The following is a 55,710-nucleotide window of genomic DNA, read 5'->3' as shown; positions in this document are numbered from 1 at the left end:
CCGGAAGCGCCTTTCAAAACATCTTCAAGTGCAGCCGTATCAGCGTCTAGTGTATCTAGAGCTTTCTGGATGAGTGTATTCTTGTATACTTTGTACTCCAGACCGCGGTCAAAGCACAGTCTTCTGAACTGGTTGATGCTGGCTACGCTCATGGTAGAAGCATCTGTAATATAGAAGTAGTTCGTGTTGGCGAACTTCTCACTCAGTTCATTAACGATTATCTCTTTTTCTTCCCTGGTCATTTTTCTTAGATTGCTGAGTTCTTATCAACGGTTACGGCCGGGCTCATGGTGCTGGACATCGTGATGCTCCTGATGTAGGTGCCCTTTGCAGAGGATGGCTTCAAACGGTTCAGTGTCTGAAGTACCTCAGCTGCGTTAGCAGCAAGCTGTTCGGCAGAGAAAGAAGACTTTCCTACGCTGGTGTGGATAATTCCGAATTTATCTACTTTAAAATCGATTTTACCGGCTTTCACTTCTTTTACTGCTTTCGCAACATCCTGCGTTACAGTTCCCGATTTCGGATTTGGCATCAGGTTACGTGGTCCCAAGATTCTACCTAAGCGACCAACTTTTGCCATTACTGCAGGCATAGTGATGATAACGTCCACATCCGTCCAGCCTTTTTCGATCTTCTGGATATAGTCATCAAGTCCTACATAGTCAGCACCAGCGTCTTTTGCTTCCTGCTCTTTGTCAGGAGTTACAAGGGCCAATACTTTTACATCTTTACCTGTACCGTGTGGCAGGGTAACAATACCACGTACCATCTGGTCTGCCTTTCGAGGGTCAACTCCAAGGCGTACATCTATGTCAACAGAGGCGTCAAACTTAGTGAAGGTAATGTCCTTTACAACGGATGCGGCATCTGCTAAAGAATACTCTTTTGTAAGGTCAGCTTTTTCTAAAGCAGCTTTCCTCTTTTTTGAAATCTTTGCCATTTTCCTTTAACTTATTATTCGTTCCACGGAGCCTTACCAGAAACTGTGATACCCATGCTTCTTGCTGTACCTGCTACTTGTTTCATAGCGGACTCAACCTTGAAGGCATTTAAATCAGGCATCTTTGTCTCTGCAATTTCTCTGATCTGGTCCCATGTTACAGATCCTACCTTGTTTCTGTTTGGTTCTTTTGAACCGCCCTTTAGTTTAGCAGCATCTAATAACAATACCGGAGCAGGAGGCGTCTTGATAACGAAGTCAAAAGACTTATCTGCATAGATTGTAATCAGTACTGGTAACACTTGTCCGGGCTTATCCTGGGTTCTAGCATTAAACTGCTTGCAGAACTCCATGATGTTAAGACCTTTAGAACCAAGTGCAGGTCCAATCGGTGGCGATGGGTTCGCGGCACCTCCCTTTACCTGAAGTTTCAGGTAACCTTTTATTTCCTTTGCCATTATATAATTTTACTACGATTCTTTTTCTACTTGCATGTAATTCAGCTCAACCGGGGTGTTTCGTCCGAAGATTTTCACCATTACGTTCAGCTTCTTACGCTCTTCAAACACTTCTTCCACTGTACCGGAGAATCCGCTGAAAGGACCATCCATCACTTTCACTATCTCTCCAACCACAAATGGCGTGTCCAGTACTTCTGCCTGCTCTTCTGCCTCGTCCACAGTGCCCAGTATCCTGTTCACTTCAGACTGCCGCAACGGAACGGCTTTTTTGGTGGCAGAACCATCGTTTGCTCCTAAGAAACCAATAACGCCCGGGGTGCTGATGATAATATGCTCTGCCTCACCATGAGAAAGGTCGGCGTGAATCAGCACATAACCTGGAAAGAAGCTACGCTCCCTGATTCTTTTCTTGCCACCCCGCATCTCGTACACTTTCTCCGCTGGTATTAACACCTGCGGCACATACTCTTCGAGGCCTTGTCTCATTATTTCATGCTCCAGGTAAGCTTTCGCTTTTTTCTCCTGGCCACTTACTGCGCGCACTACATACCATTTTAAATCAGCCATATACCTAATTTAAAATTGGTTGTAAAACCATGTCAGGCCTGAATCAAAAACAAAATCCATGGCACCAACTACAAGAGCAAATATCAATGAACCTATTAGTACCAGCACAGAACTTCTCTGCAACTCGGAATAAGTTGGCCAAGAGACTCTGTCTCTCATTTCCTCAACTGTTTCGTTTATATAGGTTGTTACTTTGCTCATTGCTTCGCTAAACTGAGATTGAAAATTTGCACGGGTGGAGAGACTCGAACTCCCAGCCAATGGTTTTGGAGACCACTACTCTACCAATTGAGCTACACCCGTAAAAAAATGCACGCCACTTTTTTTCAAATGGAGTGCAAATTTATTCATTTTATTAATGAAATCAAACCCGTTCCCGAAAAATTTTTCAGAAACGGGTTCGAAACATATTATTAGTCAAGGATTTCAGTTACCTGGCCGGCACCTACTGTTCTACCACCCTCACGTATTGCGAAACGCAGACCTTTCTCCATGGCTACCTTGTTGATTAACGACACCGTGATGGTGATGTTGTCACCTGGCATAACCATTTCTACTCCTTCTGGAAGTTTGATCTCACCAGTAACGTCTGTTGTTCTCAGGTAGAACTGTGGACGGTATCTGTTGAAGAATGGCGTGTGACGTCCACCTTCTTCTTTAGAAAGAACGTAAACCTCAGCCTTGAACTCCTGGTGCGGCTTAACAGAACCTGGCTTGCAGATTACCATACCACGACGGATATCAGATTTCTCTATACCGCGAAGTAACAGACCTACGTTGTCACCAGCTTCACCTCTGTCAAGGATCTTACGGAACATTTCAACACCAGTCACAACTGACTTCATGTTCTCAGCGCCCATACCCAGGATATCAACCTGCTCACCAGAGTTAACTACACCACGCTCGATACGGCCTGTAGCAACAGTACCACGACCTGTGATAGAGAATACGTCTTCTACTGGCATCAGGAATGGAAGGTCAGTCAGACGAGCTGGAATTGGAATCCAAGAGTCAACAGCCTCCATTAATTCTTCGATTGTAGCAACCCACTTGTCATCGCCGTTCAAGCCACCAAGAGCAGAACCTTGAATTACTGGAATGTTATCGCCATCGAAATCATAGAAAGAAAGCAGTTCACGGATTTCCATCTCCACAAGCTCAAGAAGCTCTGGGTCATCCACCATGTCCACTTTGTTCATGAATACTACCAACTGAGGAACACCTACCTGACGGGCAAGAAGGATATGCTCACGCGTTTGTGGCATTGGACCATCAGTAGCAGCAACCACAAGGATAGCGCCGTCCATCTGGGCAGCACCCGTAACCATGTTCTTCACGTAGTCAGCGTGACCTGGGCAGTCAACGTGTGCATAGTGACGGTTAGCAGTGGCGTACTCTACGTGTGATGTATTAATAGTAATACCTCTTTCTTTTTCTTCAGGAGCATTGTCAATTGAAGAGAAGTCACGAAGTTTAGCAAGACCTTTTTTAGCCAACACAGTAGTGATAGCCGCAGTCAAAGTAGTTTTGCCGTGGTCAACGTGACCAATAGTACCGATATTTACGTGCGGTTTGGAACGGTCAAATGTTTCTTTAGCCATTGTATGATATTAAATTAAGGTTAAAACGTTTAAGTTTATGTCGCGCTTTTTAATTACACGTAACGGACTTTGAGCCAACGATGGGAATTGAACCCACGACCTCTTCCTTACCAAGGAAGCACTCTACCCCTGAGCTACGTCGGCTTCTAAGTTCACTTTGATAGTACAACCCCATTTACAGTAAAAAGGAAGCTCATCTGCATGAATTTCCTTCTCCAGTTAATCCGTAAATTAATAAGTCGCAATCTCTTTAACTTAAATGAGCGGGAGACGAGGGTCGAACTCGCGGCCTATAGCTTGGAAGGCTATCGCTCTACCAACTGAGCTACTCCCGCTTACATTAAATTCTGAATAACTGAATGTGTGAATAAAAAACAAGAATACCATTCTGTTATTCAGTCATTCAAAGTTCAATTGTGGGGAGAGCAGGATTCGAACCTGCGAAGTATCACTACAACGGAGTTACAGTCCGTCCCATTTGGCCGCTCTGGAATCTCCCCGATTTCACTAATTCACAATAAATCAGCAAAACTTTTCCTTAGACAACCTGTTTAAAAGGCCTTGCTTGTTCTAAGGAGATGCAAAATTAAGCGCTTTTTCTTTCTAGTCAAATAATATCGAAAATAAATACGAATTATTTTTCCGCCTTTTAGCTGCCGTACAGCTGTAAAAGGCGCTCATCCTTCTCTTTCTGGCGGATTTCCTCCAGCAGTTGCTGCACCTCTGCCTTATCCGACATCACCATAAGTGCCTGATAGGCAGCGGCACGCACATAGTAGGCAGAATTATTTTTGGCAAAATCCCCTAACAACGCGATTGCCTCCGGTGTGTTGGTCTGGCTGTTACTGGCCAGGTAAGCTCCGAAGCTCTGCAGCAAATAGTATAACTCTGATCCGCTTGCCCCTTTTATATGGTTTATAAACCAGTTATACTTTTCGGGTCCTCCCTGCAAGGCATAGTAGGAGGCTAAAGCCAGTACAATGTCCTCGTTCTTTTCTTTCTCAAAAGCAGCCAGCCGCTGCTTCGTATCTGCTGCACCGGTGCCTGCATACGCTAGTATACCTGCAGCAGCCGCCAAGTATGAACTGTCTTTCATGGCCTGCTCAAATACCGGCTTATATTTCTCACCATTCCAACCGGCCAGCGCCAGTACCGCCTCTGATCGCACGGCGCCTTCCTTGTCTTGTAGCGCCATTTGCCTGATGGTGGCTTCCACTGCACCTGCCTGCTCTGCCTTCAGGTTAGTCAGGCTACTGATGGCTGCGCTTCTTACGCGCCAGTAATCATCTTTCAGGGCTGCCTGATACATTTGCAGTACTTCCGGCTTCTGCAGTTTCTCCTCCAGCGATACCAGCGCTTCCAGCTTTGGCCCCAGTTGGTTCGCATTCTTATACTGGAACAGCAGTTCTGCCTCTGACTTATCATGATTCACCACCCCTAACAGTTGCTGTTCTGCATCAAACAGCACGAGCTGCGGCTCTGTGGGCACATTAAAGGTAAACGTCTGCTGCGCTTTGTCTATAACGATGGGATGAACTGTTTTTTTACCCCCGGCCCAAACAGCTACCTGGAGCGGCAATCTGTATACCGGTGCATAAGCTGTGTCCTGAATCTGCGTTACCTGCAGGCGCAGTTGCCCGTTCTGGTAGCTGTCCTCTACTTTCAGTTCCGGATGGCCTGCCTGCATAAACCACTGGTCGAAGAACCACATCAGGTCCATGCCCGTCACATCTTCGAAAGCAATGCGCAGCTCTGCCACCTCTACATCCGAATACTTGTTTTGCGTCAGGTAACGGTTCAGCGAAGCCCACCAAGCCTCATCCCCCACTAACTTACGCAGCATGTGCAGCACGCGCCCTCCTTTGGCATAGGAGTGGCTGTCGAACATGTCTTCCCTGTCTTTGTAGTGATACCGGATAATTGGCTCCCGCTTTGTCTCTGCCTCATCCAGGTACTGGCTCAGTTCATCCATCTGCAGGTAAGCTGCCTCGTCTGCCCCTACTTTGTGCTCGGCCCAAAGGTATTCCGAGTAGTTGGCGAAAGCCTCATTCAGCGGCAGGTTGGCCCAGGACTCTGTGGTTACATAGTCTCCGAACCACTGGTGAAACAGCTCATGTGCAATAATGCCGTCCCAGTCCTTGTCCAACAGCTCACGCTCGTTCAGTTGCAGTGCCTCCATAAAAATAGAAGCAGACGTGTTTTCCATCGCCCCCGACACATAATCCCGCACCACTATCTGCGAGTACTTTGACCACGGATATACTACCCCCAGCTTTTTGGAAAAGAACTCCATCATCTCGGGGGTATTTCCGAATATCTTCTTCGCCGTGCCTTTAAACTCCGGCTCCACGTAGTAGTTCACCTCCTTGTCGCGCCACTTGTCTTTCACGACAGCATACTCTCCTATCGCCATCATCGCCAGGTATGGGGCATGCGGCAGGTCCTGCTTCCAGTAATCCGTCCGGGTGCCGTCAACGTTCTGGCGGGAGTAGATAAATTCCCCGTTGGAGAGGGTCATGTACTTCTGATCTACTGTAATGTAGATTTCCTGGGTGGTACGCTCGTTCGGGGCATCAATTGTCGGGAACCAGGCTGAGTTGGCTTCTGTCTCGCCCTGCGTCCAGATTTGTCTGGGCTTGTTCGGTTCGGCTCCCAACGGGTTGATAAAGTAAAGTCCTTTGTCTGATGTGATGGCATCGCTGCCGCCTGCCTCCAGCTCATTCGGCTTGGCTGTGTAGTCAATTTCAACAGTATACTCCTCTGTCCGCGTATAGGTCTTGCCCAGGTTAATGGCCAGCTTCTTGCCGTCATAGTCATACTTCAGCGGGGTACTGTTCTGCCCTTTCAGCAGGCTCACACTATGTATGTCCATGCCTTTGGCGTCGAGCACGAGCGTATCCTGCGGGTAGAAGTATGGCTTTAAGGTAAGCTCAGCAATGCCGTTCAGGTACTGCTTCTCCCAGTTAAAGCTCACGCGCAGCTTTGTGTGCAGCAGGTCCTGGGTTCTGGTGCGCGACGGGTTAAAGGCGTGCTTCTTCGGAGCCCACACCGGCACGCTATCGGCAGGAACAGTATCGGCAGGCAAAGCTACAGCCTCAGCGGTGGCACCGTTTCCTGTAGTTGTATCTATAACAGCTTTATTGGCACTGCAGCCGCCTGTAAAAGCCATAGCGGCAGCCAGGCCTACAATGCTCAAAAACCTATGATTCATGGTAGAATGTTTTAATTTTGAGTCCAAGTTCTAAAATTACTCTGAGAAATCAACTAACTTTAAAGTCAAAACCATACGAACAAAGATGCTCCAGGTAAAAACCGCTAACGACAAACTATGGCAGGTTGATATTAAAAACGACACTGTGTTTTTAGATGGCGCCCCCTTTCACTGGGACATCTCTCCTATCGGCCCCAATACTTTCCATATCATAAAAGACGCCCGGTCGTATACGGCAGAACTGGTTTCTGCGAACTATGAAGAAAAGACTTTTACTTTTAAAGTGAACGGCGTATCCCAGACTGTTAGTGTGAAAGACCGCTTCGATCTGCTGTTAGATAAGCTGGGGATGACCGACGCCAACACAAAGAAGGTGAATGACGTGAAAGCGCCTATGCCAGGCCTGATTTTAGAGATAAAGGTGAAGCCGGGGCAGGAGGTAAAGAAAGGGGACCCTATCATGATTCTGGAGGCTATGAAAATGGAGAACATACTTAAATCGCCGGGAGATGGTGTGGTGAAGGAAATAAAAGTGCAGGAGAAACAGAACGTAGAAAAAAACCAGGTCCTGATTCTGTTCTAACACAACATGCAATAAAAAGAAGAGCGGCTGCCACGGTGGTCGCTTTGTTATGTAAGAGAGTATCAACAACTAATACAGATAAATACCGTGAAGTATAAACGAATTTTGCTAAAGCTCAGTGGCGAGGCCCTCATGGGTGAACAACAGTACGGGATTGACTCTAACAGACTGTTGCAGTATGCGCAGGAGATAAAAGAAGTCTCCAGGCTTGGCGTGGAAGTGGCTGTTGTGATAGGCGGAGGCAATATCTTTAGAGGTGTGCAGGCCGAGCAGGTAGGCTTAGACAGGGTGCAGGGCGACTACATGGGGATGCTGGCTACTGTTATTAACAGCATGGCGCTGCAGAGTGCCCTGGAAAAGCTGGGCGTTTATACCCGCTTGCTGTCTGGCATTAACATTCAGCAGGTATGTGAGCCATACATCCGCCGCCGTGCAGTACGGCATCTGGAGAAAGGCCGCGTCGTTATTTTTGGGGCCGGCACCGGCAACCCTTACTTCACGACTGACTCAGCTGCTGCCTTGCGTGCCATTGAGATAGAGGCCGATGTAGTGCTGAAAGGCACGCGTGTAGACGGTATTTACTCTGCTGATCCTGAGAAAGACCCGGAAGCTATTTTCTACAAAAATATTTCTTTTAAAGATGTTTTTGAAAAAGGCCTGAACGTGATGGACATGACTGCGTTTACGCTTTGTAAAGAAAATAACCTGCCTATCATCGTATTCGACATGAACACGGGCGGCAACCTGAAGCGCCTCGTTGACGGCGAGGAAATAGGCACGTTGGTTACCATGGATGACATTGCAGATACGCTGAGAGAGACGGCAGATCAGCTACAAAAGAATGAGTTGAAGCAGCATCCTGATAAAAAGTAAAATTTTGTATTTTTGCCCAAATATTCCAGAACTACATTAAGCTATTTAGATATGACGGAAGAAATTCAGTTTTACCTCAGCGAAGCGGAGGAGTCAATGGACAAAGCAGTGCAGCATACTGGCTCTGAGCTAACGAAGATACGAGCTGGCAAGGCCTCTCCTGCCATGGTGGAGCACCTGCGTGTTGATTATTACGGTAACCCAACCCCTATCACCCAGGTTGCCAATATCTCCGCACCCGATGCACGCACCCTGCTGATTAAGCCCTGGGAAAAAAACATGCTGGGAGAGATTAACAAAGCCATTAAAAACAGTGACCTGAACCTGAACCCACAGCAGGAAGCTGATGCTGTCCGTCTCAACATTCCGGCCCTGACAGAAGAGCGCCGCCGTGACCTGGTAAAGCAGGTGAAGAATGAAACGGAGAATGGCAAGATCAGTATCCGCAACATCCGCAAAGATGTAAACGACTCGCTGAGAAAGCTTCAGAAGGAAGGTACTTCTGAAGATGCCGTGCGCGACGCTGAAGCTAAGGTACAGAAGCTGACGGATGGGCACATCGTGCAGATTGATGAATTGCTTGCGAAGAAGGAAGCAGAAATCATGACCATCTAAAAATAACTAAGACGGCACACATAAAAAGGCCTCTCCGTTTTACAGGAGAGGCCTTTTGTATTTATGATTAGGTTAGCTACCTTTCTAAATGGCCAGTTCCTATGCTACTGCTATTCTTCTAAATTTACCGGCTCAAAGGAAGTGAACGCAGTTTCAGGCACCTCTTCCAGCACCTTAATGTCTGTTATTTTGGCCTGACCACGGTCTCCGGACAGCTTCAGATTGCCGTACGTCTGGTAATCCTGCCACGGCATCACAAACGCCGGCACTGAGTCACTGGCCTTCGGGAAGTAAGCCCACTGCGTTACCAGGTGCGTGTTCTTGTCTACGTATACCTTGTATTTGTTCTCGGGCGTAACGCCTACATTATTGTATGTTAGCTGCAGCACATCAGCCTGCTGCCCTGCCTCCGTGGTGTCTTCGCCCAGGTGCTTGAGGGTAACGCCTGAATCCTTTAATTTGAAGGGCATCACCAGCCAGTAAGAATCATTTATCCATGCCTCTTTGCCTTTTTGCAGGTACTTGGCCAGCGAGTCTGGATGGGTAACCTCTGCACCGTCCTTGAATACCTTGCCCTCTCCTGTATTAATGTTTACCAGAATCTTCGTGTCGTCCTTCACGTGCTCTACCCGCACGTTACCCGTATGCTTATCCCAGAGCAGCTTCCGGTTTCCGAAAAAATTCCAAGAAATATACCGCGTGCCGTCCCAGCTTTCGCGCCCGCCCTGTGCTGCCATCACGGAATCGGCTATTTGTATCGCCTTCGGATCAGATTCTGCCATGTTAAAGCCGTCCATTGGTGGGTTTTCTGCTCCCTCGCCGGTAGGCTGGCACATCTGAAACAGCATGAGAGAGACCAGCAAACTTGCTTTCAAGCAAACAAGTATTTTTTTCATACAGTATAATGATTTATCAGCCCAGCTTTATATAAATGAACCCATACGGCAATATAAAGATAAGTGTGTCAATAAAACAGCCCTGCCGCCACAATTAACACCAGCCCCTAAAAAGATGTAAGCCAGCAGGTTCCTTAAAAGGAAAAGCCTCTCTGAAAATACAGAAAGGCTTTTGTATGGTGCTACCTCTTCCGTGTTATCAATTAGCGGAAGGGCTTAAGTCAACACTGTCAAGGCTGTCCAGAGCATCTAACGCATCTAGCTCTCCTGCGTTTTCTTCCATCATTTGCTTTAACCCGGCTTCGATGGGCGTGTTCTCCAGTAAGGCGAAGTATACAAAGTCATCCTCTGCGGCAGCCGGAAGCGGTGCCATATTAGAAGCAATTACTTTCCAACCCGCCTGTGCCAGCTCATTCAGGCTTGTTTCAAAAGCCTCTGCTGAGCTTACCTGTACTACTTTATATTGTTTCATAAAAAGAGTTTACGAGAGAAAATGCCTATTTGTGGTGTATGGAGCTAAGAAACAGCTTCCTGTCGCTGCGGAGATACCACCAGTCTATCTGTTCCCCTGCCCTGGCTACTAACTAATTACAGGCGCTGCTTCGCAAGCCTATAAGCAAGAAAAAGCCCTGCGCTGATAAACTCACCGCAGGGCTTTTTGATATCTTTTTTCTGTAAAAAGGCTACTGATAAAGCTTCCGCACCTTTATATATTCTGCTACCGGCTCGGGCACCAGGTACCGGATGCTCTTTTCTTCTTTAATACATTGCCGGATGAAGGTGGCTGAAATATCAAGTATGGGCGCTTTTACAAAAGTGACGCCGGGCATATCGGGCAACTCCGCAGTGATAGAGCCTGACCGCGGGTACACGTACACCTTGTGGTACTCGAGTATGCGCTCTGCGTTTTTCCATTTCGGGAACAGCGGCAGGTTATCTTCCCCCATTATCAGTACAAACTCATAACTTGGGTACTTTTCCTGCATATAGGTAAGCGTGTCGATGGTATAGCTCGGCTTTGGCATACTGAACTCGATGTTTGATACGCCCAGGTTCGGGTTATCCTCTATCGCCAGTGTTACCATTTCCAGCCGGTCGAACTCGTGCAGCAGGGTATTGCTTGGCTTAAACGGGTTCTGCGGCGACACCACCAGCCACACCGTATGTAAATCGGTGTTGGTGGCCATGAAGTTAGCGAGTATCAGGTGGCCGATGTGTATGGGGTTGAAAGAGCCGAACAGGAGCCCTACCTTCATACAATAGCAGGTTCAGCGTTCAAGAATTGGTTTACCAGCTTCTCGGCTTCGGCGCAAGCCTTCTCCAGGTTATCGTTTACGATTACCGTATCAAACTGATCCTCAAAGCCCAGTTCGAACTTGGCCTTGAAAACCCTGCTGCTAATGCTCGAGGCTGAATCGGTGTTGCGTGCGGTAAGTCGGTTCGCCAGTTCCTCAATAGAAGGAGGCTTTACAAAAACAGCCAAAGCACGGTCTTTATAGAAGTTTTTTATGCTTAACCCTCCTTTCACATCTACATCCAGTATCACGTGCCTGCCACTTTGCCAGATGCGCTCAATTTCTGACTTGAGCGTGCCATAGAAAGCCCCTTCATATACTTCCTCCCACTCTACAAACTCATCATTTCCGATTTTTTTCTTGAAATCTTCTGGTGTAATGAAGTAGTAGTCTTTCCCGTTCTCCTCAGAGCGGCCGCGCTTGTCGCGGGTGCAGGCCGAGATGGAAAAACTCAGTTGTGGGTTAACTTGGAGCAGGTGCTTGACAATAGTGGTTTTGCCGGCACCGGATGGAGCCGAAAAGATGATGATCTTACCTTGCATTAGGGGTTATATTGTTGCCTGGATTCTCGTTTTGATGGAGAGTGCCAAACTATCCGGCACAATCACGCGTTTGAGGTGACCGCTTACGAGTCCTTTAAGTAGTTTTTGTTTCTGATGGTCTTCGAAGCAGGCGACGCAGTCTTCGATGTGGTGGTTAAAGTATGTCTGATCTTCTGTCGTGGCTTCGCCGTCTATGACGAGGTCCAGCAACTTTGATACTTTCTCACACTCGGTCTCTTTGCCCTCTGCCGGTGCATTGTGGTAAACTTCTGTAAATTTCGATTCCATCTTCACTCAACTCTTTAAATTTCGTTACTATTATAACCCATTGTTTTGGCGTATTTCTCCAACTTCTCCTTCAAAGAGTTCCGGGCGCGATGCAATCGTGAGCGTACAGTACCAATCGGGATATCCAGTATCTTCGCCATCTCCTCGTAGGTAAACCCTTCCAGGTCGCAAAGAATAATCACTGTTCTGAAATCGACAGGCAAGGCATTGAGCGCACTTGCCACCTCATCACCGATCAGATCCTGCACACTTTCCGTGCGCATATCGGTAGTGGTTGCCACGCCACTCTCACCTTCCACGTCTTCAGAATTGTAGTAGCCTTCTACCTCACTGTAGTCTACTTTGGCAGGTTGTTTGCTCTTCTTCCGGAACTCGTTAATGAATGAGTTCTTCAGGATTCGGAACAGCCATGCTTTGGCATTAGTTCCTTGTTCGAAGTAGTCAAAAAAGCGGTATGCCTTTAAGTAGGTCTCCTGTACCAGGTCGTTGGCGTCGTCTTCGTCTAAGGTGAGCCGGTAGGCAAAGTTGTACAGAGGGTCCAGCACAGGCAAAAGCTCAGCTTCGAACCGTGCGTCCTTCTCCTCTTTACTTAGTTGTTTACCTGTTTGCTCGCTCATCTACTTGGATTTTGTACTTGAATTTAATCCCCTCTAGCGTATTTATACGCAAATATAGAAATTTTAATTACATACCCCTGTTATCGCCTCAGGGTTGCAGGGCGGGGCTTTAGCTATACGTGTTTTTTAGCTATAAGACAGCAATATCTGCTGCTTTTATCCTCTAGACCATTCTTTTCTGCCACTTCCATACATCAGGCCGGCACTTTATTTGTGTCTTAAAGGTTTCCGTTCCAAAATGCCCGGGCGCCTCACCGCATGAACCGGATAAAAGAATTTTGCTGCTTGTTGCCTGCACATGCACAGACGAAATAATAACAGAACCTTTATATTTGCATTCACCCAAAAACACTTAAATGAGAAGGAGTTACAAAGGAATCCCGATAAATACTTCTAAGAACACGCATGAAGTAGTGTTTGACCTGTTACCCCAGGATAAACAGGTCACTGTTCTGGATGTTCCTTCTGGTGCAGGCGCGTTTACGCAGCGCCTGAAAGACCATGGCTATAAAAATGTGGTGAGTGTAGACGTGGTAAACGGCCTGCAGATAGAGCACGACCAGTTTATACAGGGCGACATGACAGAGCGCCTGCCTTTTAATGATAACACAGTTGATGTAGTTGTGTGCATCGATGGCATAGAGCATATCAGCAAGCAGTTTGACTTTGCGAAGGAAGTAAACAGAATCCTGAAGCCTGGCGGATACTTTATCATCTCCACCCCAAACATCAGCGCCCTGCACTCAAGACTAAGGTGGCTCATAACCGGTCACCACAACAAGTGCAAGTCGCCCCTGAACGAGGCAGCACCTGACCCTTCGCATCACATCGCTATGATTTCGTACCCGGAGATGCGCTACCTCCTGCACTCCAACAACTACAGCATTGATAAAATTGAGACGAACCAGGTAAAGCCTGTTTCCTGGCTGTACCTTCCCCTGGTGCCGCTGTCTTACCTCATGACAAAAATGGTGTACAGCAAAGAAGAAAAAGACCCGCACCAAAAGAAGCGGAACAGGCAGGTTATTTCCCAAATGCACTCGAAGCCGGTGCTGTTCGGGGAAACGATGATTGTAAGGGCCCGAAAGCTGGCGTAATACCGCCACCTCAAAGCACCTTTAGCCCCATCCAGACTTGTTTAGCCTGCCGCCGCAAAGTTTTATTCTGAAGTTCCTTTTAAATAAGTGCTCTTCTTTGTGGTAATTTGTGGCTGCTGATATTTGTAATGTTACTCTTATGCCAGGTGTAAGCGCTATTATTATTTGTAAGAACGAAGAGCAGTTCATCTCAGGGGCCATCGAGTCGCTGCTGTGGGCAGAGGAGGTGCTGCTCGTTGACTCTTACAGCACCGACAGCACCCTGGAGATAGCCCGTCAGTACCCCGTAAAGATTTTGCAGCGCCCATTCGATAACTACTCCAGCCAGCGCAACTGGGCCATAGAGCAGTCAACGCAGCCCTGGGTGCTGATGCTGGATGCCGATGAGCGCATACCAGCAGACCTGCAGCAGGAAATACAGCAATTGTTAGACACCTCTCCGGCTCAGCCTGCCTACCGGATTTCCCGCAAAAACTTTTTTATGGGCAAAGAGGTGCGCTTCAGTGGCTGGCAAAATGATAAAGTGGTGCGCCTCTTCGATAAAACCCTGTGCCGTTACTCAACAAAAAAAGTGCACGAAGAGCTTGTGGTGCCGGGCAGTACCGGAAACCTTCGCCACCAGATGCTGCACTACACCTACCGCAACCTAACGCACTTCTTGCACAAGTGGGACCAGTACAGCTGGCTCTCAGCGCAGGACAAGGCGAAGAAAACTGGAACCGTCACGCTCTTTCACCTTGCCCTAAAACCAATGGTGCGCTTCCTGAAGCAGTATTTCCTGAAGCTCGGTATACTCGATGGTAAAGTCGGTTTTGTTATAGCCTACCTGGCAGCCAGCAGCGTGTTTATGCGTTACCTTAAGATATGGCGGCTGCAGGAAGAAAATCAGCCAACCTTGTAGTTATGCGTGTACTACACCTGGTATCGGAGAAATCGTGGCGCGGCGGAGAGCAGCAGGTAGCTTACCTCATAGAGGAGCTGCAGCGGCAGAAGGTTAGCTGTTATGTAGCTTGCCGCCGAAACACGCCTTTCGAAACGTATTGCCAGAAGCAACAGGTGCCTTACCTTGCCCTGCCCTTCGCGAATGAGTTTGATGTAGTCACGGCCCTTCAGATAAAGCAGTATTGCCAGCAGCAGCAGATAGATGTGGTGCATGCCCACAGCGGCCACTCCCATGCCATTAGCGTGTGGGCCCACCTGCTGGGCAACAAACGCCCCATCGTGCTCAGTCGCCGCGTTGATTTTCCTGTCAAGGACAATGCCCTCTCTCAGTTTAAGTACAACTACAAAGGCATCCGGCGTATTATCTGCGTGTCTGATAAAATAAAGGAGGTGGTATCACGGAGCCTGAAGCACCCGGAGCTATGCGTAACCGTGTACAGCGGCATAGACATGAGCCGGTTTGCCAACAGCACGAGAAGCCATAAGCTGCACAGCGAATACAAGTTACCGCCCCACCAGAAACTGGTAGGCAATGTTTCGGCCATTGCGCCGCATAAAGATTACTTTACATTTATAGATACCGCTGCCCTGCTGTTACAGCAGCGCTCTGACCTAACGTTTTTCATTATTGGCGACGGACCTCTGCGGGAGCAGGTGGAGGCATACGTACAGGAGAAAGGCCTACAGGAGCATGTTATTTTCACCGGCTTCAGAAAGGATGTGCCGCAGCTAATGCCGGAACTGGATGTACTACTGGTTACCTCCGAAACGGAAGGCCTGGGAACAACCATACTGGACGCCTTTTCGTGCCGCACCCCCGTGGTGGCTACCGCCGCCGGGGGCATACCCGAGATGGTAGAAAATGGGCAGACGGGCCTCCTGGCTCCAATCAAAGACACGCAGGCGCTAGCTGCCAGCGTACTGCAGGTGTTGGAGAGCAAAGAGTTGCAGGAACATCTCGTGCAAAATGCTTCTGAAAGAGTACTGATGTTCACAAGAGAACAGACTGCCTTGCATACGTTAGCTGTTTACAAGGAAGTTTTAGGTCTTTGCTAAAACTTTAAAACTATTTTCAGCGTTCACCTTTTTGCTCGTAGAACCGTAAGCATAAATATACCCTAACACCTCTAGCTGGCGCATCCACCTGCTGTAGCCGCAACAGGGGGTAACTGATATGAGTCCCTGATGTATTGCATCCGCTTTTTTGTTACGTTATCCATTTGCCTGCTCCTGATTGCCCGTGTTACACTGGCGCAACAGTATAATTTCCGCAATTGGACACTGGAGCAGGGGTTGCCACAGTCGCAGATAACAGCACTTGTACAGGACCACCAGGGATTTTTGTGGGTAGCCACGCGCGGGGGCCTCAGCCGCTTTGATGGCATTAACTTCCGCACCTACACCAAAAAGGACGGCCTTGCCAGCCACAACATTACCAGGCTTTATAAAGACAGCAGGAAACAGGTATGGATCGGAACCTCAGATGCAGGCATGGTCGTCTACAATGGCACCCGCTTTAAACGCATCGCCGCTGCACAGGGGCTTCCGGCAAACCAGATAAACGACATTTCTGAAGACTCCCTTGGCCAACTTTGGGTGGCTACAGACAAAGGTATTTATTACCGTTCCGGTAACCAGTTTCAAAAATACAGCCTGCTGCCGGAGAACACCTATACCTCTGTTCGCCATATCAAAGACGGTGCCGTATGGGCAGGCACCAGGGAGAACGGGCTTTACGAGGTACACAACGGGCAGTTGCGGCATTATACTTCAGAAAACAGCAAGCTTCCGGGCAATTATATCACAGCACTCTCCACTGTAAGAGACAACACGATGTGGATTGGCACTGACAAAGGACTTGCCCGGGTAGCAGAAGACTCCCTGACAGTCCCCTCCATTCCAGCCAATCTTTCTGCACCTACTGTTACCAGCTTTACACACGATAAGCAGGGGAACCTGTGGATAGGCCTGCTCCGCGACGGGCTCCTGAAGTATAAAGACAAAGCATTTGTTCATGTTACCCGCCGCAACGGCCTGCGCACGCCCCGGATTACGGCCCTTACCACCGATACAGAAGGCACCCTTTGGATTGGCACGAACGGCTATGGGCTACAGCAGTACAAATCGCCCTGGTTTGTGCATTACTTTGACTTTGAGAGCATGTCGGAGCCCCGCGTTACCGCCATTACCCCAGACAGCAACGGCGGCATGTGGCTGGGTACCGATGAGGGAGAAATGGCGAGTATGCAGAAACTACGCCCTGACTGGCACTCAGAACTGCCCTGGCCCAAGGGTACGACTATCTACAGCATCTGCCCCAAGAGCAACGGAGAAACCTGGGTATGCAGCAGTAATGGTGTGTGGCTTATAAAGCCGGGAGCTACTCAGCATTACACCACAACCCATGGCCTCCCCTCCGCAGAGGTTTTCCAGACTGCCTCCGATGCTTCGGGCGATATGTGGTTTGCCACCGCCTCCGGGCTGGCGCACTTCAGAAACAACACCTTTGTTCCTGTCCCGAACCCCGGCGGCGTTGAAACGAAAGCGAATTGCATTTTCCGCGACAGCAAAAGCAGGATTTGGGTGGGCACCCAGGACGGCATCTATAACCTGAAAGCCGGGAAGCTGCTGTCTCCCCCCGAACTGAAAGGAGCGACACTGACAGAAGTTGGCTCAATTGCAGAAGACAACAAAGGCAACTTATACTTCTCGGGCTTTAATCAAGGCATCCTAATGCTGCACGAAAAAGGCACAAAGTTATTTACAGCCAGCGAAGGCCTGCCCAATGAGGCCGTGAAAAGCCTATTTGTTGATAAACAAGATAATCTGTGGGTGGCCACAAGCCGCGATGTGCTGAAACTGAGCTTGCCGCAGCTTCGGGATAAGGGCAGGCTGACCTATAGAAGCTATGCCAGCCAGAATGGGTTCAGGGGACTGGAGGTATGCGAAAATGCGATGGCGCAATCTACTGACGGCACCATCTGGTTTGGCACCACCAAAGGCCTGACGCAGTACCTGCCTGCCCTAGACCAGCGCAACACTATATACCCAAAGGCCATGCTGACAGAGGTAATGCTATTTTCCAAGCCTACTGACTGGAAAGCTTTAGGCTATACTACCGACAGCACCACCGGCCTCCCAAAGAACCTGCTGCTTCCGCATACGCAAAACTACCTGTCTTTCGATTTTCATGCCATCTGCATGTCTGGCCCTGAGCAGGTAAGGTATAAGTACCGGCTGCTTGGCTTTGATGAGCAGTGGTCGCCGGCGGCAGAGCAGTCCTTTACTACCTATGCCAACCTCTCGCCGGGCGACTATACTTTTGAGCTGCTGGCCCGCAACAACGACGGTGTCTGGGCGGCGGCCCCTGTTACCTTCGCCTTCTCTATAGTACCACCCATCTGGCGGCGCGAGTGGTTTATTGGGGTTTTGCTGCTGGTGTTTGCAGTTACCGTGCTGAGTGTGGTACGCCTGCGCGAGCGGAGCCTGGTGCAGATGAACTCGCTGCTGGAAATGCGGGTGCACCACCGCACCCGCCTGCTGGAGCGCAAGAACAGGGAGAAAGAGATGCTGTTGCAGGAAATCCACCATCGGGTGAAAAACAACCTGCAGATTGTAATTAGTATGCTTAACCTGCAGGCGCGCCATTTACAGGACCCGCGGGCGGTGGATGTGATGCAGGCTATCCGCAGCCGTGTGCGTTCTATGTCTATCCTGCACGAGCGCCTTTACCAGCATTCAGACCTGGACCGCATAGACCTGGAGGAGTATTTTGAAGAAATCTGTGAAAGCCTGTACGCTGCTTACGGGGTGAGCACCAAGCGCATAGCCCTTACAATTGACATGCCGCAGATAAAGGTAAACATTGATTCGGCTATTACGTTGGGGTTAATCGTAAACGAACTTGTTTCCAATACGTTAAAATATGCCTTTCCTGATGGGCGGCACGGGCAGCTGCGAATCGAGCTGGCAAAGCACGATGAGGTACAGTTTACCCTAAAAGTTATTGATAACGGCCGGGGACTGCCTGAGGGTTTTGATCCGCTGCTAAGCCCCTCGTTCGGCCTGAAGCTGGTGACGTCGTTGAGCAGGAAACTGGAGGGGAATATTAAATTCTTAAATAAAAATGGCACTCAGTCTATATTATATTTTGTTTTGGCACCATAATTTGCTTTTTTCACGTAAGAACCTAATGATATGACAAAACCCAAAATTCTGATTTCTGAAGATGAGGTCATCATTGCGGAGGATATTGCAGCCAGCCTTGAGGAATTAGGTTACGAGACGTGTGCAATAGACTCAGGAGAAGACACCATTGACATGATACGCGAGACGCAACCCGACCTCGTGCTGCTGGATATTAATCTGCGCGGTGGTGCCGACGGCGTAGACATAGGCTCCCGCATTAAAGAAGAGTTCAACATCCCGTTTATTTACCTCACTGCCTACGCAGACCATGCCACGGTAGACAGAGCCAAGAAAACAGAGCCTGACGGATTCCTGGTGAAGCCATTTGATGAGAAGAGCTTGCGCTCAGCTATCGAGATTGCGCTATACAAGCATGATAACAGCCATAAGGAAGGCAACGGCTCGGCGCTGAACCACAAAGAGCAGGAGGTTGCTACCGATTATATCTTTGTTAAAGTGAAGCACCGCATTATTAAGGTGCATTACAGCGACATCTTGTGGGTAGAGGCTTACGATAACTACTCCTTTATAGTCACGGCAGAACAAAAGTACCTCGTGAGTTCTACGTTAAAAGACATGGAGCACAAGCTGCCTTCGCAGAACTTTGTGCGTGTGCACCGTTCATACATCGCCAACCTCGATAAAATAGAAGCCCTCGAAGAGAACTCTGTTGTGTTCGCCAAAGGCGATGTACCTATCGGGAAGTCGTACAAGAAAACACTCATGTCACGGTTTAATATCATATGACAGGACACCTACTATACATCCCCAGTATATAGCAGGGCTACAAGAAACAAGTTTTTTTAAGGTGCCGCTGGAGCTAAGGCAGCTTTTTGCCGTGCCAGCTATCAACAGGTCGTCCCTTTGGGATTAACCTAAGTTGGCTTCGCACATCGTCAATTATAAAATCAAAAAGAAAGGCCGGTGCATTGCTGCACCGGCCTTTTATCATCTATCTACATTATCCTTTTTAGTATCTGTAGTATTCCGGCTTGAACGGTCCTTCTACTTCTACTCCGATATAGCTGGCCTGATCCGGACGAAGTTCATCCAGTTCAACACCAATTTTGCTTAAGTGCAGGCGGGCAACTTTCTCATCCAATTGCTTTGGCAAGGTATACACCTTGTTCTCGTAGGCATCTGTGTTAGTCCAAAGCTCAATTTGTGCCAGTGTCTGGTTTGAGAATGAGTTAGACATTACAAAAGACGGGTGACCGGTAGCGCAGCCAAGGTTCACAAGGCGGCCTTCTGCCAGTACGATCACATCTTTGCCCTCGATATTATAAAGGTCAACCTGTGGCTTTATTTCATCTTTGGTGTTGCCATAGTTCTTGTTCAACCAGGCCATATCGATCTCGTTGTCGAAGTGGCCGATGTTACAAACAATTGCTTTGTCCTTCAGCGCGCGGAATTCCTGCTCTCTGATGATGTCTTTGTTACCTGTAGCAGTTACCACGATATCTGCCTCTTTCACGGCATCAGCCATTTTTTTAACGGCAAAGCCATCCATAGCGGCTTGTAAAGCGCAGATTGGGTCAATTTCAGTAACAATAACGCGGGCACCAGCACCTCTAAGGGAGGCAGCAGAACCTTTTCCAACGTCACCGTAACCAGCCACAACAGCTACTTTACCAGCCATCATCACGTCTGTGGCACGGCGAATCGCATCCACCAAAGACTCCTTACAGCCATACTTGTTATCGAACTTAGACTTTGTAACAGAGTCGTTCACGTTGATGGCAGGCATGGTAAGGGTACCGTTCTTCATACGCTCGTACAGGCGGTGAACACCAGTTGTCGTTTCTTCAGAAAGGCCTTTGATATCAGCACCCAGTTCAGGGTAGTTGTCCAGCACCATGTTGGTCAGGTCACCACCATCATCCAGGATCATGTTCAGCGGCTTGCGGTCTTCACCGAAGAAAAGTGTTTGCTCAATGCACCAGTCAAACTCTTCCGCTGTCATACCTTTCCAGGCATACACAGAAATACCAGCAGCGGCAATCGCAGCGGCGGCATGGTCCTGCGTAGAGAAAATGTTGCAGGAAGACCAGGTTACCTCAGCACCCAGTTCTACAAGTGTCTCAATCAGAACAGCAGTCTGAATGGTCATGTGAAGGCAGCCTGCAATGCGGGCACCAGCTAATGGTTTGCTTGGGCCATACTCTTCGCGAATGGCCATCAGGCCCGGCATCTCTGCCTCGGCCAGTCTAATCTCTTTGCGGCCCCAGGCAGCCAGCGAAATGTCCTTTACTTTGTACTTAAGCTGTGTATCTATCATTGTTATTCTATTTTCAGTATTGAAACACAAAAATAAGGAATTTGTTGCGCAACATCAACTTTACTTCGTATTATGCCCGTTTTGCAGGGTGGCTAAAAAAAACAGGACCTGCTGGCATAGCAGGCCCTGAATATTAGTTGGTTAATATAGTGTTAGTCGTTCACGATGATCTCTGCACCTAAGGTGTTCATGTTGCCTGCAGGCGGAGTCAGGAAACCTTTCGCAAATATAGTGTAGATGCCGCCATTGCTCAATACTACATCCGGAACAGTCAGTACCACATCCATGGAACCTGCCGGACGAACTTCCAGGGTATAAGTTCCTGCCGGTACGGGTGTGAAGTCAGTAGCAGACTTGAAGCTTCTGTTGCTGAACAGTACCGGTCCGCCCTGTACTGCTACATCCACTGCCGGTGCATCTGGCGACAAATGCGCGAAACGAACATGGGCCATGTTGGCTGCAGGCTCTGTTAAGTCATCTTCCAATACTAAAGGCTCTATGTTTGCAAGGGTATTGATAGCAAAAACAGAGTAGGCCGCATCCGGGTCCAGTTCCACATTGGCATCTATGACCGTGGTGGAGGTACCCGCCGCATTCACTTTTATGTTTTGTGTGCCGGCAGGTACTGCTAAGTATTCCGTGTTGTTAGGGTAGGTAAGCGGAGTGGTATTTACCTTGGTGTTGTTGATGAGCAAATCCACACCAGGGGCATTAGGCGAGGCATGTACCACCATCACATTGGCATCATTCAACATTACATCGTTGTCGTCATCGTCGTTTTCGCAGCTAGCTAAGGCGAACGGCAACACAGCCAGCATCAATAATTTCATCCATTTCTTCATAGCAGTAAAATTTTCAGTTTATAAATTTGTTTAAGAATACAGTTACAACCTGAAGGCTTCTATTTTGTTTAATGTTTTTTTTAAAAGTTTAAACAAAAATATCTTTCATAGCCTCGCCTTCAAATAACTTACCTTTGCAGGAAAGAGGACAGAGAGCATATACTTAAGGGAAAAGCAGCACGTATGCGCACCTTCACGCAGCAGGAAAAAAAATTTATACAGGAGCACCAGCACGAAGAAGCTGCCTCTATTATGCTGCAGGCAAAGCGCTATCCGCACCTGCCAGTGCAGGAACTGGTGCAGCAGATACGGGCCCGCCAGAAGGCGGCACAGAAGCTGCCTGTGTGGGCGAATCACCCGGAGGTGGTGTTCCCGATGGCAGTGTCGGTGGAGCAGAGTTCATCGGAAACGGCAGCTCAGTTCAAGGCGTCCCTGGTATCAGGAGAACTCTTAATAGACCTCACCGGCGGATTTGGGGTAGACAGCTTCTATTTTTCCAGGCAGTTTACTCAAGTGGTTCACGTGGAACAAAACACAGAACTTCAAGAGATTGCGCAACACAACTTCAGTTTATTCCAGGCCCAGAACATCCAAAGCATTAATACTACGGCAGAAGACTTCCTCAGTGGATTCGATGGCACCGCCGATATAATTTACCTCGACCCTGCCCGCCGTGGCGGCACAAACCAGAAGCTGCACCTGCTGCAGGACTGTTCGCCTGATGTACTGCATCTGCTCCCGCTCCTGTTTTCTAAAGCAAAAGCTGTGTTGCTGAAAACATCGCCTATGCTGGATATTGACCTCGCTTTGGAGCAACTGCAGCACGTAGTAAAAGTATGGGTGGTGGCCGTGCAGAACGAGGTGAAGGAAGTACTGTACTTACTAGCGCAGGAGGCTCCCCAGCCAAACCGGGTGGAGCGTGTGGCTGTAAATCTGCTATCTACAGAAGTAACACAGGAGCTGAACTTTACGAAAGAGGATGAGGAGACCGCTATGGTTACTTACTCAGATCCGGGAGGCTTTTTGTACGAACCGAATGCCGCCATACTTAAAGCCGGTGCCTATCGTTACCTGAGCCAGCACCTGCGCTTACACAAGCTGCACCCCAACAGTCACCTGTATACTTCTCCTGCCTTGGTGTCCGATTTTCCGGGCCGTAGTTTCCGGTGCCTTAGTGTGAGCCGCTACAACAAAAAAGAGCTTCTTCGCCAGTTGCCAGAAAAGAAGGCCAACATTACGGTGCGGAACTTTCCGGAGTCGGTAGCTGGCATACGCAAAAAGACAGGCATCCGGGAAGGCGGACACACCTACCTCTTCTTCACCACAGACATGCACCAGAAGTCTGTCGTACTTATTTGCCAGAAAGCATAAGCATCATCTGCCGTCGCCAACAAGTACTTTCCCATCCCGTAAAACAACAGGCAGGCCTTTTATACAACGCCTGACATTTTATTAAACCGACAGCAGCTATGGAAGAGAATAAAGAGAAGGCGCCGCACCAAGACAGAATGGAGCAGGATGTAAAGAACACATCGCGCACCATGAAGCCTGCCGAAGCACAAGACAAAAACTCAAACTCAAGAAGTAGCACAACTTCGCCACAAGGCGGCGGAAGCAATACATCGAAAGGTTAGGGTCGCGGCTGGCACGGCGATTCAGAAGGGCATGCAAAAGCTGGGAGTCAGAGTCATAAAAAGAGCGACAGCAAAAGCAGTAACGCCAGTTTACGCGAGCAGGAGTAAACCAGCATAGCAGGCATCCGTAGAATAATACAGAGGTTGCAACCTCTGTATATGATTCTCAATTAACCTATGAAAACAAATGGAAGAAAATAAAGATAAGAAAAACGAGCAGCAGGGCTTCAGCAGCAACCCTGAGAAATCTTTTGAAGCAGGAGAAAAAGGTGGCGCAAATCCAGCACCTAAAGTAACAAGCCAGGGCTCGCACAACGGTGCCGGTGGCTTAGGTGAAACAAGCTCACGTAGTCAAAACTCCAACAGGCCAATACCGGGCGAAAGCCCGCGCACCAACTCTGAGGATACTGGTACAAAAGAATAGCCAATAGGTATTAATTAGTTAAACTTTAAATTGAAACAAATGAGCACAGATAAAGAAAATCAGAAAAAACAGTCTGAACAGACAGACAAGAAAAATAAAGATATTTCAAACAGCCTTGAAAAGGACGCTGTAGGAGAATACGGTTCCCAGAACCCGACCCCACAAGCCCGTACTGATCAGGAGCAGAACGAAGAACAAAACAAGAAAAAGTAACCAGTTACTATACTAACTTAAGACAGCCACAGCTCTATAGTTGTGGCTGTCTTTTTTATGCCCGTCTTGGAGCTTTTAACATCAGCGGTTATCTTCTCAGATATTCTATCTGCAACAGCATCTTACGAGCAGAATAGGTTTCCCTTATAAAAATTTATATTAAACATATATAGTATATTCGGCAGTCCAGTTCCGTTTATACAACTACCGTTGCGAAGCTAAAAGGAACAAGCTCAGTTTATACACAAGTTGGGTGCAAGTTAAATCATGAAAAACTAAATGGACTTTAGATACTTTGACCGACCCGAAGTCTTTATTGACTTATCAGAAAATGAAGCAACCTGTAATTTCTGTGGGCAACATAAAGATTGCTTTGACGCAGAGGCTTTATATGGACAGGAGGAAATTAGTGCAATATGTCCAGAGTGCTTAGCCTCAGGTAAGCTCAAAAAGATAAGAACGCCTTCACTTGCAGCGGAGATATACAGGAGTTAAAAAGGCAGCTTAAAGAACTTTATTCAACTCTGACCGACACAGTGATAGAGCAGCAGGCACGGGAAAAGACGGAGGAGCTTGAAAAGACAACTCCCCACTTAATTACTTGGCAGGATTGGGAATGGCCATGTGCAGAAGGTGATTATTGTAAGTTTATTGGCTTTGGCTCTAAGCCTCTTTACAGAGAGTTATCAGCAGGCAAGCCAGAAAAAGAGTTCTTCTCAGATTCTATCTACTATACTTTGCTGGGCTCTGACTTAGAGTATTTATGGTCTGATGTATTACCAGAAAAGGAAGTTAAAGATTACAACGATAGTACTCAGTACAGCACGTTGTTCTATGTTTTCAAGAGTCTAAAATCAGACACAGTCGTAACAATCTTGGACTGTAACTGAAAAAAAGAAAACCTGAACACCCAACAAAGTATAGCAGTTATGCTTAGGCTGACGCCTCACCACCTACTATACCAGCACGTTGGCCTACAGACCAACAAAAAAGTTGTTGAAGGAAGCTAATGCTGTATAAATCACTAAATTGAAGGTAAATACAAAATCTGGCTACTATGGACGAAATAAAAAAAGAAGACATCAAACAGGAAGTGTTCGACCTTTATGATGATTATGCACATGACCGGGTTAACAGGCGCGAGTTTGTGCAGAAGCTATCGACGTATGCAGTGGGTGGCCTTACTGTAGCTTCGCTGATGAGTTTTCTTATGCCTGATTATAAGGGCCAAATCCAGATCAAGCCAGATGACCCACGCATAAAGTCAGAGTACATCACGTACCAGTCTGAAAAAGGAGGCGGAAAGATGAAGGCCTTGCTATCGATGCCTGCGGATGTGAACAAGAAGCTAGGAGGCATTGTAGTTGTTCACGAAAACCGGGGGCTGAACCCGCACATAGAAGACGTTGCCAGGAGAGCCGCTTTGGCAGGATTTGTTTCGCTTGCTCCTGATGCTTTAACGCCCTTAGGCGGCTATCCAGGCACAGACGATGAGGGACGTACCCTGCAAAGCAAACGGGACAGAAATGAAATGCTGGAAGACTTTGTTGCTGCCTACGACTACCTGAAAGACCACAAGGCCACTAATGGTAAAGTGGGTGTGGTAGGTTTCTGCTTCGGGGGCTGGATTTCGAATATGATGGCAGTACGCATCCCTGATTTGGCGGCAGCTGTTCCTTTTTATGGAGGTCAGCCACCTATAGAAGATGTGCCTAAGATACAGGCTCCCCTCCTTCTCCATTATGCAGAACTGGATACACGCGTGAATGAAGGCTGGCCAGCTTATGAAGCGGCTCTTAAAGAGCACAACAAAGAATATACCGCTTACATGTATGCGAATGCCAACCATGGTTTTCATAACGACACAACACCCCGCTATGATAAAGCTGCGGCAGAACTGGCATGGAAGCGCACCATTGATTTCTTCAATGAAAAGTTAAAGTAGCAGATAGTAAGGTTATAATTTTGCGGCAATTAATTGAAGAGCAAAAAAGTAAAGATTAAGAAAAGCGCTGGAACATTGTACACAGCATGGGCTTGGAAAAGCCCTGCTGAAGTATTTGTGCGTTTTGTTTGAATGTTCAGGATAAGTTAAAAGTTATACCAACTAAAAAAGCACAACGGGTAACGAAGCTACCGCTTCTTGCTCACCCACTTGTTCCCCTTCAACCAGAAACGCCAGGGCAGTTTGGCATCCTCTCCGGCATAGTCGATGCCGATGCGTGGGCCAGCAGCTATTTCTTCAGATGTGAATGAAATGCCTTTGTCTTCCAACCAAACGGTATTGCCGGTCAGGTCGGTGCCGTAAAGCTTTTTGTTAATGCCCATAGCGATGCTCATCACGCCTGGTCCGGCGGTCAGGTTAGGCTTTACAGCAGCCATATTCCGGCGCTGCAACATTTCTTCAATCCCTATTTCCGGCTCAATGGCCCGCACCAGCACGGCATCTGCTTTGTCTTTTTCGTTCGTGATGATGTTGAACAGGTAGTAGATGCCATACACCAGGTACACATAGGCTACACCACCCTCCTGATACATGATTTCAGTGCGCTTGGTGCGGCGGCTGAGATGGGCATGGCAGGCTTGGTCGTTTTCTCCGGCATAAGCTTCTGTTTCCACAATCATACCCCCAGTCAGTATACCGTCTATGTTCGTGTACAGGTACTTGCCAATCAGCTCCTGTGCCAGCTCCACTACGTTGGGGCGGGTGTAAAAATCCTTCGATAGCCTCAAGTTCGTTTCTCTTTGTTGGTTATCTGTTGTTCGGTATTGTGTTCCGTTGATACGGTGCACCGACTTGTGAGTTAAAAATTAAACCTCCCTTCGCTCATACAACTCGTAATTAGTAAATAATGATTACCTTTGCGCCCAGATTGGTGGCTCTTACTACTGCCGTGGTAAAAGCCTTAAAAGGGAAACAGGTGCAAAACCTGTGCTGTTCCCGCAACTGTCATCTTCATAAAAAGGGTTAACCAAAACCAACGGCCACTGCGCGGCATCTGCTGCATGGGAAGGCGGGTTAGCTGAAGAGAGCCAGGAGACCTGCCAATCCGACTGATTTGTCGTATGCTTTCGGGTAAAAAGCTGCACGGCCTTCGCTACATGGCGCTTGCTGTTTCTGCCTTTCTACCTTATCGCATGCTTCGGGATTTAAGCAACCGGGTACGTGGTATTATTTTCTTTTCGTAAGCTTTTTAGTCTGGCTGCCTGCTCTTTGAGCTTGGCTGTACCTGCTATGGCGCAACAGGACACTACCGTGCCACGCGACTCCACGGTGCACCAGCTGCGCACGGTTGAGGTTTTCGGGAAGCCTGCAGAAGTATATGCCGCCGGAAGCCGTGTAAGTGCAATAGACAGCAGCTACCTCAGCACCTACGCCTCCAGTTCGCTGGCCGACGCGCTGCAGGCCCGCACGCCTATCTATTTCAAAACTTATGGCGTTAGCGGGCTTTCCTCGGTCTCTTTCCGGGGCACCAATGCCTCCCAGACAGCTGTACTCTGGAACGGGCTCAACATTGCCCCGGCCACGCTAGGCCAGTCAGACTTTTCTACGCTGCCCGTCAGTGGTATTGGGGAAGTTGCGGTGCAGTATGGCTCTGCTGCGGCTACTTACGGCAGCGGGGCCATTGGAGGAGCCGTTCTATTGAGTTCGCCTGCGTATAAAGGCAAGGGTTTTGGAGCTGATTTGCAGCAGGAGGCGGGTAGCTTTGGGCGGTACTTCAGCAATGGCAGCCTCCGTTACAGTGGGACTAAACTACAAATAGGTGCCAGTGCCTATCTGCGCCTGGCAGAGAATGATTTTATCTACAGAGACCTCTCCCGCTCCCGTGCACCAGAAGTGAAACAGGAGCACGCCGCGCAGCAAATAAAGGGCTTTACGCAGGATATTACCTATCACCTTTCATCTAAAACCCAAGTAGCGCTTCACACCTGGTATACTTACGCCGACCGGGAGCTGCAACCTGCCATGGGAGCAGCTTACAATAACGCAGAACAGTTAGACGAAAACCTGCGCCTGATGACCCAGCTAAACCACAGCAGCCGCTGGGGTCAAACAGACATAAAAGCAGCTTATTTTCATGATTTCCTGAACTACACCAATATTTCCACAAACTCTGTGGCCGATGTACAAACATACCAGTTGCAGGCAGAGCAAACCTATACCCAAGGCCAAAACTGGAGCCTGCGCGGAGGCGTAAACCTGCAGCACTTTGTAGCCGAGAACAGTGGCTATGCCGGGCAGCAGCAGGAGAACAGGGCTTCCGTGTTCGCGCTCTTCCGGTACAACCCGGTGGAGCCGCTTGCGCTCAGTCTCAACTTCCGACAGGCTTTTGTGGAAGACTACGACCCACTGCCAACACCTGCCCTTGGCTTCAGCTGGAAGTTCTACAATAACAACAGGCACCAGGTGTCGCTGAAAGGCAATGCCTCTGGCAGCTACCGCGTACCCACCCTGAACGACCGCTTCTGGATTGGTGCCGGCAACCCTGAACTGAAACCAGAGCAGGGCTGGAGCTACGAAGGAGGACTGCGGCACCTGCTGGTGCGGGACAACACACTGCTGCTGGAAACCGAGGCAACCGTTTACCACATGCTCATCGACGACTGGATACAATGGGCACCGGATTACTCCGGCAACTGGCGACCGACTAACCTTCAGAAGGTACGGGCACAGGGTGTGGAGTTGAGCAGTACCGCTACCGCAACCGTAGGTGAGGTAAAACTGAGCGGCACTGCTGGCTATACCTATACCTCCTCTGAGCAGGTAGCAGTGTATGAAGGCGCCGGCGATAAAGGCAAGCAGCTCATGTATGTGCCGTTACACAAGGCCACTTTCGCTACGGAAGTAAACTACAGCGGCTGGTCGGTGTTGGGTAACTTAAACTACACCGGCCTCCGCTATACCAGCAACTCCGAGACCACCAGCTTAGATGATTTCCTGCTGCTGCAGCTGGCCCTGAGCAAGAAACTGCAGCTCCGGCAAAACACGCTCATCCTGACGCTGCGCTCCGATAATGTGACGAATGCAGAGTACCAGACGATGATTTCCCGGGCCATGCCGCCACGGGGTTATACTTTCAGCTTACGCTTTATTATTCCTTAACTATATATACTTTATAAATGAAACAGTTTAAAATGTTCCGCAGCCTGTTTGTAGCTGCGTCTTTACTTACCAGCACCTTCGCCTTTACCAGCTGTGACAATGACAGTGACGGCCCGAGTGGCGCTTATGCCGAAGACGGTGTTTTTGTGATCAACGAAGGAAACTTTACGCAGTCGAACGGCTCTATTTCTTACTACAACACCAACTCGGAGGAAGTACAAAACGGTATCTTCGCTAAAGAAAATAATGGACAAGTGCTGGGCGATGTAATTCAGGACATGGATATCCTGAATGATCGCGCCTTTATTGTGGCTAACAACAGTAACAAGATAGAAGTGGTAAATGCCAACACCTTCAAATCAGTTGGCACAGTGGAAGGCCTGCAGTTGCCCCGCTATTTTGCTGCCTTGAACAATCAGAAAGGTTACGTAACGGAGACGGTGGATTACAGTGGCTCCTCTGGCCGGGTATCAGTTATTGACCTGAACACCTTTGCAGTAACCAAAACAATCGAAGTGGGAATACAACCAGAGCAACTGGTGTTAACAGGTGGTAAGCTCTATGTAGCCAACAGCGGCAGCAACAATGTAACGGTTATCAACACTGCTACCGATGCAGTTGAGAGCACAATGCCAGTCTCGGACAGGCCAGTAGACCTTGCCCTTGACCGCAATAACAACATTTGGGTGCTAAGCGCAGGAAAGGTGGTTTATACACCAGATTGGTCAGCCATAGACTACTCACAGACAACAGCTGGTGCCCTAAGTAAAATCCCGGCGGGCACACAGGATGTGCAAACGTACACTTTCAGCAGTAACCAGAGCCAGCCAGGCAACTTAGTTATAAATGGCAATGGAGATAAGCTGTACTTCAACTACAATGGCAAAACTTTTGTGCAGGACGTAAGTGCCACTAGCCTTAGTAGCACTGTTTTGATAGACCGCAGCTTTTACGGCTTAGGAGTAAATCCCGATAACGGCTACATTTACGGTGGCGATGCCAACAATTTTACAGGCGACGGTACAGTGCACATTTATAGACCAGATGGCACAAAAGTGGGCGAATTTCAGGCAGGTATCGCCCCGAATGGCTTTACCTTTAACTAAACATCTTTTACCTGATATAAACCAGCAGCGCCTGCTCTTCTTCAAGAGCAGGCGCTGCTGGTTTATCTGCTACCGGGCAGGTACATTTTACTGCACGTCGTCGCGCTCTATACCATCCCCTTTGCCATCATAGGCACCATCACCAATTACTTTCTCTTCTTCGTTATCACTATGGTTCTCATGGTCAGCGTCTTCATAGTATCCCTCCAGGTCTGTCGTGTCATAGCGTGACTCCTCCTGGTCAATTAATGACCCTTCCTCTAAATTGTCGCTGCGCTCAATATTTGTTTCGCCTGGCTCTGTATTTTTATCGCAGGCAGCCAGACCAAAAGTGGCGATGGCCGTGGTGGCTAAGGTTAGTATGGTTGTTTTTATCTTTCTAGTATTCATATAATTCAATCCTTTCCTGTTATACATTAAATCCAGCTGTTTTACTCACAGCCGGCCCTTTTATGTACGTCTGCTGCCAGCTTATTGTTAATTTCCGACACCGCCGGGGCACTGACACCGTACACCATGAATACTATTTATCCAACAACAAGATATGGAAGAGAACAAACAGAAGGCACCGATGCAGGAGACCACAAAGGATGATTCCTCGGATGTAGAAAAGGTAAGACAAGGTACACAAGCTCCGCCACCACAAACCGGAGCAGAGCAGAGCAGTACCCAAAGCAGCAAAGAGCAGGAAGAGGAAGAGGCAGAAAAAGGTCACTCCTGATTTCCGAATATAGTAACCGGTTCTGTAAATTGCGCAGCTAATAAACTTTTATGAAAAACCAGTTCCTGAATCCGCAGCTCAAACGCCAGCTTATTCTGATAGCCTTTATCAGCCTGCTGCTGGCATCTGCGTTAGAGATTTACGTCTTTGGTTTTCCCTCAGACTTCATTTTCAGGTGGCTGCGCAGTTTCTTTGTACTTTTCGTCATGATTTCGGTCACGAAGCTAGCCATTGTTCCGGGCGTAAACCTTCTTGTGAGCAAAGTAGCCAAGTGGTAGTATAAGCCCCCGGCAATGTATAAGAAAAGCCTGCAGATAGCATCTGCAGGCTTTTTGCTTATATAGGGTTTAGAGCCTTGGCAGAGCTGTTACATCTCTACCGTCATGAGTGCATCGATGTTTACCACAAGCGTGGCAGCAATAGGGTTGTTGTCTGTGATGGCGTTTAACCGGAAAGTAACTGGGCTGCCCTGCTGCAACAACTGAGTCAGCTTTTGCTCTACTGATTTATTTGCCAGCACGATAGTGCTTTCCAGTTTCTGCTCTGCCATTTCCTTCAGGTGGTTGCCGGTAATAGTGCTTAACTCAGTAAACTCACTGCTTCCCGACTCAGCAAATTCTATTGTCCCGGAAATGAAGGGCTGGTCGATTCCTGCAAACTCGGTCACCTTATAGGTTATTTTCCTGATAGTAAAGGCGTCTATATCATTCTGATATTTCTGCACTTCCTTCGTTTTTGTATCGATATCCTTCTGTACGGAGAATTTTCGAGCGGCTTCCGCAGGTTTGTCGATGCGCAGCTCAAACGTCTGGAGCACCTCCACGTTCTGCTGAAAAAGCGAACAAGCGGCTGACAGAATGAGCAGCACCACTGATACTAACATCTGCAAATTTTTCCAGGAACACATACTAAGGGCATTTGGTGAATGTATAAGTTTGATTTAGGGCAACGGCACAGTATAATCTTATGTCCTTTCTTTTGAACTATACAAATATAATCTTTTTTCAACAATATAAAACATTGAATATTAAATATTTTGATAACTAAATATTAAAAAATTCACTCCTTCTCCATATGTGGTGCACGCGTTGAACCAGGTGAAGATTACAGCTGTTGCAAGAGCAGCAACGATCATATTTTGCACTTTAATCTGTAGTTTTGCCGTGGGTTTCGGCCCCGCCCCTTGTTTTCTAAAGCTGATTTTATTTTGGAGAAGCCATCCATCCTGCTCATCACACCACCGCTTACGCAACTGAACACGCCTTACCCTGCCACAGCCTATTTAAAAGGCTTTTTGACAGGGCGCGGATATCAGGTAACGCAGGCTGACATGGGCATTGAGCTTGTGTTACGAATGTTCACAAGAAAGGGCCTTCAGCAGATTTTCGAAGCTATTGAGGCAGGCGACTATGAACTTTCTGATAACAGCCTGCGGATGCTGCGCCTCAAGCGTGAGTACCTGCAGACGATAGAGCCGGTTATCCGTTTTCTGCAGAACAAGGACAACACACTGGCCCAGCAGATTTCCTTCAGCCGTTTTTTACCGGAGGCATCGCGCTTCGACCAGGTAGAGGACATTGACTGGGCTTTTGGCAGTATGGGTATCACAGACAGAGCACGTTACCTGGCCACCTTATACCTGGAGGACATGGGCGACCTGATAAAGGAAACCGTGTGCCCCTACTTTGCCTTTAGCCGCTATGCCGATAGCCTGGCGATGTCGGCTACGCACTTTGACCCGCTGGAGGAGGCACTTCAGGAAGAGCCGAACCTGGTAGACGAGATACTGCTGACTTTGCTGGAAGAATCGCTGCAGGCTGTGCAACCAACCATTGTTGGCTTTTCCATTCCTTTTCCCGGCAACCTCTATGGCGGCCTGCGGATGGCACAATACATCAAACAGAAATATCCGCATATCAAAACGGCTATGGGCGGCGGTTATCCTAACACGGAACTGCGCAGTTTGCAGGAGCCCCGCCTGTTCCAGTACATCGATTTTGTAACGCTGGATGATGGCGAAGGACCATGGCTGAAACTGCTGGAGCACCTGCAGGGCCAGCGCCCGCAGGACCAGTTGCAGCGCACATTCCTGCTACAGGAGGGTGAGGTGCAGTACATGAACAGCTGCACGGACCCAAATGTGCCGCATACGGAAATCGGCACGCCTGATTACAGCGACCTTAGCCTGAACGATTATCTCTCGGTGATAGACGTTATCAACCCGATGCACCGCCTCTGGAGCGACGGCCGCTGGAACAAGCTAACCATTGCCCACGGCTGCTACTGGAAGCGCTGCTCTTTCTGTGATATTACCTTAGACTATATTAACCGCTACGAAGTAGCACCGGCCACTTTGCTGGTAGACCGCATAGAGCAGATCATAGCGCAGACCGGGCAAACCGGCTTCCATTTTGTAGACGAGGCAGCTCCTCCTGCCCCTCTCCGTGATATGGCTATAGAATTGATCCGGCGTGGCGTGAAGATATCCTGGTGGGGAAACATTCGGTTTGAGAAAACATTTTCGCCGGACCTTTGCCGTCTCTTAGCTGCCTCCGGCTGCATTGCCGTATCAGGCGGCCTGGAAGTAGCCTCTGACAGATTGCTGGATTTGATGGAAAAGGGGGTGAGCATAGAGCAGGTGGCCCGTGTAACAGATGCCTTTACGCAGGCAGGGATTATGGTACACGCCTACCTCATGTATGGCTTCCCGACGCAAACAGCCCAGGAAACAATAGACTCGCTGGAGGTAGTGCGGCAGCTTTTTGTGAACAACGTCATACAGTCAGGTTACTGGCACCGTTTTAGTATGACGGCGCATAGCCCGGTAGGCAAAAACCCGGAGAAGTATGGCGTGGTGAAAGTCGGACCTGAGGAAGGGCCTTTTGCTAACAACGACCTCTGGCACGATGACCCAACCGGCACCGACCATGAGCTGTTCGGGCAGGGGTTGGCGAAGGCTATTTACAACTACATGCACGGCATCGGGTTAGAACAGCCGCTTTCCTTCTGGTTCGACTTTAAGGTTCCACGTGTAAAAACCCGCCCCGACCTTATCTATAAAGCCATTCAGCAAGCGCCTAAGCCAGATGCAGAGCGCCGTAATGCACGCGTACTGTGGCTGGGGAACCAGCCGGAGATAGAGTTTACTATGATTGCCAAAAAAGGCCAAACCATCGAGCGCTGTGTGCTGACTTTTTATGAAAAAGGAGAAGACTTCCAGGTGAAGACGACTGCCAATATTGGCCAATGGGTGTTTGACGTACTGCGAAAGGTAAACCCTGACAATACAGAAGCAGTGCTGCTGAAGCAATTGGAAGAAAGCTTCCCGGCAGACGCGCATCTCTCCTTTGCCGAGTTCCTGAGCTCGCCCAGTTGGTTTGAGCTGCGTGAGAAAGGACTGCTGCTTTTGTAGCATAAGCCAGAAAGAGGTCCGGGCAAAGGCTGGAGAATGTTAACTCTCCAGCCTTTGCCCGGACCGGATCTTTAGTTAGCTTGTGCTTGCGGGGCTTTGTATTCAATTCCGAATCTTTTCATGTAGTCTTTTAGCGGTTCCATTTCCATCTTAGCCCGCCGCTTGTCCACATTCACTTCGTCTTCTATGGTATACAGCTCATACTGGCCTGTTTCAGCGTTTGTGCGCAACTGGCTTCCGTAAAGCTGCGGTTGCCCGTTATTCATCCGTACCCTGTCTTCCATTAATGCCTGCTGGCTTTTGGCGGCCTCTCCTTTAGCTACTGCGTCCCGCAGCATGGGCAGGTATTTCTCCATTGTTTCTTTATCGGAGTGCTGTATTACCAGGAAAACTGCTGAGTTGGCCTGTGGTCCCACCATACTTTTTCCCGGCCAGCCATGCTTTTCTAGAATAGCAACTACCTTATTTTTGTTCTCCTCATCAATCTTTGTCATTTCCTCCCACACTGCCTTCATCTGAGGAGAATTGGCTCCGAACTCTTTCTGAATCGGATCAATTTTCATTCGGACCTCCTGGTCTTTCTTGTAAATCTGCTCTAGCTGTGCCTACAGCGGTTTATTATAGTTTGCCTCCAGTGCGGCTACCTTTTTCTCCAGGTCCTGCACCAGGATTGTCCAGCGTTTCTCCTGTTGAAGACTATTCAGGTCAGCATCCTGCTTCAGGTGGCTTAGGTTTGTAACCCTTTCGCTACTGCCTGCTGTAAATGCGCCAGCGCCTTCTTCTTGTCTCCGGCCAGCGCCCAGGAGCATGCTGCATTGTAATAATCTGTAGAGGTGCCTTTACCTTGGGCCAAGGCCTTGTCATACATCTCTCCAGAGGCTTTGTAATCTTTTGTATTGTACATTGCACTTGCCTCGCCTATACTTTGCGCTGACACAGCAGCAGTCATACTTACCACTAGCAGCGCAGTCAGGAGTGTTTTCTTCATCTTTTTCCTATTTAAGTTTGTTTACTAAAAGAAAACGAAATAGTGGCTGAATAACTAAGGGGTTAGTTGCAATTTCTGTCTCTGTTGGCACTTTCACCAAAAAAGTCAAATGTAAATCGTACCGCACCATCTCCTTTACGCATGGTTTTGCACCGTTAATGTTAATTTGATAACTTAATTGTCTATCGAAAAGCAAATCCATTCTTCATGAAAAAAGACATCTATTTCGCAGCAGCACTTCTCTTACTGACATGGAGTTGCTCAGACAAAGGCTCCACAGGGGTACAGGAAACACCTAACGGTCAGGAGGCACCAAGTAGCCAGGAGGCACCTTACAGCATAAGCGAGGATAAGACAAAAGAAGTGCTGGATCACCATTGGCAGGCTTTTATCCAGAACGATATGCAAGCCGTGATGGCCGATTACACCGAAGAGTCCGTTTTGATAACTCCGGATGCAACTTTTAAGGGACTGGATGAAATCCGGAGAAACTTTGAGAATGCCTTCACAGCATTCCCGAAAGATCAGACATCCTTCCAGTTAAATAAATCTGTAGTAGATGGGGATGTGGCTTATATTCTCTGGCAGGCGAAAGCACCTACGCTTAACCTCTCCTACGCCACCGACACCTTCGTTATCAGAGACGGCAAAATCATCAGCCAGACATATGCCGGAGTTGCCGATGCACCCGCAAAGTAGCCGGCAGAATGGGAGCATCTTTTCATTTAACCCGGCCAATAAGGTAGCATTCTGTCAACAATCACCAGCATTTTCAGTGGTGACTGTTGACAGGATGCCGTAGAAATATATAGAGCAGCGCTATTACCTGTTGGCTACTACTTCACGCCTTTTACCTTCATCTTCAGCCCGTAAACCGAATCCATAGCTGTTATGAAGAGTGTCTTTCGGTCTTTGCCGCCGAAGGTGATGTTGGCCGTCCAGTCTTCATCAATGGGAATATGAGCAATCTGCTCCCCTTCTTTATTGAACACGGTTACACCTTTTCCTGTAAGGTAGACGTTACCTTTGTTGTCGATCGTCATGCCGTCAGACCCCATTGGGGCAAAAAGCTTCCTGTTCGATAGTGTGCCGTCCCTTCCGATGTCATAGACATATGTTTTACCCGCTCCTATGTCAGCCACATATAATTTCTTCCCGTCTGGCGTTCCAATAATGCCGTTTGGCTGCTGAAGGTTCTCATCTACCCTGCGAATCTGGCTACGGTCGGGGCTCATGTAGTAAAGGTGCTGGCCATCCTGCTGCATTTCTGGGTCACGTGTCCAGTAGTTCCGCTTGTACAGGGGGTCTGTAATGAACATACCACCCTCAGGCGTTATCCAGATATCGTTAGGCCCGTTAAGTAGCTTACCTTCGTAATCAGAGATAAGTACAGTAGGCTTTCCGGACTTGTCGAAAGACCACAGCTGGTTGTTCTCATCTGCAGCGGCTATAAGATTGCCTTTTTCATCGAAGTACAGGCCATTGGAACGGCCTGCTTTATCAGAGAAGGTACTGATCTCACCACTACTTGCCGACCAGCGAAGGATCTTGTTGTTTGGCTGATCAGTGAAGTATACATTTCCTTCAGCGTCCACTGCAGGGCCTTCCGTGAAGGAATAGCCATCTCCAAGTTTCTCCAGTTGTGCTCCTTTGGCAACAATAGATGCTTTGTCCGTGATATTTGCCTGTGCTGCCAGTACTAAAGGTAAAAACAGGATGATGGCGACGCTTATGCATGCCAATAATAATCTGTGCTGCTTCATATGGGGTAGATAACGTATGAATATGACTTTACTATATCATTGCGACTGCCTGTACAATTTGTCTGCCGTGACCTAAGCTACTCCTTTTTCAGTTTTTAGTTGTACGGTTATACTTGCTTTCCTCTACGGATTGCTATTTCCACCAGCGAATAGCCAACGTTCGGGCGGTGAAGGCTAAACTCTGTTGCTGGTAAAAGAGGAGGTTGTGCCATGAAGCGCGGCGCTGTGCCACAATGAGGCTGAGCCGCATGCACCAGAAAAGGATGGCAAAGGTAAACTGTTCCAGCCTTGCCCGTTGCCAGCACTTCTCGTCTGGCCGCAGTAACATCCAGTTTCTGCGCAAGCTCCATACACGACATACCCGCTTCTCCTGCTGGTTCTAATAACTTCGCCACATCAAGGTGTGAGCCTACGCGAATTCTTGTGGGTGCGTCCTTCTCTCCTACATCAGAGAAAAGGAATAACATAAGTAGGGTCCTCCCTTTTGAATTCACATTAACCCTCCATCCAAGAAAGTTATCAGGTTCTTCCCCCGGAAAGCTGGCATCCACATGCCAGCCAGTGTCACCTGGTTCATCAGGGCATGGGAAACGAACCGGGAATGTTCCAAGGCTATTGCGGGGCAGCCATTTCCCTTCACCTACCAACTGGTCGAAAGCAGCATGAAGCAAAGGTGTATTCACCGCTTTTCTGAAAGGCTCCTGTGCATAATCCCCAAGGCGTATAACAGGCTTTGTCCAGGTTGCCGGTTCATCAGGGCTGCAGCCCGTGTCGTTCCACAGCAGGCGGCGCCCTTCCTCAGCTAATTCTTTGGGAAAAGCATCTGTTAGCATGACATACCCTTCCTCTATAAACTTCTGGATCTGTACCGAATTGAGTGCTGCTGTCATTTTACTTTATATAAATTACTGCTCCCGTCTCTAAAAATATACGTATTTCTATTTGTCATCATAAGCTTAACTAACACTATTTTAGAGAGAAGTAGTTTTGTATGGCTATACCGGATCCTCCTTCTGAATCTCCGTCTGTTCAGCAGCCAGCTTTGCCTGCGCCACAAGCAGTATTTCCAGGACGTTGGGTAGGAGGAGTTAGCTTGATTTTAGGTCCGCTTCTTATTCTTTCAGGAGCTTTACTTCGGATACAGTTTCACTTTTTTGCCCCTCAGCAGTTGGCTGCATATGAGGCACACCCACCCTTATCACCGCCGCTTACAGCTGCTTTGCATTAGGCAACGTGATACTGTGCTTTGGCATCATTTCATTAGCGACACTTATTGGAAACTGGAATCGCGTCTGGGGAATCTGGGGAGGCGCTTTGGCCATTTCCGGACTTTTTACCCGCACCTTCCACGCTGGTATCGACCATCTTTCCTTTCAGTTGGTAAACGTGCAAGGCCTGGATCTGGCATGGCAGGCGGTATCAGACTCCTATAGGGCCTTCCATGTGTTCCGATACCTGAACGGACATATAATGGCTGGCTGGATTGTGCTGGCCATTGGAGCTTATCGCTCCCGCACACTTAACTTGTTTCGATCCATTGCCCTGGGCCTGATGGTAATGGTCCCTTTTGGCACCCTCAAGGGTACACAAATCCGGGCGCTTGGGATAATTGGGCTTTGTGTTGCGCTGGTGCCTCTAGGTATAAGCATGCTGCGTCATGGACCACCCCTCAGCCGGCAGGCAATATTTTGGATTATTACCATCAGTGTGCTGGGAATTATCTTCACCATCCTTTCCATATTCTTTCCGGTACTGATGAATTAGAGTGGCACGAGTTCTCCCAATTTTTTTAAGGAAATTTTGGGAAATAGTCAACAGAGTAGTTACGCTCTATACTCTTAAAGGTGAAACCTCCCGCTGCATGTATAAATCACGCTGCACGTCCTGGCCTAGGATGAACTCCAGTTCGCCTACTTCCTTGAAGCCATATTTCGAATAGAACCGCTTGGCCCGCTCGTTGTGCTCCCACACCGTCAGCCATACCACATCATGCTGCTGCATTTGGGCCTTCTCTATGCTCAACTGCATGAGTTGGTCGCCTAAGCCCCTTCCCGTCCAGGCGTTGGTGATGTAAAAGCGATCTATCTGAAGCGGGTACTCAGCTTGGATGGCTTTGGGCGCCGGTCCCTTGTTTAGCTTCAGGTAGGCGATGGCCGCTCCTGCCACCTCCACAAGTACAAACTCTGTTGCCGGGTCTGCTAGTTCGGCAGCCTGCAGTGCTGGGCTGTACATGGTGGGCTTGAACGCAACCATGTCTTCAGGTTTATTATGGGCGGCAAAGGATTCTTCAAAAGTGAGCCAGCCCAGTTCTGCCAGCAAGACAGCATCTTCTTGAGTAGCAATGCGGAAAGTGAAAATATCAGAATCAGGAAAAAGCATGGAGTCAGTTTTTGCGGTAAAGTTAAGATTCTTTAAGCAACGATAATCGGCTTAAAGAAAGCCTGTGGGCAATTGAACCTGAAAAAAAAGAGAAGCGGAACGACACTCCCTAAAGGTTTATTGTTCCGCTTCTCACAATCTTACTAAAGTCTACTGCTACTCCCGCTTTGTTTTCAACAGGTTTCGCAACTCAGCTAACTCATCTCTGTACTTGGCAGCCTGCAAGAAGTCGAGGTCTTTGGCGGCGGCTTCCATCTGCTTCTCCGTTTTCTTGATAAGCTTCTCGAGTTCGTCCCGCTTCATCATCTGTATAACAGGCTCTGCGGCCAGCGATACTTCCTCGGCCCCGGCATACATTTTCACCTCTTTCTTCTTGGCATCAGCCACGGATGTCTGCTCAAAGATCTCATCTTTCGACTTCAGAATAGTACGCGGCGTGATATCGTGCTCCTCATTATAGGCCATCTGGGTGGCACGGCGGCGGTTTGTCTCATCTATCGCCCGTTGCATAGAGCCCGTCATACGGTCGGCATACATAATTACTTTGCCTTTTTCGTTACGTGCGGCGCGGCCCATAGTCTGTATCAGCGAGCGTTGGTCGCGCAGGAAACCTTCTTTATCTGCATCCAATATCGCCACCAGGCTTACCTCAGGTAAATCAAGCCCCTCGCGCAGCAAGTTTACCCCCACTAGCACATCAATGATTCCCATGCGCAGTTCCCGCAGGATCTCCACGCGGTCCAGCGTCTTCACCTCAGAATGCAGGTACTTTGCCTTTATGTTGAGGCGATCCAGGTATTTTGTAAGTTCCTCAGACATGCGCTTGGTAAGCGTGGTAACCAGCACGCGCGCGCCTTCTTTCACCCGCTCATCAATCTCATCCAGCAAGTCATCGACTTGATTCGTGCTCGGCCGCACCTCTATCACAGGGTCCAGCAGGCCGGTTGGGCGGATAATCTGCTCCACCACCACACCTTCTGATTTCTGTATCTCGTAGTCGCCGGGTGTAGCACTCACAAACACCACCTGATGCATCATACTTTCAAACTCGTTGAAGGTGAGCGGGCGGTTATCCATGGCGGCAGGCAAGCGAAAGCCGTATTCCACCAGGGCCACTTTGCGCGAGCGGTCGCCCCCCCACATGGCGCGCACCTGCGGCACTGTTACGTGGCTCTCGTCAATCACCATCATAAAATCATCCGGGAAGTAGTCGAGCAAACAGAACGGCCGTGCACCAGGGGCGCGGCGGTCGAAGTAGCGGGAGTAGTTCTCTATGCCGGAGCAGTAACCCAATTCACGGATCATCTCCAGGTCAAACTCGGTGCGCTCTTTTATGCGCTTCGCCTCTGCCGGTCTGTCTTCTTTCAGGAAGTACTCGTGCTGCGCCACCATATCAAACTGGATCTCGTTTATAGCCTGGTGCAGCGTGTCTTTCCCTGTCACGAAGAGGTTGGCCGGGTACAGCGAAACAGCCTTCTCCTCCGACAGCTTTTTACCAGATTGCGGATCGATGCGGTGGATCGCCTCCAGTTCATCTCCGAAGAAATACAGGCGGTAAGCAAAGTCGGCATAGGCCGGGAAGATGTCCACGGTATCGCCTTTCACCCGGAATGTTCCACGTGTGAACTCTACCTCGGTGCGGCTGTACAGGATCTGCACAAACGTATACAGGAGGTTGTTGCGGCTGTAGCGTTGGCCGGGAGCCAGGTACAGCACATTCTTGCCGAACTCCTCCGGGTTACCGATACCATAAATACAGGACACCGATGCCACCACCACGATATCGCGGCGGCCCGAGAGCAACGCGGAGGTAGTGTGCAGCCGCAGCTTCTCTATTTCTTCGTTAATTGCTAAGTCTTTTTCTATGAAAACATCCGACGAGGCAATGTATGCCTCCGGCTGGTAATAGTCGTAGTAAGAGATAAAGTATTCTACCGCGTTGTTAGGGAAGAACTGCTTGAACTCCCCGTATAGCTGCGCTGCCAGTGTTTTATTATGGCACAGCACCAGCGTAGGCTTGCCCACGTTCTGGATAACGTTGGCCATGGTAAAGGTTTTACCGGTACCGGTGGCACCCAGAAGCACCTGTGACGGCTCTCCGTTGTTAATGCCTTCGGTAAGTTGCTGTATCGCTTTCGGCTGGTCGCCGGTAGGTTTGAACTCTGATGTTAATTGAAAATCCATTCGTTGTTTTACGGATATGATAGATAAACTATAACATAAAAAGAGGGCACTAAGTTTACCCTCCTGCTATAGTTACAGCTCAAAAGCATGGTCGGCTTTAAGAAGAATAAAACAGCAAAGCCTGCTCTTAAGGGCAGGCTTTGCTGTTTTATATAATACATGTGCGGTTCTTAGTTGTCGGTCCTGCTAGCATCATACTTCCAGATTTCGCTCGACCAAACAGTTCCGTTACGACCTAAGCCTACATACCCAAAGTCGCCGATGGAGAAGCTAATTCCGCTTTCCCTGCCAATTAGGGCAAAATTTTTCAGCATGCGCCAGGTATCTGTAGCCGGATTAAATTCCCAAACATCATTCTGCGCAGGGGCATTTATTGGGGACGATTGGAAATTTTCCGGCGACACTTCAGTAACCTTAGTTCCTCCCACTACATACGCTCTGTTATTCAGAACAAAAACAGTGGCATTGGCTCTCGGTCTAGGAAAGTCGGTGCCAACACGTTCAGCTTTGTTCAGGCTTCGCAGGTTGCGCCAGGTGTTCGTAGCGGGGCTGTACTCCATGATATCAGCTTCTAGAATACCATTGTTAAGGCCGCCGCCCACATACCCCTTGCCGTTGATAGCAAAGGCGTACCCATTTACACGCCTTGCGCCAGACAATTCGGCTCTTTCAGTCCAGGTACCTGTAGCAGGATCATATTGATAGAAGTCTTTGCGGTAACTGCCGTCATAGCCAGCAGCCACGTAACCCTTGTTCTCAAGCGACATGGCAACAGCACCGAAGCGGGCAGTACCAGGGAAGTCAGCTATTTGTGTCCAGGTATTTGTAGCGGGGTTATATTCCCAGAAGTCTTTCAGGTTGCTTGTGCCGTCATAACCTGTGCCGATGTATCCCTTACCGTTTACAGCAAAAGCCACTGCCCCACTGCGGGCCGCACCAGGAAAATCGGCTACTTTCACCCACTGGTCGCTTTCCGGAGTATACTGCCAGAAGTCGTCCAAGCGGTTCATGCCATTAAAGCCAGTGCCCACATATGCTTTCCCGTCTATGGTGAAGGCAACAGCACCGGTACGGGCTGTTCCATCAAAATCAGACTGTTGTACCCAGTTACCAAGCAGCACTTCGTCGCTGTCACACGATGTAAACACGCACATAGTTAACAAGAGAAACAAGCTTGTTAGCAGGCGCATGCTCTTAAAAAGGTTTGTCATAGCCCAGTAATTCTTATTTAATTGTAGTATAGTAAATTTTCAACGTAACATTCTGCGGCCCGCCAACAACCAGCCTGCTTACATCTCTCAGAGTGGTTGGAGCTGGGTTCTGGGCTGTAGCAGCAACAGTTGGCGGCGCTATAAGCAACGCATTACCGGCGGTGTTCTGCATTTTTAACTGTTGAATAATATAAGGTGTGATGTTAAACTCATACCTGTTTTTCTCTTTATCATAATTCGCACCCAACGATGGGCTGCCTTCAACAAGCGGGTCAAACGAAGCCGGGCTCAGCGGTAAATTTGTTCTGTTTGTATTATAGAGCATCAGCGCTGGCGGAACAGGATAAGGATATTGTATAGTGTTATTCTGTGGCTCCACTATCAGCACTGCCCTGTTTATCAGTTCTGGCGTCAGTTGCGTCTTCAGGTTGTTCAGATATGGAAACTCCAGCTTTATCACGAGGCCAGCGCCAACCTGCGTTACACTTACGTTCCCTGTCTGTGCCGCCGGCACCGCCTCGCCTCCCCGCTCCAGTCCTGTCAGCGCGGTACCTTCCAAATCAGTACTTATCTGGTTGAATTGAAGTCCCGGATTGGTGATGGTGAAGTCTTTTGTCTTGGCAGTCTTGACGTCATTCACTGTCTCAGAATAATACAGGCGTACTTTTACACCGCCCACCGGGAAACCTAGCACGGCACTTCCCCCGTTGCTTGTCAGTTGCAATCCTTTGAAATAGTTAAGAAAGCCTGTCGCATCTGTTAGTCTGCTATCAGCAGCTTTTCTAAGGCTAATCAGCTCCTGCCCGAACTCATCAGACAGCGGAACAGCAAGGGTATCTTTGGCCACCGGTCTTGGCATATACGTGACAGCACCTAAAGGTTCTGGGGCTGTGGCTACTGTGCTTATATTGTAAATGGCATTATCAGCGTAGAAGAAAGAAGCAGGCTGCTCGTTAAAGAAATACGGGCCCAGTCTTGATGTCTTGATATCGCTGTTAAGCCTGTAAACCTCCAGGGTCTGCGCTTGCGTTGTATCTCCGTAGTAATATCCACCTAAGGGCAGAATCAGCCTAAGAGAATCATAAGCTGCATCTTCAGCCAGAGTCCATGCACCGCCCAGACTAACCGGGAAAACAGCATTAACATCCACTTCACCGCTGTAAGGTGCATTAAACTCCCCTACCAGTAAGGTGCCCTGCCCAGATGTTGCCAGCGAGTCCAGGTATACCGTGGACACATTCACGGTCAATGTGTCGGTGTACTTGCCGGAAATATTATCATCTACCAGCCCTACGCCCAGTTCATTGGGATCCTCGCAGGAGGCAAGTGCCAGGCAGCAGCAAAGAAACAGCGTTACTTTATTTCGCAGGACTGCGTTATTACTTAAAGAAAATTGCATAGTTTAATACTGTTGTAAACAGATTCTTCTTCTAACTTGATATCAGGATAATGTGGCGGAACATGAAATTTATCTCTTTCAGCCTCAGTTGAAAGCTGCTGCCACACAGAAATGGTGCATTAACGAAACTGTCACAAAACGCTTCAATAAAGAATGTTTTTTTTCAGCCCCAAATATAACACTATATTTTCGCTATCAGAAAGATAATGTCCTATAGTAAACTTCTTTCGTTACCGGATATTGCACAGTCTCCGCCCTAAATTAAGGAAAGCTGCTATCGGAAGCGCCTGTGCATAGCCGGTGCTTCTCTTCTGTATATTCCCAGCCCCTTGCGCAGCTACTGCTAAGTCAGTTCCTCCTGTAAGAAACAGAAAGGCCTGCCAAAAGATGACAGGCCTCCTGCTTAAATCAACCAATTTTAATCAACAAACAATTCACAAGTAATAAAACTGAAGGTATACTTTCAAACAGGCTCGTTTGTCTGGGCGCACACGCGCACCACCCGAACGGCCGGGTATATGACATAAATAGCAGGGCAGACCTGGGTCGGCTCCTCATCCAACTCTAATGTAAGCGTTAGCTTTTTCCCTGCCTGCTGATACTCTTCCGGCAGGTTTCTGGCAGTTACATAGCCGCCGTGCAGCTGCCCTACATAATGGTTGCTTTTGCTTCCGGACAAGGAGGAGTCTTCCTTTAGTTTCAGGATGTACCCCCCGTTCTGGCAGTTATCCGGACCTACTACCTCTGCTTCCATACAGGCAGGCTCTGGCTCGTTTCCTGCGTCTGAACAGCTCACAACCAGCATCGACAGGCAGAGGTAAAAGATTACGATACAGAGGAAGCTTTTCATCTTTTTATTCTGGTAAAGGCATTAATAACTGCCAGTAGGCGTGGCACCCGCTGGGGCACCACAACCTGAAAGGCAGCTTTTTTTCATAGCTTTTAAGTATAGAGCGGAGTTTTCCATAGCTTATTTTGTATAGAGCAGGTTAAGTTTGTTTTCGGGAAGCGCTTCTGATGTTACCCCAGAAGGGTTATGACTAAAAGCCCTAAAAGTATGTACCAGCCGTACATGTTCTGTTGCAGTACAATGTTCAGTGCTGTTAAAACATCGCGGATAGCATTCATGGCATTAGCAGCTGTGGTATTTTTATTGTGTCTTCATCCTGATGACCCGTCTTTTGCCGGAACGGTTGCATGGGGATAAAAAATTATCTGCTTTTTTTCCCGCCGCTCAGATCATAGTTTACGGCCATGTTCAACCCCACCGCATAAGGCCTGCCCTGTTGCGCCTGCGAATTCTCCGGCTCAGCCAAAAGGGTGTTGAAATAGCTCCTGAACTCAGGCCCTATTGTGACCGACATGTTGTCGGCCAGCCGCTTGCCTACACCACCGGACATCCTGCCAGACCATTGCAGCCTTCGGTAAGGTGAATCGTCCTGAAGGTTGTATTCCACGTCTTTCACTCCTTCTGCGGAAGTCAGAATAGTTGCTTGTACCAGCACATTGGCCGCAACACCTGCTCCACCGTACCAGAACCAGTCTTTGCCTATGTTGCCTTGGTACTGCATCTCCACAGGCACCGTCAGGTAGCGGTAGCGGTGATTCACCTTGTATTCCGGAATCTTAACTACAAATGGAGCGTTTTGAGCAAAATCTGAGGTGAGAGAAGGAGCGAAGGCAGTAGAAGGCCCACTGACAAGCCCGTTTGCGCTGGCAAATCCCCCGGACTGCTGTACCAGGAAACTGGATTTTGAGCGTGTAGTATTCTGAAGAAATCCCAGACCAGTCAAGAGCTTCAGCTTTTTACCGAGCTTTACGCCTGTCTTTATTTCAAATCCGTAGGAGAAGCCGGGGTCAGCATTCTCGACATACTCGTCTCTCGCCTCCTCCATGTAACTGTTGCTGATAGATGATACACGTGTCACGCCGGGGTCCATGGCAAGTCTGCTGGCAGCGCTCATATCCTGATCCGGGAGCCCTATATTCTGCTCAAAGTAGCCCGGGGCGTACGCCATCCCCAGCGACCAGCGGCTACTTTTTTCACTTTTCTCTTTTTTTGCTTCCTTCTTCCCTGTTGTCTCCTCATTGAAGGCAAGTAGCTTTGCTTTCTGCTCCTCCTCCATCCGCTTCGCATGCGCCATTACCTGCTCATTCAGCTTTTTAAAGTCTTCCGTGGCTTTGGCTTCAGTTCCTGTGGCAGCAACAGACTGCTGCAATAAGGTAGCTTTGTTTCCGGCCTTCTGCTCAATGGCCGAAAGCGCAGCGATGGTTTGGCTCAGTGTCCTGCTGAGGCGTATTGGGTTCTCTCTGTCTGCAGTTTCAGGTATGTTACTTTCTGCTACCGCCAGAGAACCTGCAGCTTCTTTTGCAACAGGGGCGTTGCCTGCAGCAGACGGAGGTAATGGTATGCTGGTTAATGCGGTACCTTCGCTCCTGCGTACTGCGCTACTGGAAGCAGTTGCCATCCCTTCTGGGGCAACTGGTGTTGTTTCTGTGAGATTTGCTGCTGCTTTTTCTGGAGCAGGTGTTGCGGCTGTATTTCCTGCAGTGCCTTGTGCTGTGGCTGCTACTGCGCCTGCTGTCTCTTCTTCTGATGGTGTACTCACTGTGGCTGCCAGACCAGGATTAGTTGCAGGGGCCACCGTGGCCATTTGTTGACCAGTGCCATCAGGGTTGCTGAAGTACCAGGCTCCCACACCGCCTGCCAGGAGCAGAAGTATGATGCAGGCTGCTGCCAGTTGCCGGTAGAAGGCCGCATTTTTTTTATAGGTGCCGTTTTCCTGCACCGTAAGCTCATGGTCTATACGGGCCCACAAATCCTGAGACGGAGACGACTCAGCATCGTACATGCGATTAGAGAACTCCTCTTCGAGTTTACCGCGCTTATCGTTAGCTGCTGATGACATTTTCCTTGTAGTTATTTTCCTGGCGGGAGATCATACCCTGCAGTATGGCCCGCGCACGTGAATACTGTGACTTAGAGGTACCCTCTGAAATGCCTAACAGTTCCCCTATCTCTTTGTGGTTGTAGCCTTCTATGGCATAGAGGTTAAAAACCATACGGTAGCGGGGAGCCAGGCTCTGAATCATGCTAAGCAGTTCATTCAGAGAGTAGCCGGTAAGGCTGAAGCTTTCGGAGGCAAGGTTATTTACCTCTTCCGCCTCATGCGACACCGTGAGCAGCTGTTTGCCGCGCAGGTGCTTCAGGGCTGTGTTTACCATAATCTTCCTGATCCAGAATTCTAGCGGGCAATCCCGCTTAAAGTTTCCGATATTGGAGAATACTTTCACAAACGCCTCCTGCATGATGTCTTCGGCCTCAAATGTGGTAGGGGCATACCGCAGGCAAACCGCCATCATTTTTTTTGAGTACAGCTCATACAGGAGCCGCTGCATCTCGCGTTTGCCCGCGATGCACCCCTCTATGAGTTTATCCTCATCTGACTTTGGTTTGGTAAATAGCTTCAAAAACTGCCTGGTTATTATGCCCTACACACTCACATGATTCCTGTGGAGAAGGAATGGTTGCAAGCCTCTGAAAATAATTTTTTATGCATTTTATGGCCTGCACATATATTTTTCAGATCGCTTGCAAATCATAGTAAAGATATAGCAAATTCTGTCAGTTATAACATCGTTTTGCAATTTATTTTCACATAAATACTTACATAAACCATATTGTAAAACATACACTTATTATGCTTAAAGCTTTAACCCCAGCCTGCACCTTTGCAATGGTAGCCAAAACAGAAGCTTAGAGTTATCATATTTTCCTTAACTATAAAACTGATAGTAGAGAAAACAAAAAAGCCTCCCGTCGGGGAGGCTTCTCTTAAGTATAAAGTATGATAGCTCTTACAGTGAGTGCATGTGCAGCAGTTTATAGCAAAACACCACCAGCAGTGATATTAACAGTAGCCAAGCATAACTTACTACTTTTATTGCGAAAGCGGATGTGGGGGTGTCGCTGTTCATATCTTCATACGCTTGCAGCAGCGACTCTTGCCGTACTTCTTTTGTGAGCAACTTATAAGAGGCTCTGAAACCTGCCGCTACAATAACCACATCGTCCAGGTATCCAAAGACAGCTGTCAGGTCTGGTACTAAATCGACAGGGCTGATGGCATAGCCTATGGCTAAGGCTAGCAGCATGCGCACATGCCATCCTACACGGCTATCTCGATACGACAGGTACAGGGCGTATATTTCAGTGTTTATCTCGTGCGTCTTCTGCTTCAGGGTGTTTAATTGTGTCATCTCTTCAGAATCTTTCTTTGGACATTCTACGAGAACAACACAGCACAAAGTTGCAGAAAACCAGCCTTATACTGAAATTTAAATTGGACTATTCTATGCTATGAATTCCAGATAGCCCAGGCTGCATCAGCCTGCCTGTACAGCATATCTAAGCCGTTGCATATCTGGGCGCCAGCCAGAGCCCCTTCTTTAAGAAAGAGCGTCTGCTCCGGATTATAAACTAAATCATATAGGTAGTGCTGCCCCGTCAGGGAATTGTAAGGCAGGTCAGGCAAAGAATCTGTGTGCGGGTACATACCCAGTGGTGTCGTGTTGATGATGAGGTTGTAGGCCTGGAATAGTGTTGGCGTCAGCTGCCCATACGTTAGCTCCTCCTTTGCCTGGTTTGGGTTACGTGACACAGACTTATAAGGAACCTGCAGCGCATCGAGGGCGGCCCATACTGCTTTAGCGGCACCGCCTGTCCCCAGCACCAATGCCTGCTTTCGCTCTGATGGCGGGTAAAACTCCTCCAAAGTGCTTTTGAACCCAATATAATCGGTGTTGAAGCCTTTGGTTTTGCCCCCGTTTATCCTGATGGTGTTTACAGCGCCTATCTTCGCAGCAGTTCCTTCCAGTTCATCCAGCAGCGGAATCACGTCCTGCTTAAAAGGCACTGTTACGTTCAGCCCCACCAGCTCCGGCTCGCTCTTAAGCAGCGATTTCAGTTCCTGTGCCTCTGGCAGCTCGTATAGTTCATACTGCGCATCCTGAATTCCCTCCCGTTCAAACTTCTCTGAGAAGTACTTCTTGGAGAAGGAATGGCCAAGCTTTTTGCCGATAAGTCCGAACTTGAGCATGCTATTATACTTTTGAGGTGTCGTCGTCAGTAAAATGGTCGATAAGGTATACCAGCAGGAAACCGAAAATAGCCAGCACAACGGCATACGCCAGGTAAGACTCCTGCCCCGTCAGCGACTCATAGGCGCCCGGAAGTACGTTTTCCTGCACCAGCGGCTTCACTTCGCCATGGCGGTCTGTGTATGTTTCCAATGTCTGCTTCCAGGGCCATACCTTATTCAAGGAGCCTACCATAAAGCCGGTCAGCAGGGCAATTGTAACGCTGTGGTAGTTCTTGAGGGCCCAGTTCAGCACATGGGAGAAAGACAGAATCCCTACCAGGCAACCCAGGCCAAACACGGCAACAATGCTTAGCCGCAGTTCCTTCACCGCATTCAGTATAAACTCATACTTCGCCAGCAGCACCAGCAGGAAAGAACCGGAGATACCAGGCAGAATCATCGCGCAAATAGCGATGGCCCCGGACAGGAATATAAACCAGTAAGCCTCCGGCGTTTGCATAGGTGTAGCCACGGTAACATAGTAAGCAATTGCCGCCCCTATCAAACCAAAAAGAACCACTCCAATAGTCCAGCGGGCAATTTTTTTTCCTACCACCACTGCCGATGCCACTATAAGGCCGAAGAAGAACGACCAGAGCAGCTCCGGGTAGTTCTCCAGCAGGAACAGTATAAGGCGGGAAAGCGAAACAATAGAAAAACCGATACCAGACAGCAGCACTACCAGGAAGCTCCCGTTAATGTGGCGCCAAAAGTCCCCCAGCCGGAAGCGCAGCAGCAACCCGATGGCTTCGCCATTTACAGAGCGGATAGAGCCCAGCAATTCCTCGTAGATGCCGGTTATAAAGGCAATAGTACCTCCTGACACTCCAGGCACGATATCAGCTGCGCCCATGCCTACCCCTTTTGTAAACAGTAAAAGGTATTCTCTTAAGGTTCGTCTTTGCATATGGTGATAATTCCTTCGGATGGTGGCTAAAAACAAAATTGCCCGTGCGGCCACACCGACGGGCAATTTATATACTTTTGAGCTTACGCTTTATCTTTTCAGCAAGGTTTTTCTAAATTCAGGAAGTCGTTGAAGGTATCGCCCCGAAGGCCTAAACGGATTGTTTCCAGCGGTACTACCTCACTTGGCGCAATGTTGCCCAGGTTCACGTTTGTGCCCAGCAGCTTGATAAACCAGACCTGCTGTGACTTCTGTGGTGCCTCCCACAGGATTTTCTCAAACGGGATCTTCGTCAGGATTTCTTCCACCAGACCGCTACGTACCTCACCGGTAGAGCGGAACAAGCCGACATTACCGCCTTCACGGGCTTCGCCTATTACTTTCCAAGCACCGGCATCGAGTTCTGCCTGCATCAGCCTAATCCACATGTAGGGTGGAATAATCTTCTGGTCGTCTTTAGAACCTACCTCCGAAAGGACCGTTACCTGCTCAGAGAGCGTTCTGATATACTGGCACTTGTCTTCATGAACCATTTCCAGCGAACCATCCGACACCTCCGCAAAAGTCATCTCATACTTATCGAGTACGCGGCGGTAGTCGTCGAACTGGTTACGCACAATGAAGGCCTCAAACAGCGTACCTCCAAAGTATACCGGTATCCCGGCGGCTTTGTAAACATCCAGCTTCTTCTGCAGGTTAGGCACCACATACGAGGTGGCCCAGCCTAGCTTTACAATGTCTACATAATCTCCGGCCACTTCCAGGAAGTCCTCTGTTTCCCTTATACTCAGGCCTTTGTCCATGGCCATCGTATAGCCGCTCTCACGTGGCTTGGCCACACGGTCTGGAATGCTATTCAGCGAATAATTCATCTACTTTTATTTGCGATACTGATCAATTAAGCGGGATAATGCGCGCTGCGACTCCAGTTCAGGAAAGAACTCGAAGAGCAGTTTATGCTTATCGAAGTCCAAAATTAACGCATTTTCCAGATAATTATAAGCTTCGCGGTATTTTCCTGCAGAAAGCATATAGGCACAGGCCCGATAATACAGTTCAGCCTCTTTGGGCTGTATTTCTATCGCATTTAAAATGATGTCCGTGGCTTCCTCGAAGTTGCCCTGCTCGTAAAGGATAATAGACCAGTTCAGGTAGATGTCCTTGTCGTCCGGCCTGATTTCGGCGGCACGCTCATAGCTCTCCAGAGCCGACACCACATGCCCCACATGATACTCGGCGGCAGCAAGCGCCACCCAGTAGTCAGCACTGTCGTCGTACATCTCCACCGCCTTCTTAAAGAAGTGCACCGCCTCGTACCACTTACCCTGCGCGTCCAGTATCATCCCGATTCCAAACCAGGCCTCATCCATCTCCGGATCCAAATCCACAGACTTCTGGTAGTACCGGCGTGACAGGTCCCACTGCTGCAGTTTTTCGTAGCACTCGCCAATGTTACAGTATGCCTCTGCGGTGGGTGTTCCATGCTCTATCATGGCACTGAATGCTTCTATGGCCTTTGGGAAGTCTCCCATAAACACCAGCGCATTAGCCATATTGTTGTAGGCCGTGATAAAGTCCGGGGTGATGATGGTGGCGTAATCGTAGGCGGCAATGGCCTTTTCATACGCACCCATTTTGTTATACACGTTCCCCAGGTTAAACCAAGCCACAGATGAGTATGGCTCATTGTCGACAAACTGCTGGAAGAAGGGCACATTCTCGCTGATGGTATTTGTTACCTCCAGGCAGTACAGGATTTCCTGCATCGCCGCCTCGTTCTCCTGGTTCAGCTCAATGCACTTCTTATAGTACTTCACTGCAGAGCTGAACTTGCCCCAGGTCTGATAGGCCAATCCAATGTTAAAGTAGATGTCATCCCTGTCGTCGGAGGCATAGGCCAGCGCTTTCTTAAAGTAATCGATCGCTTCCCGGAACTCCCCCCGCTGCGTAAAAATGATTCCCCGTGTCAGCTGCACATCCGCGTTCTCCGGATCTACCTCCGCTACCTGGTTTATCAGCACCAGGGCGTCCTCAAAGGATCCTGCCATGGCAAGTAACTGGGCTTTGTCTATCTGCAGCTCAGTAGAAAAGGGGTACTGCGCAATGGCAGAATCACAGGCCGCCAGGGCCTTTTTATATTCAAAATTAGCTGTATAATGATCTATTATATATTCAAAATCAGTCAGGTCGAAAAACACAGTTTCGTTGCTCCCGAGCATCCGCTCGAAGCGCTGTATTAATTCCAGTTCTTCGTTATGTTCTTCAAAGTTTTCTTTCATCTCCAATATCCAACAAGCTGCTAAATTCAGCCTCTGTCATACTACATTTTAATGGTGCAAATAGTTTATTTACCGGGGCTGCCAACCACTTCTGAAGAGGACAGCTGAAGCTGTTCGCATACCCAAACTATTGACTCTGAAAGCGGTCTGAATGTAAGGTTAATTTCCCTGCAAATTTTCTCATTGCTGAACACATGGCTCTTTGCCGCAACCCGAGCCGTATCCTTCGTAATAAGCGGTCGGCCACCGGTAAGCCACGCGCGTACGTGCTCAAAGCGCCACACCACCTCCGCCAATGCCGGCGGCACTTTAGTGGAAGGAGCTTTTTTACGGAAGCAGTGTGCTGCCTGTTCAAAAAACTCCTTGTAGCTCATAAGCCCTGCATTCAATATATATCTTTCTCCCGAGATATCCGAGAAGGCCAGCTGCAACATCGCCGCTACCACATCCCGCACATCCACAAAGTTTGCACTGCCACCCGTATAGAAAGGCCGCTCGCGGTATATGTACTTAAAGAGCTGTGTGCTGCTGCGGTTCCAGTCTGCAGGGCCAAGTATAACAGAAGGGTTCACGATAACGGCACTCAGCCCTTCGGCAATGCCGCGCCACACCTCCAACTCTCCCCAGTACTTGGACCTGGCATAAGCAGAATGCTCTTCTGCCAGGTCCCATTTGCTGTTCTCGGTGAGTAAGGTTGCGCCTTTTGGCCGGCCCACCGCCGCTATAGAGCTAACGTGGCACAGCCTGATGCCCGGGTGCTCCAGGCATACATCCACTATGTTGGCTGTGCCTTCTATGTTCACCTGTTTCAGCAATTCCTCATCCTGTGGAGCATAGGACACCACACCTGCGCAATGGAACACGTGCGTGACGTCCTGCAGCGCCTTCCGCAGAAACAAGGGGTCCAGCACATCGCCTTCCAGCCACTGCACCTGCTCAGAGCCAGGTATAGCAGGCACCTGCTCCCTGTAAAGCGCTTTTACCTTATGCCCCTGCTCTAAAAGCGCCGGAATCAAGAAATTGCCGATCAGGCCACTGCCGCCAGTTACGAATATCATGTTATTAGGAAATTTAGAGAAGGAGGCTTATTATAATTGGCTGTTACGAATCGGGAGCGCCAGCGCTTTGCTCAGGTATTTGCTGTTCAGCACCTTCTGCAGACTGTTCGTATGCTTTAAGCCGTGTGCATCAGACCCCAAGAAATCTACCAGGCCGTTCTCAATCAAACGCTCAGCATACTCCTTTGCACCTGGCGAGTAATAGCCTGTGAGGGAGTTAAGGTTAGGCTGAAACAGCACTCCATTCTCGCGTAAAGCTGCCAGCGCATCGAACTTACCGTAAAAGTAGGTATATCGCTCCGGATGGGCCAGCACCGGTTTGTATCCTTTGGAGCGCATCTTAAATATAGCCTCCCGCAGGTTCAGCGGTTCGTTCAGGAAAGAGGTTTCGAACAGCAGGTACTTGTCGCCGAATGTCAGCAATTCCTCCCCGTTCTCCAGTTTGTACAGCAAGCCCTCATCCAGGTAGTATTCTGCGGCGCAGTCCAGCTCCACTTCAATACCTGCCCCGGCTACGGCTTGTCTCAGCAAATGCAGCTTCTCACGAATAATCTCCGGAGTGTTCTTATAGAAGTCGCTCATGATGTGGGGCGTCATAATCAGCTTGCGGTACCCAAGCGAATGCATCACCTGCACCAACTCCAGCGAGCGCTCCATGTTCTCTGAACCGTCGTCTATGCCAGGCAGGATGTGAGAGTGCATGTCAACGCCTAAGGCGCTGAAAGACTCTTCGGCTGGAGCACTGTCCCCAAAAATTTTCTTTAAAAACTGTATCATCTCCTTTTCCTAACCCTACTGGCTCTTTCAGCTGTGGGCTCCCGTATAATATACTTCAAAATAACAGAAATAAAGAGCGCTGTCAAAATAAACAACAGAACGCCCTCTCCTGCACGCAGCAAGAGCACTAATCTATATGGGGCAACCAGCAATTTACTTACCAAGCACTGTGTGGAGGCAAATAATTGTAAACATCAGCAGCTGCCAGTGTCCGTCCTGTTAAGGTGACTCTAAAGCGACTATTATTGCCAATCTTATAAATTAATAGCCCTGTCATTAAAGATCCCTAAACATGACAGGTACATTGCAAATTCATTTTGCGAAAACGGAAAAAATAAACCCAAATACTCTTACCTTTATATTGCTTTGTAAACAAGGGCTATAGGATCCCCGTTATACGGCTACTGATATACCTGCAACTCTAGAAGATAAATGGAATTAAAGACAACTGAAAATCAGCGCATGATTGCGGACATGGTTCGTGATTTTGGTGCGAAGCATATAAAACCCAAGATGCGGGAATGGGACGAAAGCCAGGAGTTCCCGGTGGAGGTTTTCAAAAAGCTTGGTGAACTAGGCTTGATGGGCGTGTTAGTGCCTACAGAGTATGGCGGGTCGGGATTCGGCTATACCGAATATGTAACAGCCATTGCAGAGCTGTCCAGGATTGATGGCTCTATCGGCCTTTCGATGGCAGCGCATAACTCCCTGTGCACCGGCCATATCTTACAGTTCGGAAACGAGGAACAGAAGAGAAAGTACCTCCCGAAGCTTGCTTCAGCTGAGTGGATTGGTGCCTGGGGCTTAACGGAGCCAAACACTGGCTCTGACGCAGGCAATATGCGCACTGTAGCTGTACAGGACGGGGATTATTGGGTGATAAACGGGGCCAAAAACTTTATTACCCACGGCAAGTCAGGCAATGTGGCGGTGGTGATTGTACGTACAGGAGAAGTTGGCGACTCTCGTGGCATGACAGCATTTGTGATAGAAAAAGGAACACCTGGCTTTAGCGCCGGCCGCAAAGAAGATAAGCTTGGCATGCGTGCCTCAGAAACAACAGAGCTTATTTTCCAGGATTGCCGTGTGCACAAAGACCAGATACTGGGCACTATAGGCGAAGGCTTTATACAGGCCATGAAAGTGTTGGACGGCGGCCGAATCTCTATTGCCG

The 55,710-nt window shown here is 48.7% G+C and carries 59 protein-coding genes, 4 tRNA genes and 1 riboswitch (2 of these 64 running past the window's edge); of the genes, 23 read left to right on the top strand and 40 right to left on the bottom strand.

Going from position 1 to position 55,710, the window contains the following annotated elements; all coding sequences use genetic code 11:
• The 11 genes from rplJ to ACFS7Z_RS12665 all read right to left on the bottom strand — a co-directional run.
• Nucleotides 1–242, bottom strand: the 5' portion of a protein-coding gene (gene rplJ, locus ACFS7Z_RS12715; RefSeq protein WP_377485065.1) for a 50S ribosomal protein L10. 283 nt of this gene lie to the left of the window's left edge; the window shows 242 of its 525 coding nt (coding positions 1–242); it begins with the start codon at nt 240–242; its stop codon lies beyond the left edge, outside the window.
• A 5-nt stretch (nt 243–247) separates the two neighbouring features.
• Nucleotides 248–940, bottom strand: a complete 693-nt coding sequence (gene rplA, locus ACFS7Z_RS12710) for a 50S ribosomal protein L1 (RefSeq protein WP_377485063.1) — start codon at nt 938–940, stop codon at nt 248–250.
• Nucleotides 941–954: 14 nt separating this feature from the next.
• Nucleotides 955–1,398 carry a 50S ribosomal protein L11 gene (gene rplK, locus ACFS7Z_RS12705; RefSeq protein WP_377485061.1) on the bottom strand — a complete coding sequence of 148 codons (444 nt, stop codon included), beginning with the start codon at nt 1,396–1,398 and terminating at the stop codon, nt 955–957.
• Nucleotides 1,399–1,410: 12 nt separating this feature from the next.
• Nucleotides 1,411–1,968, bottom strand: coding sequence for a transcription termination/antitermination protein NusG (nusG, locus tag ACFS7Z_RS12700; RefSeq protein ID WP_377485059.1), 558 nt, complete (start codon nt 1,966–1,968; stop codon nt 1,411–1,413).
• 9 nt (nt 1,969–1,977) lie between these two features.
• Complete coding sequence (secE, locus tag ACFS7Z_RS12695; RefSeq protein ID WP_377485057.1) at nt 1,978–2,169, bottom strand: preprotein translocase subunit SecE; 192 nt, start codon at nt 2,167–2,169, stop codon at nt 1,978–1,980.
• 29 nt (nt 2,170–2,198) lie between these two features.
• Nucleotides 2,199–2,271: transfer RNA gene (locus ACFS7Z_RS12690), tRNA-Trp, on the bottom strand.
• A 110-nt stretch (nt 2,272–2,381) separates the two neighbouring features.
• The gene (gene tuf, locus ACFS7Z_RS12685) at nt 2,382–3,569 is read right to left on the bottom strand and encodes an elongation factor Tu (RefSeq protein WP_377485055.1); all 1,188 of its coding nucleotides are present in this window, start codon (nt 3,567–3,569) and stop codon (nt 2,382–2,384) included.
• A 72-nt stretch (nt 3,570–3,641) separates the two neighbouring features.
• Nucleotides 3,642–3,713 (bottom strand) — tRNA-Thr (locus ACFS7Z_RS12680).
• Between the two features lie 118 nt (nt 3,714–3,831).
• A tRNA-Gly gene (locus tag ACFS7Z_RS12675) sits at nt 3,832–3,904 on the bottom strand.
• 82 nt (nt 3,905–3,986) lie between these two features.
• A tRNA-Tyr gene (locus tag ACFS7Z_RS12670) sits at nt 3,987–4,069 on the bottom strand.
• Between the two features lie 149 nt (nt 4,070–4,218).
• Entirely contained in the window at nt 4,219–6,780 is a 2,562-nt protein-coding gene (locus ACFS7Z_RS12665; protein ID WP_377485053.1) for a M1 family aminopeptidase, read from the bottom strand.
• 85 nt (nt 6,781–6,865) lie between these two features.
• Between ACFS7Z_RS12665 and ACFS7Z_RS12660 the strand changes: the two genes are divergently transcribed.
• From ACFS7Z_RS12660 to frr, 3 genes are all read left to right on the top strand, one after another.
• On the top strand, nt 6,866–7,363 hold the full coding sequence (locus tag ACFS7Z_RS12660; RefSeq protein ID WP_377485051.1) for an acetyl-CoA carboxylase biotin carboxyl carrier protein subunit: 498 nt from the start codon (nt 6,866–6,868) through the stop codon (nt 7,361–7,363).
• 87 nt (nt 7,364–7,450) lie between these two features.
• On the top strand, nt 7,451–8,236 hold the full coding sequence (gene pyrH / locus ACFS7Z_RS12655; protein WP_377485049.1) for a UMP kinase: 786 nt from the start codon (nt 7,451–7,453) through the stop codon (nt 8,234–8,236).
• A 51-nt stretch (nt 8,237–8,287) separates the two neighbouring features.
• Nucleotides 8,288–8,851, top strand: a complete 564-nt coding sequence (frr, locus tag ACFS7Z_RS12650) for a ribosome recycling factor (protein ID WP_377485047.1) — start codon at nt 8,288–8,290, stop codon at nt 8,849–8,851.
• A gap of 110 nt (nt 8,852–8,961) precedes the next feature.
• Here frr and ACFS7Z_RS12645 read toward each other — a convergent pair whose 3' ends face one another.
• The 6 genes from ACFS7Z_RS12645 to ACFS7Z_RS12620 form a co-directional block, all read right to left on the bottom strand.
• Complete coding sequence (locus ACFS7Z_RS12645) at nt 8,962–9,747, bottom strand: hypothetical protein (RefSeq protein WP_377485045.1); 786 nt, start codon at nt 9,745–9,747, stop codon at nt 8,962–8,964.
• A 199-nt stretch (nt 9,748–9,946) separates the two neighbouring features.
• Nucleotides 9,947–10,219 carry a hypothetical protein gene (locus ACFS7Z_RS12640; RefSeq protein ID WP_377485043.1) on the bottom strand — a complete coding sequence of 91 codons (273 nt, stop codon included), beginning with the start codon at nt 10,217–10,219 and terminating at the stop codon, nt 9,947–9,949.
• Nucleotides 10,220–10,430: 211 nt separating this feature from the next.
• A complete protein-coding gene (gene nadD / locus ACFS7Z_RS12635; protein WP_377485041.1) occupies nt 10,431–11,003 on the bottom strand; it encodes a nicotinate (nicotinamide) nucleotide adenylyltransferase in 573 nt (190 codons plus the stop codon).
• Complete coding sequence (gmk, locus tag ACFS7Z_RS12630; protein WP_377485039.1) at nt 11,000–11,584, bottom strand: guanylate kinase; 585 nt, start codon at nt 11,582–11,584, stop codon at nt 11,000–11,002. Before gmk ends, nadD begins: the two co-directional genes overlap by 4 nt.
• A 6-nt stretch (nt 11,585–11,590) precedes the next feature.
• On the bottom strand, nt 11,591–11,872 hold the full coding sequence (locus ACFS7Z_RS12625; RefSeq protein ID WP_377485037.1) for a zf-HC2 domain-containing protein: 282 nt from the start codon (nt 11,870–11,872) through the stop codon (nt 11,591–11,593).
• A 14-nt stretch (nt 11,873–11,886) separates the two neighbouring features.
• Nucleotides 11,887–12,489: a sigma-70 family RNA polymerase sigma factor gene (locus ACFS7Z_RS12620; protein ID WP_377485035.1), complete on the bottom strand. Its 603-nt coding sequence runs from the start codon at nt 12,487–12,489 to the stop codon at nt 11,887–11,889.
• Nucleotides 12,490–12,845: 356 nt separating this feature from the next.
• Here ACFS7Z_RS12620 and ACFS7Z_RS12615 point away from each other — a divergent pair, with 356 nt between their 5' ends.
• The 5 genes from ACFS7Z_RS12615 (at nt 12,846) to ACFS7Z_RS12595 (ending at nt 19,463) form a co-directional block, all read left to right on the top strand.
• Nucleotides 12,846–13,586, top strand: a complete 741-nt coding sequence (locus ACFS7Z_RS12615) for a class I SAM-dependent methyltransferase (RefSeq protein ID WP_377485032.1) — start codon at nt 12,846–12,848, stop codon at nt 13,584–13,586.
• Nucleotides 13,587–13,725: 139 nt separating this feature from the next.
• The gene (locus ACFS7Z_RS12610) at nt 13,726–14,487 is read left to right on the top strand and encodes a glycosyltransferase family 2 protein (RefSeq protein WP_377485030.1); all 762 of its coding nucleotides are present in this window, start codon (nt 13,726–13,728) and stop codon (nt 14,485–14,487) included.
• Nucleotides 14,488–14,489: 2 nt separating this feature from the next.
• The gene (locus ACFS7Z_RS12605; RefSeq protein WP_377485028.1) at nt 14,490–15,584 is read left to right on the top strand and encodes a glycosyltransferase family 4 protein; all 1,095 of its coding nucleotides are present in this window, start codon (nt 14,490–14,492) and stop codon (nt 15,582–15,584) included.
• A gap of 129 nt (nt 15,585–15,713) precedes the next feature.
• Nucleotides 15,714–18,695 carry a two-component regulator propeller domain-containing protein gene (locus ACFS7Z_RS12600; RefSeq protein ID WP_377485026.1) on the top strand — a complete coding sequence of 994 codons (2,982 nt, stop codon included), beginning with the start codon at nt 15,714–15,716 and terminating at the stop codon, nt 18,693–18,695.
• 30 nt (nt 18,696–18,725) lie between these two features.
• The gene (locus ACFS7Z_RS12595) at nt 18,726–19,463 is read left to right on the top strand and encodes a LytR/AlgR family response regulator transcription factor (RefSeq protein ID WP_377485024.1); all 738 of its coding nucleotides are present in this window, start codon (nt 18,726–18,728) and stop codon (nt 19,461–19,463) included.
• Nucleotides 19,464–19,686: 223 nt separating this feature from the next.
• Here ACFS7Z_RS12595 and ahcY read toward each other — a convergent pair whose 3' ends face one another.
• Nucleotides 19,687–20,994: an adenosylhomocysteinase gene (gene ahcY, locus ACFS7Z_RS12590; protein WP_377485023.1), complete on the bottom strand. Its 1,308-nt coding sequence runs from the start codon at nt 20,992–20,994 to the stop codon at nt 19,687–19,689.
• A gap of 152 nt (nt 20,995–21,146) precedes the next feature.
• Nucleotides 21,147–21,836 (bottom strand): DUF4397 domain-containing protein, encoded by a 690-nt coding sequence (locus ACFS7Z_RS12585; RefSeq protein WP_377485021.1) that lies wholly within the window; start codon nt 21,834–21,836, stop codon nt 21,147–21,149.
• Between the two features lie 183 nt (nt 21,837–22,019).
• Here ACFS7Z_RS12585 and ACFS7Z_RS12580 point away from each other — a divergent pair, with 183 nt between their 5' ends.
• From ACFS7Z_RS12580 to ACFS7Z_RS12550, 7 genes are all read left to right on the top strand, one after another.
• Nucleotides 22,020–23,207: a THUMP-like domain-containing protein gene (locus ACFS7Z_RS12580; protein ID WP_377485019.1), complete on the top strand. Its 1,188-nt coding sequence runs from the start codon at nt 22,020–22,022 to the stop codon at nt 23,205–23,207.
• A gap of 98 nt (nt 23,208–23,305) precedes the next feature.
• The gene (locus tag ACFS7Z_RS12575; protein ID WP_377485017.1) at nt 23,306–23,470 is read left to right on the top strand and encodes a hypothetical protein; all 165 of its coding nucleotides are present in this window, start codon (nt 23,306–23,308) and stop codon (nt 23,468–23,470) included.
• A gap of 187 nt (nt 23,471–23,657) precedes the next feature.
• Nucleotides 23,658–23,894 carry a hypothetical protein gene (locus ACFS7Z_RS12570; RefSeq protein ID WP_377485015.1) on the top strand — a complete coding sequence of 79 codons (237 nt, stop codon included), beginning with the start codon at nt 23,658–23,660 and terminating at the stop codon, nt 23,892–23,894.
• 39 nt (nt 23,895–23,933) lie between these two features.
• Nucleotides 23,934–24,107 carry a hypothetical protein gene (locus tag ACFS7Z_RS12565; protein WP_377485013.1) on the top strand — a complete coding sequence of 58 codons (174 nt, stop codon included), beginning with the start codon at nt 23,934–23,936 and terminating at the stop codon, nt 24,105–24,107.
• Nucleotides 24,108–24,386: 279 nt separating this feature from the next.
• Nucleotides 24,387–24,602, top strand: a complete 216-nt coding sequence (locus tag ACFS7Z_RS12560) for a CbrC family protein (RefSeq protein ID WP_377485011.1) — start codon at nt 24,387–24,389, stop codon at nt 24,600–24,602.
• Nucleotides 24,603–24,643: 41 nt separating this feature from the next.
• Nucleotides 24,644–24,997: a CbrC family protein gene (locus ACFS7Z_RS12555; protein WP_377485009.1), complete on the top strand. Its 354-nt coding sequence runs from the start codon at nt 24,644–24,646 to the stop codon at nt 24,995–24,997.
• A gap of 167 nt (nt 24,998–25,164) precedes the next feature.
• A complete protein-coding gene (locus ACFS7Z_RS12550) occupies nt 25,165–26,052 on the top strand; it encodes a dienelactone hydrolase family protein (protein ID WP_377485007.1) in 888 nt (295 codons plus the stop codon).
• Nucleotides 26,053–26,240: 188 nt separating this feature from the next.
• Here ACFS7Z_RS12550 and ACFS7Z_RS12545 read toward each other — a convergent pair whose 3' ends face one another.
• Nucleotides 26,241–26,840: a DNA-3-methyladenine glycosylase gene (locus ACFS7Z_RS12545; RefSeq protein WP_377485005.1), complete on the bottom strand. Its 600-nt coding sequence runs from the start codon at nt 26,838–26,840 to the stop codon at nt 26,241–26,243.
• A gap of 124 nt (nt 26,841–26,964) precedes the next feature.
• A riboswitch (cobalamin riboswitch) is annotated at nt 26,965–27,171 on the top strand.
• A gap of 171 nt (nt 27,172–27,342) precedes the next feature.
• On the opposite strand from ACFS7Z_RS12545, the gene ACFS7Z_RS12540 reads away from it, so the two are divergent.
• Nucleotides 27,343–29,211: a TonB-dependent receptor plug domain-containing protein gene (locus tag ACFS7Z_RS12540; RefSeq protein WP_377485003.1), complete on the top strand. Its 1,869-nt coding sequence runs from the start codon at nt 27,343–27,345 to the stop codon at nt 29,209–29,211.
• Between the two features lie 17 nt (nt 29,212–29,228).
• Nucleotides 29,229–30,317, top strand: a complete 1,089-nt coding sequence (locus tag ACFS7Z_RS12535; RefSeq protein WP_377485002.1) for a DUF5074 domain-containing protein — start codon at nt 29,229–29,231, stop codon at nt 30,315–30,317.
• Nucleotides 30,318–30,404: 87 nt separating this feature from the next.
• Here ACFS7Z_RS12535 and ACFS7Z_RS12530 read toward each other — a convergent pair whose 3' ends face one another.
• Nucleotides 30,405–30,707 (bottom strand): hypothetical protein, encoded by a 303-nt coding sequence (locus ACFS7Z_RS12530; RefSeq protein ID WP_377485000.1) that lies wholly within the window; start codon nt 30,705–30,707, stop codon nt 30,405–30,407.
• A gap of 154 nt (nt 30,708–30,861) precedes the next feature.
• Here ACFS7Z_RS12530 and ACFS7Z_RS12525 point away from each other — a divergent pair, with 154 nt between their 5' ends.
• Nucleotides 30,862–31,038 carry a hypothetical protein gene (locus tag ACFS7Z_RS12525; RefSeq protein ID WP_377484998.1) on the top strand — a complete coding sequence of 59 codons (177 nt, stop codon included), beginning with the start codon at nt 30,862–30,864 and terminating at the stop codon, nt 31,036–31,038.
• A 50-nt stretch (nt 31,039–31,088) separates the two neighbouring features.
• On the top strand, nt 31,089–31,316 hold the full coding sequence (locus tag ACFS7Z_RS12520) for a DUF2798 domain-containing protein (protein WP_377484997.1): 228 nt from the start codon (nt 31,089–31,091) through the stop codon (nt 31,314–31,316).
• Between the two features lie 89 nt (nt 31,317–31,405).
• Here the strand turns inward: ACFS7Z_RS12520 and ACFS7Z_RS12515 are convergent, their stop codons facing one another.
• Nucleotides 31,406–31,921, bottom strand: coding sequence for a hypothetical protein (locus ACFS7Z_RS12515; RefSeq protein ID WP_377484995.1), 516 nt, complete (start codon nt 31,919–31,921; stop codon nt 31,406–31,408).
• 324 nt (nt 31,922–32,245) lie between these two features.
• Between ACFS7Z_RS12515 and ACFS7Z_RS12510 the strand changes: the two genes are divergently transcribed.
• A complete protein-coding gene (locus tag ACFS7Z_RS12510) occupies nt 32,246–34,450 on the top strand; it encodes a B12-binding domain-containing radical SAM protein (RefSeq protein ID WP_377484993.1) in 2,205 nt (734 codons plus the stop codon).
• A gap of 71 nt (nt 34,451–34,521) precedes the next feature.
• Here the strand turns inward: ACFS7Z_RS12510 and ACFS7Z_RS12505 are convergent, their stop codons facing one another.
• The gene (locus tag ACFS7Z_RS12505) at nt 34,522–35,013 is read right to left on the bottom strand and encodes a DUF6624 domain-containing protein (protein ID WP_377484991.1); all 492 of its coding nucleotides are present in this window, start codon (nt 35,011–35,013) and stop codon (nt 34,522–34,524) included.
• 164 nt (nt 35,014–35,177) lie between these two features.
• A complete protein-coding gene (locus tag ACFS7Z_RS12500) occupies nt 35,178–35,438 on the bottom strand; it encodes a TPR end-of-group domain-containing protein (protein WP_377484989.1) in 261 nt (86 codons plus the stop codon).
• A 207-nt stretch (nt 35,439–35,645) separates the two neighbouring features.
• Between ACFS7Z_RS12500 and ACFS7Z_RS12495 the strand changes: the two genes are divergently transcribed.
• Nucleotides 35,646–36,137 (top strand): nuclear transport factor 2 family protein, encoded by a 492-nt coding sequence (locus ACFS7Z_RS12495; RefSeq protein WP_377484987.1) that lies wholly within the window; start codon nt 35,646–35,648, stop codon nt 36,135–36,137.
• A gap of 137 nt (nt 36,138–36,274) precedes the next feature.
• Here the strand turns inward: ACFS7Z_RS12495 and ACFS7Z_RS12490 are convergent, their stop codons facing one another.
• On the bottom strand, nt 36,275–37,201 hold the full coding sequence (locus tag ACFS7Z_RS12490) for an SMP-30/gluconolactonase/LRE family protein (protein ID WP_377484985.1): 927 nt from the start codon (nt 37,199–37,201) through the stop codon (nt 36,275–36,277).
• Nucleotides 37,202–37,308: 107 nt separating this feature from the next.
• Nucleotides 37,309–38,091, bottom strand: a complete 783-nt coding sequence (locus ACFS7Z_RS12485; RefSeq protein ID WP_377484983.1) for a phytanoyl-CoA dioxygenase family protein — start codon at nt 38,089–38,091, stop codon at nt 37,309–37,311.
• A 343-nt stretch (nt 38,092–38,434) separates the two neighbouring features.
• Between ACFS7Z_RS12485 and ACFS7Z_RS12480 the strand changes: the two genes are divergently transcribed.
• Nucleotides 38,435–38,965: a hypothetical protein gene (locus ACFS7Z_RS12480; RefSeq protein ID WP_377484981.1), complete on the top strand. Its 531-nt coding sequence runs from the start codon at nt 38,435–38,437 to the stop codon at nt 38,963–38,965.
• Nucleotides 38,966–39,031: 66 nt separating this feature from the next.
• On the opposite strand, the gene ACFS7Z_RS12475 is transcribed toward ACFS7Z_RS12480, so the two are convergent.
• The 14 genes from ACFS7Z_RS12475 to ACFS7Z_RS12410 form a co-directional block, all read right to left on the bottom strand.
• The gene (locus ACFS7Z_RS12475) at nt 39,032–39,580 is read right to left on the bottom strand and encodes a GNAT family N-acetyltransferase (protein WP_377484979.1); all 549 of its coding nucleotides are present in this window, start codon (nt 39,578–39,580) and stop codon (nt 39,032–39,034) included.
• 156 nt (nt 39,581–39,736) lie between these two features.
• Nucleotides 39,737–41,764 carry an excinuclease ABC subunit UvrB gene (gene uvrB / locus ACFS7Z_RS12470; protein WP_377484977.1) on the bottom strand — a complete coding sequence of 676 codons (2,028 nt, stop codon included), beginning with the start codon at nt 41,762–41,764 and terminating at the stop codon, nt 39,737–39,739.
• Nucleotides 41,765–41,934: 170 nt separating this feature from the next.
• Nucleotides 41,935–42,975, bottom strand: coding sequence for a Kelch repeat-containing protein (locus ACFS7Z_RS12465; protein WP_377484976.1), 1,041 nt, complete (start codon nt 42,973–42,975; stop codon nt 41,935–41,937).
• A gap of 13 nt (nt 42,976–42,988) precedes the next feature.
• The gene (locus ACFS7Z_RS12460; protein WP_377484974.1) at nt 42,989–44,374 is read right to left on the bottom strand and encodes a DUF4270 family protein; all 1,386 of its coding nucleotides are present in this window, start codon (nt 44,372–44,374) and stop codon (nt 42,989–42,991) included.
• A 463-nt stretch (nt 44,375–44,837) separates the two neighbouring features.
• Nucleotides 44,838–45,224 carry a hypothetical protein gene (locus ACFS7Z_RS12455; protein ID WP_377484972.1) on the bottom strand — a complete coding sequence of 129 codons (387 nt, stop codon included), beginning with the start codon at nt 45,222–45,224 and terminating at the stop codon, nt 44,838–44,840.
• A 361-nt stretch (nt 45,225–45,585) separates the two neighbouring features.
• Nucleotides 45,586–47,283 carry a PorT family protein gene (locus tag ACFS7Z_RS12450; protein ID WP_377484970.1) on the bottom strand — a complete coding sequence of 566 codons (1,698 nt, stop codon included), beginning with the start codon at nt 47,281–47,283 and terminating at the stop codon, nt 45,586–45,588.
• Nucleotides 47,267–47,845 (bottom strand): RNA polymerase sigma factor, encoded by a 579-nt coding sequence (locus tag ACFS7Z_RS12445; protein ID WP_377484968.1) that lies wholly within the window; start codon nt 47,843–47,845, stop codon nt 47,267–47,269. Before ACFS7Z_RS12445 ends, ACFS7Z_RS12450 begins: the two co-directional genes overlap by 17 nt.
• 387 nt (nt 47,846–48,232) lie before the next feature.
• Entirely contained in the window at nt 48,233–48,634 is a 402-nt protein-coding gene (locus ACFS7Z_RS12440; RefSeq protein WP_377484966.1) for a YkvA family protein, read from the bottom strand.
• A 98-nt stretch (nt 48,635–48,732) separates the two neighbouring features.
• A complete protein-coding gene (locus ACFS7Z_RS12435; RefSeq protein ID WP_377484964.1) occupies nt 48,733–49,473 on the bottom strand; it encodes a shikimate dehydrogenase family protein in 741 nt (246 codons plus the stop codon).
• A gap of 4 nt (nt 49,474–49,477) precedes the next feature.
• Complete coding sequence (locus ACFS7Z_RS12430; RefSeq protein ID WP_377484962.1) at nt 49,478–50,422, bottom strand: DUF368 domain-containing protein; 945 nt, start codon at nt 50,420–50,422, stop codon at nt 49,478–49,480.
• A 98-nt stretch (nt 50,423–50,520) separates the two neighbouring features.
• Nucleotides 50,521–51,294 (bottom strand): phosphosulfolactate synthase, encoded by a 774-nt coding sequence (locus ACFS7Z_RS12425; RefSeq protein ID WP_377484960.1) that lies wholly within the window; start codon nt 51,292–51,294, stop codon nt 50,521–50,523.
• Nucleotides 51,295–51,300: 6 nt separating this feature from the next.
• Nucleotides 51,301–52,701 (bottom strand): tetratricopeptide repeat protein, encoded by a 1,401-nt coding sequence (locus tag ACFS7Z_RS12420; RefSeq protein ID WP_377484958.1) that lies wholly within the window; start codon nt 52,699–52,701, stop codon nt 51,301–51,303.
• A 65-nt stretch (nt 52,702–52,766) separates the two neighbouring features.
• Entirely contained in the window at nt 52,767–53,759 is a 993-nt protein-coding gene (locus tag ACFS7Z_RS12415; RefSeq protein ID WP_377484956.1) for an NAD-dependent epimerase/dehydratase family protein, read from the bottom strand.
• Between the two features lie 30 nt (nt 53,760–53,789).
• On the bottom strand, nt 53,790–54,536 hold the full coding sequence (locus ACFS7Z_RS12410) for a tyrosine-protein phosphatase (protein WP_377484954.1): 747 nt from the start codon (nt 54,534–54,536) through the stop codon (nt 53,790–53,792).
• Between the two features lie 432 nt (nt 54,537–54,968).
• Between ACFS7Z_RS12410 and ACFS7Z_RS12405 the strand changes: the two genes are divergently transcribed.
• A protein-coding gene (locus ACFS7Z_RS12405) for an acyl-CoA dehydrogenase (RefSeq protein ID WP_377484952.1) crosses the window boundary here: on the top strand, nt 54,969–55,710 show its 5' portion. 398 nt of this gene lie beyond the right edge of the window; only the first 742 of its 1,140 coding nucleotides appear in the window; the start codon lies at nt 54,969–54,971; its stop codon lies off the right edge, out of view.

Origin of the sequence: Pontibacter toksunensis, assembly GCF_042686245.1 — a bacterium.
Lineage (GTDB): Bacteria > Bacteroidota > Bacteroidia > Cytophagales > Hymenobacteraceae > Pontibacter > Pontibacter toksunensis.
This window is presented reverse-complemented; position numbering and strand designations above follow the sequence as displayed.

Coding starts and splice junctions, on each gene's coding strand:
- rplA (WP_377485063.1), bottom strand. CDS start 940: ATGGCAAAGATTTCAAAAAAGAGGAAAGCTGCTTTAGAAAAAGCTGAC.
- rplK (WP_377485061.1), bottom strand. CDS start 1,398: ATGGCAAAGGAAATAAAAGGTTACCTGAAACTTCAGGTAAAGGGAGGT.
- nusG (WP_377485059.1), bottom strand. CDS start 1,968: ATGGCTGATTTAAAATGGTATGTAGTGCGCGCAGTAAGTGGCCAGGAG.
- secE (WP_377485057.1), bottom strand. CDS start 2,169: ATGAGCAAAGTAACAACCTATATAAACGAAACAGTTGAGGAAATGAGA.
- tuf (WP_377485055.1), bottom strand. CDS start 3,569: ATGGCTAAAGAAACATTTGACCGTTCCAAACCGCACGTAAATATCGGT.
- ACFS7Z_RS12665 (WP_377485053.1), bottom strand. CDS start 6,780: ATGAATCATAGGTTTTTGAGCATTGTAGGCCTGGCTGCCGCTATGGCT.
- ACFS7Z_RS12660 (WP_377485051.1), top strand. CDS start 6,866: ATGCTCCAGGTAAAAACCGCTAACGACAAACTATGGCAGGTTGATATT.
- frr (WP_377485047.1), top strand. CDS start 8,288: ATGACGGAAGAAATTCAGTTTTACCTCAGCGAAGCGGAGGAGTCAATG.
- ACFS7Z_RS12645 (WP_377485045.1), bottom strand. CDS start 9,747: ATGAAAAAAATACTTGTTTGCTTGAAAGCAAGTTTGCTGGTCTCTCTC.
- ACFS7Z_RS12640 (WP_377485043.1), bottom strand. CDS start 10,219: ATGAAACAATATAAAGTAGTACAGGTAAGCTCAGCAGAGGCTTTTGAA.
- nadD (WP_377485041.1), bottom strand. CDS start 11,003: ATGAAGGTAGGGCTCCTGTTCGGCTCTTTCAACCCCATACACATCGGC.
- gmk (WP_377485039.1), bottom strand. CDS start 11,584: ATGCAAGGTAAGATCATCATCTTTTCGGCTCCATCCGGTGCCGGCAAA.
- ACFS7Z_RS12625 (WP_377485037.1), bottom strand. CDS start 11,872: ATGGAATCGAAATTTACAGAAGTTTACCACAATGCACCGGCAGAGGGC.
- ACFS7Z_RS12620 (WP_377485035.1), bottom strand. CDS start 12,489: ATGAGCGAGCAAACAGGTAAACAACTAAGTAAAGAGGAGAAGGACGCA.
- ACFS7Z_RS12615 (WP_377485032.1), top strand. CDS start 12,846: ATGAGAAGGAGTTACAAAGGAATCCCGATAAATACTTCTAAGAACACG.
- ACFS7Z_RS12610 (WP_377485030.1), top strand. CDS start 13,726: ATGCCAGGTGTAAGCGCTATTATTATTTGTAAGAACGAAGAGCAGTTC.
- ACFS7Z_RS12605 (WP_377485028.1), top strand. CDS start 14,490: ATGCGTGTACTACACCTGGTATCGGAGAAATCGTGGCGCGGCGGAGAG.
- ACFS7Z_RS12600 (WP_377485026.1), top strand. CDS start 15,714: ATGTATTGCATCCGCTTTTTTGTTACGTTATCCATTTGCCTGCTCCTG.
- ACFS7Z_RS12595 (WP_377485024.1), top strand. CDS start 18,726: ATGACAAAACCCAAAATTCTGATTTCTGAAGATGAGGTCATCATTGCG.
- ahcY (WP_377485023.1), bottom strand. CDS start 20,994: ATGATAGATACACAGCTTAAGTACAAAGTAAAGGACATTTCGCTGGCT.
- ACFS7Z_RS12585 (WP_377485021.1), bottom strand. CDS start 21,836: ATGAAGAAATGGATGAAATTATTGATGCTGGCTGTGTTGCCGTTCGCC.
- ACFS7Z_RS12580 (WP_377485019.1), top strand. CDS start 22,020: ATGCGCACCTTCACGCAGCAGGAAAAAAAATTTATACAGGAGCACCAG.
- ACFS7Z_RS12575 (WP_377485017.1), top strand. CDS start 23,306: ATGGAAGAGAATAAAGAGAAGGCGCCGCACCAAGACAGAATGGAGCAG.
- ACFS7Z_RS12570 (WP_377485015.1), top strand. CDS start 23,658: ATGGAAGAAAATAAAGATAAGAAAAACGAGCAGCAGGGCTTCAGCAGC.
- ACFS7Z_RS12565 (WP_377485013.1), top strand. CDS start 23,934: ATGAGCACAGATAAAGAAAATCAGAAAAAACAGTCTGAACAGACAGAC.
- ACFS7Z_RS12560 (WP_377485011.1), top strand. CDS start 24,387: ATGGACTTTAGATACTTTGACCGACCCGAAGTCTTTATTGACTTATCA.
- ACFS7Z_RS12550 (WP_377485007.1), top strand. CDS start 25,165: ATGGACGAAATAAAAAAAGAAGACATCAAACAGGAAGTGTTCGACCTT.
- ACFS7Z_RS12540 (WP_377485003.1), top strand. CDS start 27,343: ATGGCGCAACAGGACACTACCGTGCCACGCGACTCCACGGTGCACCAG.
- ACFS7Z_RS12535 (WP_377485002.1), top strand. CDS start 29,229: ATGAAACAGTTTAAAATGTTCCGCAGCCTGTTTGTAGCTGCGTCTTTA.
- ACFS7Z_RS12530 (WP_377485000.1), bottom strand. CDS start 30,707: ATGAATACTAGAAAGATAAAAACAACCATACTAACCTTAGCCACCACG.
- ACFS7Z_RS12525 (WP_377484998.1), top strand. CDS start 30,862: ATGGAAGAGAACAAACAGAAGGCACCGATGCAGGAGACCACAAAGGAT.
- ACFS7Z_RS12520 (WP_377484997.1), top strand. CDS start 31,089: ATGAAAAACCAGTTCCTGAATCCGCAGCTCAAACGCCAGCTTATTCTG.
- ACFS7Z_RS12515 (WP_377484995.1), bottom strand. CDS start 31,921: ATGTTAGTATCAGTGGTGCTGCTCATTCTGTCAGCCGCTTGTTCGCTT.
- ACFS7Z_RS12505 (WP_377484991.1), bottom strand. CDS start 35,013: ATGAAAATTGATCCGATTCAGAAAGAGTTCGGAGCCAATTCTCCTCAG.
- ACFS7Z_RS12500 (WP_377484989.1), bottom strand. CDS start 35,438: ATGAAGAAAACACTCCTGACTGCGCTGCTAGTGGTAAGTATGACTGCT.
- ACFS7Z_RS12495 (WP_377484987.1), top strand. CDS start 35,646: ATGAAAAAAGACATCTATTTCGCAGCAGCACTTCTCTTACTGACATGG.
- ACFS7Z_RS12490 (WP_377484985.1), bottom strand. CDS start 37,201: ATGAAGCAGCACAGATTATTATTGGCATGCATAAGCGTCGCCATCATC.
- ACFS7Z_RS12485 (WP_377484983.1), bottom strand. CDS start 38,091: ATGACAGCAGCACTCAATTCGGTACAGATCCAGAAGTTTATAGAGGAA.
- ACFS7Z_RS12475 (WP_377484979.1), bottom strand. CDS start 39,580: ATGCTTTTTCCTGATTCTGATATTTTCACTTTCCGCATTGCTACTCAA.
- uvrB (WP_377484977.1), bottom strand. CDS start 41,764: ATGGATTTTCAATTAACATCAGAGTTCAAACCTACCGGCGACCAGCCG.
- ACFS7Z_RS12465 (WP_377484976.1), bottom strand. CDS start 42,975: ATGACAAACCTTTTTAAGAGCATGCGCCTGCTAACAAGCTTGTTTCTC.
- ACFS7Z_RS12460 (WP_377484974.1), bottom strand. CDS start 44,374: ATGCAATTTTCTTTAAGTAATAACGCAGTCCTGCGAAATAAAGTAACG.
- ACFS7Z_RS12455 (WP_377484972.1), bottom strand. CDS start 45,224: ATGAAAAGCTTCCTCTGTATCGTAATCTTTTACCTCTGCCTGTCGATG.
- ACFS7Z_RS12450 (WP_377484970.1), bottom strand. CDS start 47,283: ATGTCATCAGCAGCTAACGATAAGCGCGGTAAACTCGAAGAGGAGTTC.
- ACFS7Z_RS12440 (WP_377484966.1), bottom strand. CDS start 48,634: ATGACACAATTAAACACCCTGAAGCAGAAGACGCACGAGATAAACACT.
- ACFS7Z_RS12435 (WP_377484964.1), bottom strand. CDS start 49,473: ATGCTCAAGTTCGGACTTATCGGCAAAAAGCTTGGCCATTCCTTCTCC.
- ACFS7Z_RS12430 (WP_377484962.1), bottom strand. CDS start 50,422: ATGCAAAGACGAACCTTAAGAGAATACCTTTTACTGTTTACAAAAGGG.
- ACFS7Z_RS12425 (WP_377484960.1), bottom strand. CDS start 51,294: ATGAATTATTCGCTGAATAGCATTCCAGACCGTGTGGCCAAGCCACGT.
- ACFS7Z_RS12420 (WP_377484958.1), bottom strand. CDS start 52,701: ATGAAAGAAAACTTTGAAGAACATAACGAAGAACTGGAATTAATACAG.
- ACFS7Z_RS12415 (WP_377484956.1), bottom strand. CDS start 53,759: ATGATATTCGTAACTGGCGGCAGTGGCCTGATCGGCAATTTCTTGATT.
- ACFS7Z_RS12410 (WP_377484954.1), bottom strand. CDS start 54,536: ATGATACAGTTTTTAAAGAAAATTTTTGGGGACAGTGCTCCAGCCGAA.